Here is a 51,594-nt window from a genome sequence, read left to right on the forward strand (position 1 = left end):
AGCTTACCGGGATCGAGCGGGACATTATTGAGAAGCATATGTTTCCCTTGACGCCCAGACCGCCCCGTTACCGGGAATCCGTTCTGGTCTCTCTGGCGGATAAAGCCTGTTCCGTCTATGAATTTTTCTGCCGGAAGCACCCGTACCGCAGCCTGCGCCGGAATGTGCTTTCCGGGCTTTGAGAAACACTGTGAAGAGTCGGCTTGGCGGAGGAGCAGTTCCAATGTTGAGCCCACGCTCCGCTTTTGCGGGGCTTTTTTCTTTTTCTTGAATTTTTCTGTAGTTTGCGTTATACTAAGCAACGATATTGAAATTTTTGGAAAGGACGATCCTTGCAGTGAAAGCGTTGTTTGTCAAATATAAAGAGCTTATCCTGTATGTTTTTTTCGGCGGCTTGACCACTTTGGTGAACTGGGGCCTGTACACTCTGCTGGTAGACGTGCTGCACGTTTCTTACCTCTGGTCCACCGCCCTTGCCCAGATCGCGGCGATCCTGTTTGCCTATGTGACCAACCGTATCTGGGTGTTTGAAAGCAGGGTGCACGGCTTTCGGGGGATCGCCCTGGAAATGGCGAAGTTTTTCGGCTGCCGGGCGGCTTCCTTTGTACTGGATATCGGCTGTATGTATGTGGGGGTAGATCTGCTTCACATCAATGACAAATGGATGAAGCTGCTTTCAAACGTTATTATCATTATTGTAAATTATGTTCTCAGCAAACTTTTCATTTTCCGCAAAAGCGGGAAAGGATCGGAAAAGAATACTGCCGATTGACGAAAACCGCCGGATAGGGTATAATTATGTAAAGTCACGATGTCCCGCAAAAAGGAGATGGCGGCAGCTATGGCTCGGTCAAGAAGAAAGGGTCGCCAGGAGTTCGAGGACCTTTCCAGCTATTCCTCCGTCAGCGAGCGGCCGAAACAGAAAAAATCCCACGGAAAAATTTCCGCCGTCAAGGTGGCGGTCATCGTTGTGTGCGCCCTTTTGCTGCTCGTAGGCGGCATTCTTATTTATATCGCCACCGACCTGCTGGAGGGGCTGACCACTGCCACCATCACGAAAGACCCGGAAAAGCTGGGGATTTCTCCCACCGCCATTATGGACGACAGCGTGACCAATATCGCCCTGTTTGGGGTGGATTCCCGAAATAACGATTTTTCCGGGCAGTCCGATGTTATTATGATCCTGACGGTGGATAATAAGCACAGGAAGCTGAAAATGACCTCTATTCTCCGGGACACGAAGGTCCCCATTGAGGGCGAGACCCTCACCGGGGAGTACATGAACTGGGATACCAAGATAAACGCCGCCTATGCCTATGGCGGACCCGAGCTTGCCATTCGCACCCTGAATCAGAATTTTGGCTTGGGGATAGAAAACTATGTCACCATAAATTTTGCCAATATGGCGGCTATCGTAGACGCCTTCGGCGGCGTGGACGTGGAGCTTTCCGCCGAGGAAATGCGCGGAATCAACCGAAATCTCTGGTCTTTGTCCCAGGAGGTTTTGGATCAGATAGATGAGGATAAGGAAGAAGGCACTTACGAGGAAAAGGAATATCCCGTGATCCTTCGTGAGGATTATTTCCGCAATGCGGACGGTTCGCTGGATATCGAAGGCGGCGCGTATGCCGGCGGCACCTACCACTTAAATGGTGCGCGGGCTGTGGCGTATGGCAGGATCCGTGAGGTGGGGAACGATTACGCCCGTGTGGAGCGGCAGCAAACGATTTTCCGCCTTTTGCTCGACAGGCTCTTGAACATGGGCATTACCGATTATCCGGGGCTTATCAGGGAAATGATGCCCTATTGTGAAACGTCTCTTGGCTTGGAGGATATTGTAGGGCTGACCCCGATTCTCACCGGGGGCTTTTCCGTGGAATCCATCAGGGTGCCGGATATCGCCTATGAAACGGACCTGTTTGACGGTATGGCGGAGGATAATATCTACTACCTGATTTATGATGTCGCTCCGGCGGCGGAACGAATCAGCAGCTTTATTTTTGAAGAAAGCTCGCCCTATTGGGAAAAATTTGGAAATACTGCGGGTGACGCCGCAGGGGAATGACAGGCTGATGGGAGGTCTGAGATATGAGTAATCGAAACGGCAGGAACGGACCGGCGCATATGGCGTCCTCAAAAAAGAAAAGCTCCTCTGGAAGCGGCTCGGAACGCCGCCGCAGGGAGCCCTTGCAGGACAATTACTATTATGAGGAGCCCCGCGAACAGGATTTTGAAGAGTTTGAGGACGTGTCCAGCTATTCTTCTTCCCGGCGGAAAAAGGAAGATTTGAAAGAGCTGGAGCGCCAGAAAAACAAAAAGAAGGGTAGCACGGCGAAGAAAGTGATCCTCATCGTGGTCGCGATCCTCTTATTGGCTGTTGCCGGCATTTACTGCTATGTAAAGTTCTACCTGCTGGACGGTCTGACAGTGGAGACCATCACAAAAAATAAAGGCGAACTGGGCATTCAGTCCGAGGTGCAATTAGACGACAGCATCAAGAATATCGCCCTGTACGGCGTGGACGCAAGACCGAATGAAACGCAGGTCCGTTCCGACGCGATCATGATCGTCTCCGTGGACAACAAGCATGGAAAGATCAAAATGACGTCTATCCTGCGGGATTCCAATGTTTCCATGAAAATAGAGGACGACGGCGGTGGCTATTATTATACGGACGACAAGATCACCCACGCCTATTTTTACGGCGGTCCCAAGCTGGCGGTACAGACCCTGAACCGCAATTTCAGCCTGAATATCGAAGATTACGTTACGGTGGATTTCGCCCAGATGGCGAAGATCGTGGACGCGGTAGGCGGTGTGGATATCTATGTTTCCGGCGAGGAAGCCCTGGAAATCAACACCAACCTTTACACGCTCAGCCAGGAGGTCGCCAACGAAAAGGAAGGTGACGACGATTTTGACGAGGATAAATCTCCCAAGATCATTTATTCCGACTATCTTAAAAATATATATGACACCAGGGATTTTGCCTACGCCAGCGCCGATGAGTTTGAAAGCAAGGTCCGCCACTTAAACGGCAACCAGGCGGTGGCGTACGGGCGTATCCGTTATATCGGGAACGACGACGCGCGCAGCGTCCGGCAGCAGAATGTGCTGAAAGGGTTGATCGAAGCGGTGCGCGGCAAGAGCAAGCTGGAATACCCGGAAATGATCCGCAAGCTTATGCCCATGTGCACTACTTCTCTGGATTTCACCGATATCATGGGAATGCTGCCCATTCTGTTTACCGATTTCACCATGGAGAGCATTTCCGTACCCGGAGAGGAAGAAAACCCCAGCGGCGGCACGAATCCCAGAGGCGGCTGGGTGTACCAGTACGATCTGGAGGAGGCCGCCCGGCATATCCATCGCTTCATTTACGAGGACGGCGCTTCTACTTCCATGAATGCCATCGGGAAGGACGAGCATGTGCACGAGGTCAGCAACCTGCGATATCCTGAAAGCTCCGGCGGCGGGGATTCCGATTTGGACGGTCTGATCACCAGTATGCCCAGCGGCAGTGACGTCAGCAGCGAACCCAGCAGCGACGTGAGCAGTGAGCCCAGCAGCAGCGATGTCGGCAGCGAACCCAGCGGAGGCGACGTGAGCAGTGAGCCCAGCAGCAGCGAGATATGGGTCGATCCGCCAATAGAATCCGAGCCGGACAACGGCGGCGGAGAAGGCGGCGGAGAGGATACAGGCGGCTGGGAAGAAGGCAATGCCAACGGCAATGTAACTTTTGAAAAAAGGAGACAGAATCATGCGTGAACCGGTTTTGGTAATTTTGGCGGCGGGAATGGGCAGCCGCTACGGCGGATTAAAGCAGATCGACCCCATCGGTGCTTATGGAGAAAAGATCATTGATTACTCTCTGTATGACGCCAGGCAGGCAGGCTTCAAAAAGGCGCTGTTTGTCATTAAAGAGGAGTTGCTTTCCGCCTTTCAGGAGACGGTGTTCCCGAAGGTGGAGAAGTTTATCGAGGTCAGCTATGTATTTCAAAAGAAAGAGGACGTTCCCGCGGGCTTTTCGATCCCCGAGGGGCGGGAAAAGCCATGGGGTACGTCCCACGCTACCTTGACCGCTGCCCGTGCGCTGGGAGATTCTCCTTACGCGGTCATCAATTCCGATGATTTTTACGGCAGGGAAGCCTTCCAGAAAATTTATGATTTCCTGAAAAATTCCGGCGACGATACCAATTGCGCCATGGTGGGCTACTATTTGAAAAATACCGTCACAGAGCACGGCACTGTCTCCCGGGGTGTGTGCGAGGTGGAAGACGGCAAGCTTACCGGCATTGTGGAGCGGCTGAAGATCGCAAAGCGCCCGGAGGGGATCGCCTATACGGAAGATGGGGGCGAAACATGGGTGCCTCTGGCAGAGGACACCATCGTTTCCATGAACCTGTTCGGCTTCCCCGCAGGCTTTACCGCCGAGCTGGAGCGCGATTTCCTTCGCTTCTTCCGGGAGGACGTGGAGAAGAACCCGCTCAAATCGGAATTCCTGCTGCCCTTTACTGTGGGCAATATGCTGGCGGGGAACCGCGGTTCCGTGACCGTGCTGTCTTCCGGGGATAAATGGTACGGCGTGACCTACAAGGAGGACAAGGAACAGGTGATGGCAGGTATCCGGGGTCTGACGGAGCAGGGGGTGTACCCCTCGCCGCTGTGGGAATAAGTAAGTTTTGAAATTTGCGCAAAAAACTGGCCCTTTGGCTGAAGCTCGGAAAGCCGAACAGCGCCAAAGGGCGAGCAACCGGGGTCCGACCCGAAAGAAATATTGCACAGGGTCGTGGACCCCGGTCCTTTTGGACGATATTTCCGCTGGTTCAGACGTGCAAACGCAGCCGGTTGCTTACTGGTATTGTTGCCGTGATTTTGGGGCTTATGCGCGAAGAAAGAAAAAATTTAGAAAAGACACCTTTCTGCTCTTGCAAAAGCCGGAAGGGTATGGTATACTTAAAAGCACTGTTTTGAAGCTGATTTCAGGAGGAATATTAAATGAGCGCACTGGAAATTGTTTTTGGAATTGTTTTGCTGCTGTTCTCTTTGGCAATTATTATTATCGTTCTGCTGCAGGAAGGCAGCCAGAAGAATGTGGGTGTTGTTACCGGCGGCGCGGATACGTTCCTGTCCAAGAATAAGGCACGTTCTGTCGATGCTTTCCTGTCCCGTTGGACAAAGGTCATCGCGGTCGGTTTCTTTATCTTTGTGCTTGTAATCAACATTGTGATGTATTTCGTGAAATAAGCCTGCCGTGTGGCTTTCTTATCTATCGGCAGAAAGGGAGCATCGCACCCTTTCGCGTTTAGAAGAATACCTCGATTGAAAATGGGAACTGCCCCTCGACGGGGGCGGTTCTTTGTGTGAAAAGGAGATTTCATGCTGGCTTTGGTGGAACAGGAAAAGGAACCGCAGCGTTTGCTGCGCCTTTGCGAAAAGACCCCTTTCGGCTGCAAAATAGCCTCCGTTGCCGCGGCATACGGCTTTGATAAGGGCTTTGCCTGCTTTTGGCTGGATACCGAGTCGGAGACAGTGTTCTGTCAGACGGACGATGTCATGATAATTTCCGGCACGGTGCTGCACACGGAAGAAACAAAGGACTTCCTGCGCGCGGTGGGCTCCAAGGCGGTTTTCTGCGCTGTGCGCAACGCGGAGGCTCTTGCTTTACCTGTGACGGAGCATGGGGACGTGCTGAAAAAGCAGCTGCGCTCCGGCGAAGCCGTGAAGCCCGACCCCTATGGCGTTAATATCCGGGAAGTTTTTGAGCTGCTGGAGGAGACCGGCATGGTGGAAGAATTTGAGCCGTTTTACCTCGACCTGTCCCACAGGCTCCGCCATGACGCCTCTCTGGTGCTGACAGAGCATTCCGGCAGTGAATTGACGGGCTGCGCGGTGGTGTCTTCCATCAGCAGGGAAGCGGCAATTCTGTCCGCGCTGGCGGTGAGGGAAAAAAGCCGCCGCCAGGGCATCGGCACGCGGCTGGTGGGGCGCGTGGAAAATTGTTTCCCCGGCAAGACTCTGTATGTGTTCCGGGACAAAGAGAAAAATCGGGAATTTTATAAAGAATTGGGCTATGGAAAAACGGATACCTGGGTGTATTCGGAGCGCAGCTAAAGCAGAAAGGAAGAACGGACAGTGGTATATCCTTATTTTACGGTCAGCGAAACGCTGCAAAAGCTTTCCGCCGCCGCCGAAGCGCGCATCGCGCCCCGCCTGCGGGAGATCGAAGAAACACAGCGCTACAACCAGCAGAAAATGCTGGCAGCCTTTAACCGGGCGGGTGTCAGCGAAAGCCATTTTGCCGCCAGCACCGGCTATGGCTATGGGGACCGTGGACGAGACGTGCTGGACCAGGTGTACGCCTATGCCTTTGGCGCTGAGGACGCATTGGTGCGCTGGAATTTTGTCAGCGGCACCCATACCCTGACCGTGGCGCTGTTCGGCTTGCTCCGTCCCGGCGACAAAATGCTCTGCGTCACGGGAACGCCCTACGACACCATTCAGGGCGTGATCGGCATGGAGGGCAGAGAAGAACCCGGTTCTCTCAAAGAATTCGGCATTTCCTATGAACAGGTCGAGCTTCTGCCCGATGGTACCCCGGATTATGATGGCATGGAGCGGAAGATATCCCCGGACTATAAAATGGTCTATATCCAGCGCTCCCGGGGCTACAGTCTGCGCCCGTCCCTGACGGTGGCGGAGATTGAAAAAATCGCGCAGATTGCAAAGAAGAAAGCGCCGAACTGCATTGTGATGGTGGACAATTGCTACGGTGAGTTTATCGAGCGGGACGAGCCTGTTTCCCGCGGCGCGGACATCATGGCAGGGTCCCTCATCAAAAATCCCGGCGGCGGCGTTGCCCCCACCGGCGGTTATATCGCGGGCAGAAAAGATTTGGTAGAGCTTTGCGCCTACCGCCTGACCACCCCCGGCACCGGGCGGGAGATCGGCTGTACGCTGGGGCAGAACCGGGAGCTTTTCATGGGGGCGTTCCACGCGCCCCATGTTGCCGGGGAAGCCTTGAAGACCGCGGTTTACGCGGCGGCGCTTTTCTCCGTGCTTGGCTACGGCGTGACCCCCGCCCCGGAGGAAAAGCGGGGCGACATCATTCAGGTGATAGAACTGAAAACGCCGGAAGCGCTGATCGCGTTCTGCAAAGGCGTTCAAAAGGGCGCGCCGGTGGATTCCTTCGTCAGCCCCGAGCCCAGCCCCATGCCCGGCTACGACAGCGACGTCATCATGGCGGCAGGGGCTTTTACCCTTGGCTCATCTATCGAGCTTTCCGCCGACGCTCCTCTGCGGGAGCCTTACGCCGTCTGGATGCAGGGCGGCTTGAATTTCCACAGCGGTCAGCTGGGTATTTTGCTGGCGGCGCAGGAAATGCTGAACGAGGGCTTATTGAAGCTGTAAAAACGTTTGTTTTCCGAAGACCAGTCCGAGAGAGTTTTCTCCCGGACTGCTGTTGTTTTCAGAAAGAAAAAATTTTTTTCAAAACCCCTTGACTGCAACACGGTGTCGCACTTTATACTGAGGGCAGGAAAGAAGGAGGGCAATCTATGGACAAGCTGATGACCGTGACAGAGGTGTCGAGAGAATACGAGGTTTCTCCCAGAATGCTGCGGCACTATGAAACGCTGGGGCTGATCTCCAGCGCCAGACGGGAGGGGTACGCCTACCGTGTGTACAGCGAGCAGGACGTTACCCGTCTCCGGCAGATCCTGGTTCTCCGCAAGCTGCGGGTGCCGCTGAAGGATATCAGGCTGATCCTGGAAGACCCCGGCGCCGCCTCTGCCATTGCCGTTTTTGAGCACAACCTTGCCGAGCTGAATGAGGAAACGCGGGCGCTGTCTACCGTACGGGACATTTTGGCGCAGTTCCTTGCGCTTTTGAAGTCACGCGTTCAAATTCCGGCAGGGGAAACGCTTTTGAGCGACAAAAAGCTTCTCAGCCTGGCTAATTCCCTCGCTCCTTCCTCAACACAGCTTTCCAACGAAAGGAGAAACACCATGCAGGAAGATTTGAACAAAGCAGAGCAGATATCCCAGTCCATGTCGGACGTGCGCATCGTCCACCTGCCCGCCGCCACCGTGGCGGCAGCCCATTTTATTGGGGAGAACCCCGAGGACAGGGCAGGGAAGATGATCGCGGATTTTGTCCGGGAAAACCGGGTGTGGGAAAAGCTCCCCGGCTTGCGGCTGTACGGCTTTAACCACCCGAACCCCAAGGACGAGACAGGCGTTTACGGGTACGAATTCTGGGTGACGATCCCGGAGGATATGGAGGTGGCTCCGCCCCTTCAGAAAAAGGAGTTCCCCGGCGGCACCTACGCTGCGCACATGATCCAGATGGGAAATTTCCATGAATGGGCATGGCTTGACGAGTGGGTGCGAAAAAGCGGAGAGTATGATTACTGCGGGTGCGGGGACCCGGACGTCATGTTCGGTTCCCTGGAGGAGCACCTGAACTTTCACGACCATATCCAGCAGACCCCAGAGGGAGAGCCGGAAACCACCCAGCTTGACCTGCTGATCCCGGTTCGGAAACGGTAAGAGAGGAGACGGAACAATGCCGGACGGAATGAACGCGGAGGTAAGCCTGCGGCTTGCGGCATTCCCGCCGGAGCTGAGAAACCTGTATGACGAATTGAGAAGCTTGCTTCTGGAAAGCGCCGCTCAGGACGTGGAGGAGCGTCTCTGGGCAAAAATGCCCAGCTATTATGTGGGGGAACAGTATGTTCGGCTTGTTCCCTTTCCCGACCATATCAATGTGCAGGCGGACTCTATCCTGGAGCACAGGGAGGAGCTGCAGGGGTATCGGCTCACGCCGAAGGGCATGCTTCAGATTTATACATGGCAGCAGGTCCCCGCGGAAGTTCTGCGAAAGGTATTTTCAGAGGCATTGCTCTTACCATAGAAAAAAAGCAGGGATAACGCAAGGAGGGGACTATGAAACTGATCCCGGCAGAAGAGAAGCACCTTGAACTTTTGACAAAAATATCCAAGAATGCTTTTGACAGCGATATCGATGTGGGCGCAAAAGGACCGGGAGGACCTCCCGGTTATGATTCCTGCCATTGGCACAGAAGAATGATGGAAGAAGGACATTTGCTCACAGCTGTGGAAGAAGGGAAAATCATCGGCGGTGCGGTTATTTTCAGAAATCAAGACGATGAAACTGCCCTATACGTCGGAAGGATTTTTATTGACCCGGCTCTTTTTCGGAAGGGGTACGGCAAAAAAATGATGACCACACTGGAACAGGATAACCCTGATGTCATGACGTGGAATTTAGAAACGCCGGCATGGAATCGACGTACAAACGATTTTTATAAGAAAATAGGTTATGTGGAAATTTATAGAGATGATGGAGAGGTGCGCTATCAAAAAACGCGATGAGATGTCTTCTCTAGAAAAAGTAAGGAGGGATTTGACAGATGAACAGCTTTAGAGAGTGTTTTCCAAAAGACCGCAAGCCGGAAATCACGGATTTGGAAGCTTTCTGGAGCAGCAATGTCACGGTACTGTTCCGAGATTTTGCGGAGCACATTTTGAAAAATTATGATCTGAGATTCGGGATCCCCGTTTGGTCAGAAAGGAACGGCTGGACCTATCGCATAGGAAAATCCGGCGTGTATCTCATTACGGGGGTTTTGATTGAACAGGACTCGTTCCTTGTAGAACAGATTCGGGTAAAGGATAAAGCAAGCTATCTTACGCTGTTGGAGCATGTGCGCAAACTTTATCTGGAAAACAGGGAGAGCTTTGAAAAAAGGATTGCGGAAAAGAACATGCGGCAGGCGCAGAGAAACAAGAAACGGATCGAAAGGGAAAGCAGAGAGCGCTCAGAGCTGCAGGACAGGATCGTTCAGGGAAAATATAATGTTTTTCATTGGCCGGATAAGCTGAATATTGAGAAACTAAAACAGCTGTATTATCTGGATGCCAAAGGAATTCAGGATATTGATCTTGCTGATGAAATCGGTCTGACATTGTATCTTCGCTGCAAATACGGAAAAGAAGATATGGAGCGCATGGAGCGCTATGTGATCAGGTGCCATCACTGTCAGGCAGAGTTGGAGGGCGACGGAGACTTCAGGCAATGTCAATGCGGATATCAGTATTCGTATAGGGAGTACCGCAGAAGTTATCGCAGAAACAATATGCCCACCGGCGCAGCTGCCAAAGTGTTTGAAGCATTTCTCTCTGATTGGACTATGGCAAAAGGTTACTCGCAGAAAATAGTTTTGATTGATTCCCTGCTGCATGAATTTCACCTTTCCTTAATTTCCGGCGCAGTACACCGACCAGTTGCGATGAATTTTATCGACGGCACGGTGGAGAAGGTAACGAATATCATCAACTCTCTGGCAAGGGAATAAGGGCAGATCGGCGAAATTTTCTATTCCAGATCAGAGCAGAAACCTGAAAAACAGACTGAGAGAAAATCCTCTCAGTCTGTGCCACGTTCTATTTCTCCTGACCAGAGACAGCGCTTCAGGTCTACCCGGCCGTCCGGCAAAAAGGGGATATTTTCGTCTTCCAGCAGTCCTCGCTGGATTTCCTTTCCGCCGAAAGCCTGGTCGCAGCAGAGCCTTCCGTCGCTGTATAAGACCCGGTGGCAGGGCAGCCCAGCCGGGGCCCGGTACATGGCAGCCCCAACGATCCTTGCAGCCCGCGGGCTTCCTGCCATGGCGGCAAGCTGACCGTAGGTCGTCACCTTTCCCTCCGGGACCTGAGCGACAAGGTCATACACACGTTTTGGAAAGCTTTTCATGATCTCCCGCCTTTCTGTATGTCCAGTATACGTGATTTTTTGAAAGGAAGCAAGGAAAACAACAAAATCGCCAAACGAAAAGGAGAATGCAAATGGAGCTTATCATGCAGCCCACCTTTGAAACCTGCGGTCAGGCGTGTATCGCTATGATCTCGGGAAAAACGGTGGAGGAAGTTATTAAGGACATGAAAACCGATGGTCCCACCAGCATAGGGCAGCTGGTGAAGATATTGGACGAATATGGGATAAAGCACGCGGAAAAGAATGTGCGCATTTCCCAAAAGAACCCGGTGCCCTATGAGTTTTCCATTTTGACCGCTCACATGAAGGGCGGGTATAACCACTGGCTGCTGCTGTACGGCGGTCGCTATTACGACCCCGAGTTTGGTTTGATCGAGGGAGAATACCCCCACGGCAGGATCACTTCTTTTTTCGCCATCTATCCATAAGGTTTCCGGGCGGTCCTTTTTGAGGGACCGCCCGGGTTTTGCCTTTCCAGGGATTCAGCCGATATCCTTTCTGCCGTATTGCCAAAAGGCAAGGAAAACGCCGATAAGGGAAAAAGCTATGCCGGAAGCCAGATACCCGGCGTTGATAGCACCGTTCGTAACGATGTCCGCGCCCTCCGTATAGCCAAAGGGCGTAATATATTTCAGGAATTTTGTTTCCTCCAGCAGATTGGAAAGAAGATTGATGAAATAGAACAGCGCGGCAAGCCCTAGCCCCGCGCCGAGACCGCTTTGGCGCAGGAAAGCGGAGATACCGAAGGTGATGGCTGCCGTTTCCACCTGCATGAGAAAATAAGCGAGAAAGAGCAGCGCAGTGGTAGAGGCGGGCATAGCTTCGTGAATGACAGCTTCAGCCAGCAGGGTGAAAGCGGCGGAAACAGCGTTCAGCAGGACTAATTGGATCAGGATCGCGCAGAATTTCCCTCCCACCACGGCGGCACGGGAAATGGGGTGGGTCAGCAGGAAATCTGCCGTATGTTCTTTTTCTTCCTTTGCCAGTGCGGAGATTCCCAGCAGCGCGGCAAAAAAAGCGCCGCCCAGCCCCAGTATGTTCCCGCATTCCACGGCAAAGAAGCCGGAAAATTCGCCGTAATTTATTCTGTCTAAGCCGAACGCCTGAGAAAAGCTGCCCATATTGGCAAAGGCGGCGCTGATTTCCGTCATCTGCTTTTCCATTTCCGGGTAGATCAGCACACAGATCCCCAGCAGCAGAGAGATCGCAGCCGTCCAAACCACCAGAGAATTTCTGCCCAGCTTCAGTTCATGCTTCACGATAGTCATAGGGTTTCTCCTTTCGCATAGTAATGCAGGAAGATTTCTTCCAGATCAGGCTCGGCAATGGTCAGGTCGGCGGGGGAAAGGCGGGTCAGCTCCCGCAGGAGCAGATCGGTTTCTCCGCTGTAGAGAAAGCTGACGGAGCCATTTCCCGTTTGCACGTCCCGGATGCCCTGCAGGTTCGGCTCAGCCGTCACACCGTGCAGGGTGACCCGTTTCGCGCCGGTGTGCCCCAGCCGCTCCACACGGTCCGCTGCCAGCAGCTTTCCTTCCCGGATCACGGCGGCGTGCCGGCAGTACCGCTGCACCTCGGAAAGGATATGGGAGGAGAGGAAAACGGTAGCGCCCTCCCGGTTGCGTTCCTGCAAAAGCGCAAAAAATTCCCGCTGGATCAAAGGGTCCAGCCCGCTGGTGGGTTCGTCCAGAATGTACAGGCTGGGCTTGTGCTGCATGGCGCAGACGATCCCAACCTTCTTTCGGTTGCCGAGAGAAAGCTCAGCCACCCGGCGGGAGGTATCCAGCCCCAGCCGTTCACAGAGCATGGCGGCTTCCCGGGAACAATCCTTTTTTCGCAGCCCGGCGGAAAATTTCAATACTTCTTTGACCTGCATTCCACTGTAAAATGTAGTTTCCGAGGGAAGAAAGCCGATTTGTGAGAGCAGCTCCTTCCGATGGGTGCGGATATCGAGCCCCAACAGTTCCGCTGTGCCGCCGGTGGGGGAGATCAGCCCCAGCAGCGTGCGGATCGTGGTGCTTTTTCCCGCTCCGTTGGGACCGATAAAGCCGAAGAAATCCCCCTGCCCCACGGTCAAATTCATTTCGACAATGCCCCGGGATTTTCCATAATATTTTGTCAGGTTTTTCGTTTCAATGGCGTTCATTCGGAGTCTCCCTTCTCTTGTAGACAGATTTCCAGAAGCTCAGCAGTTTTTGAAAGTCCCGCTTCATCTGCGCCGTGTCCAGCCCGCCCCGCTGTAGCATTTCCCAGAGGTATCCCTCCGAAGCCCAGTACATTTCCCGGTACATCATCTGCAGGTCCAGCCCCGGCACAAAGTCTTCTGGCGGCAGGGCTGTCAGCGCGATAGCGGCTTTTTTGTCGAAATGCTTTCGGTAGCTGCGCTGGATTTCCCTGCTCAGCTCTTCGTCTTTTTCATAAAATGCTTTTACGGCAAACAGCGCTATGCAGGGATATTGCTCCATGATCTCAAATTTAGCGTCCATGCCCCGCTCCATCATTTCAAATAAGTCAGTAGACTCATAACAGCGATAGGCGGTAAGGGTGTTTACAGTAAGCTCGGCGGCCTGTTCCCAAAGAAACAGATAAAACTCCTTTTTGTTGCGGAAATAGTGGAACAGCAGGGATTTGCTGATCCCGGCGGCGCCCGCGACCTCGCTCATGGGGCTTTTCCGATAGCTGTTTTCCGAAAACACCTGAAACCCGGCGTTTAGGATCCTCTGCTGCTTTTCCTGCGGCAGCTGAAAAAATTTTGGATTCATAAGCCCTCCTTGTTGACCGCTGCGGTCCATACCGATATTGTAAATCCATTGACCGCTTTTGAGAAGACCCCCGCAAAAATAATTGCTTTTTCTAGGATCAAGCTGTATCATATTTCCATGGAACAGCAAAAAATGAAATGGAGAGAAAATGACAATGGTCTTTCAAATAATCGGCGTTGTGCTGTTGCTGGCGTTTTATACCTGCTATTTTGGGAAAATGCTGCGCCAGAAAAAGCGGGGCATTCAAACAGACCAGATGGGGAAAGGGAAGCGGGGCATGGTCAAGGGAATCGAGCTTTCCGTGAAATTCTGTACTTGTTTTGTGGTGTTTGCAGAAGTGCTGGCTCTTTTCCTGAATGTTTCCGGGCTCCCCACATGGTGCAGAGTGGCAGGCGTTCTTTTGGGTATAGCGGGAGTGGTGATTTTTATTCTATCCGTAGTGACTATGAAAGACAGCTGGCGCGCCGGGGTGCCGGAGGGGGAAAAGACAGAGCTTGTGACCGCCGGAATTTACAGCTGGAGCAGAAATCCCGCTTTTCTGGGGTTTGACCTGCTTTATCTCGGTCTGCTGCTCATGTTTTTTCACTGGGCGCTGTTCCTTGTCACCGTCCTTGCCGTGCTGATGCTGCACTTGCAGATCGTAAATGTAGAAGAAGATTTTCTGGCGCAGACCTTTGGCGGGGAATACGTCAATTACAGAAAAAAGGTGTGCCGGTATTTTGGCAGGAAAGGCTGAATCGAAGAACTAAAAGGGGCTTGCAGATCTTCTGCAAGCCCCTTTGCGTTTATGATTCTTTTTTCCTTGTCGGCTTGAAGAATTTCAGTCGCAGGGCGTTTGACACCACGCACACGCTGGAAAGGCTCATGGCGGCGGCGCCGAACATGGGGTTCAGCCGCAGCCCCAGCCAGACGAATACGCCGGCGGCCAGCGGAATGCCAATGGAATTGTAAAAGAACGCCCAGAACAGGTTTTCCTTGATGTTCCGCATGACGGCCCGGCTCAGCCGAACCGCCGTAACAGCGTCCAGCAGGTCGCTTTTTACCAGCACGATGTCGGCACTTTCAATGGCAATGTCCGAGCCTGCGCCAATGGCGATCCCCACATCGGCGCGGGTGAGGGCGGGTGCGTCGTTCACGCCGTCACCGATCATGGCGACCTTCTTTCCCGCGCTCTGGAATTCCGCGATTTTCCGTTCCTTGTCCTGGGGCAGCACTTCGGAAATGACCTGGGGAATGTTCAGCTTCCGGCGGATCGCTTCCGCCGTCCTGGCGTTGTCTCCGGTGAGCATCACCGTTTCTATGCCCAGCTCCCGGAAGGCTTCAATGGCTTCCGCGCTGGTGGGCTTTATCACATCGGCGGCGGCGAGAATACCCAGCACAGAGGTGCTGTCCGCAAAGAGCAAAGGCGTTTTGCCCTCGTCCGCCAGCTTTGCCGTCATGGCTTCCAGTTCCTTTTTCTGGGCATCTTTGAGAACGCCCAGCTCGTCCAGATAAGCGAGGTTCCCGGCATAGCAGCTTGCTCCGTCGATTCTTGCAGTCACGCCCCGCCCGAACGCCGCCTGGAAATCCGTGCCCGGCAGATAGGGAACGCCCTGCTCCTCCGCAAAGGCGACTACCGCCTCTGCCAGCGGGTGCTCGCTCTGCTTTTCCAGGCTGTACGCCACGGACAGCAGCCTTTCCCGGTCAGCGGAAAGGGGGAGGACGTCCGTGATTTTCGGCGCGCCCTGCGTGATGGTCCCCGTCTTGTCCAGCACCACGGTGTTTATGCTGTGAGCGGTCTCCAAAGCGTCGCCGGATTTTATCAGAATGCCGTTTTCAGCGCCCTTGCCCGTGCCGACCATAATGGCGACGGGCGTGGCAAGCCCCAGCGCGCAGGGGCAGGAGATCACCAGAACGGAAATGCCGATGGAAAGGGCGAATTCCGCCGTTGCGCCCAGAAGAAGCCATACGACGGCGGCGACAATGGCAATACAGATCACCGTGGGCACGAAGATCCCGGCGATCTTATCCGCCAGCTTGGCAATGGGCGCCTTGCTGGCGCTGGCTTCCTCCACCAGCCGGACGATCTGGGAAATGGTGGTATCCTCGCCGACCTTGGTGGCGCGGAAGCGGATATAGCCCGTCTTGTTCACCGTAGCGGAGATCACAGGGTCGTTTTCCCGCTTTTCCACAGGAATGCTTTCCCCGGTGATAGCGGACTCGTCAATGCTGGTGCTGCCTTCAAGGATCACGCCGTCCACGGGAATGGAAGCGCCGGGCTTTACCGCAATGCAGTCGCCCACTGCGATTTCCCCTACGGGCACCTCCACCTCCTGCCCGTCCCGCACCACGACCGCCGTTTTCGGGGCAAGCCCGATCAGCTTAGTAATGGCTTCGCTGGTGCGTCCTTTGGATTTGGTTTCCAGGTATTTGCCCAGGGTGATCAGCGTAAGGATCGTTCCGGCAGACTCAAAATACAGGTCCATGGAGTAGTGCTCCACCGTGGCAAGGTCGCCGTGCCCCAGCCCATAGCCAATGCGGTACAGCGCGAAGATTCCATACACGATGGCGGCGCTGGAGCCGATGGCGATCAGGCTGTCCATGTTTGGGTGCCCGCGGAACAGGGAAGAAAAACCGTTCCGATAATATTTCTGGTTGGCGAAAACGATGGGGAGCAGCAGGATAAGCTGGGTGAGCGCAAAGGTCACGGCGTTCTCCGTGCCGTGAAAATACCGGGTGATAAAGGCTGGCACAGGCAAGCCGAACCATTCCAGGAACATGTGGTGCATGGAAAGGTACATCAAAGGCACAAGGAAGCAAAGGGACACGAGGAACCTCCGCTTCATGTGCCGAAGCGCCTCCGCAGATTCCGATACAGGCGCTTCCTGAACATCTTTCGCGCGCTGCTCGCTTTTATCCGGGCTGGCGCCGTAGCCGCCTTTCTTTACCGCCCTGATAATATCCTTCTCCGAGACGCCGGTCTCGTCATATTCCACCTGCATGCTGTTCGTCAGCAGGTTCACGGAAACCGTTTGCACGCCTGGAAGCGCTGATACGCTTTTTTCCACATGGGCAGAGCACGCGGAGCAGCTCATGCCGGTGACGCAAAATTTTTCTTTTGTCATGGAACACCATGCCTTTCTTGGGCTTTACCGGGAAAACCCGGATCCTGGTTTTCAATATATCATTTTGGAAAGAGCTTGTCAATAAAAATATACTAAAACACTATACTTTCCGTTTTTCCACGGAAAACCAATGATAAAACAGGCGTGAAGGGAAGAAACGCACCCGTTTTATTATGTCCGGGACATAGCGGAATTTGTAAAGGTCTCTCTACACATTTTTCGCCCATAATTTTTGTGAAAATGCGGATTGCCTATTGAAAAATCGAAAGCCCTTTGCTATAATGATACTGATAGCGGAAAGCCAATATCTGGCAGACCGCAAATATTTTAGAGCTAAGCTCTAGGAGGAAATTTCAATATGAAAAAAGTTCTTTCACTGGTGCTGGCACTGGCGCTGCTCTGCGTCTGTTTTGCCGGCTGCGGAAATGACAACAGCAACAGCAGCGCGCCTGCTTCCAGCACTGCGCCTGCATCTTCTGCTGCTGGTTCTTCTGTCGCCGATACTTCTACCGGCGGCGAAGTCTACAAGATCGGCGTTCTCGCTCCCGCTGTGACCCATGGTTGGGTGGCAGGCGTTGCCTATTATGCAGAGCAGCGCTGCAAGGAGCTGTCCGATGCTGGGGAGATCGAGTACAAGCTGCTCACCAGCAACAATGCAGAGGAAATGACCAGCCAGATCGACGACCTGCGCACCTGGGGCGCTCAGGCAGTGGTCGCATTCCCCCAGTGGGAAGGCATGGAGTCCCCCATTCAGGCTCTGATCGACGATGGCATCTACGTAGTCAACTTCGATATTGAGATCAAGTGCAACGGTGTGTACCGCGTGTCCGGCGACAATGAGGACATGGGTCGCCAGAGCGCTCAGTACATCGTGGATAAGGTCGGCAATACGGGCAATGTCATCATGCTGAACGTTCCTTCCTCCGGCTCCGTTTCAGAGCTGCGCCAGAAGGGCTTCGAGGAGAAAATGGCTGAGATCGCCCCTGACATGAACGTGGAGACCTTTGCCACGCAGTTTACCCGTGAAGCCGGGCAGAAGGATTTTGCCGATATCCTTGCCACCCATGAGAAGATCGACGCGGTGTTCTCCATGGACGATGAGACCTCTATCGGCGTTCTGAATGCCATTCGGGAAGCAAACCGCACCGATATCAAGGTCATTACCGGCGGCGGCGGGTGCCAGGAATACTTTAAGATGATGAAGGATAACGCTGACATCAACATTCAGTCTGCCCTGTACAGTCCTGTCATGGTTATGGACGCTGTGGATAACGCTCTGTCTCTGCTGAAGGGCGAGAAGGTTGAGGAAGTGAAGATCATTCCCACTACCGTGGTAGATAAGGATAACTGCGACCAGTATCTGGACGAGAGCTCTCCCTACTAAGAAATATTTATTGAAAATCGGAAAGGCTATGGCGGAAGCGTCATAGCCTTTTTCCAAAGGGGAGGTTTATGGCATGACCCTTGAAATGCAAGGGATTTTCAAATCCTTCGGCGCAAACGATGTGCTGAAGAATATCAATTTTTCCATAGCGGGCGGGGAGATATCCGCCCTGCTGGGGGAGAACGGCGCGGGAAAGTCCACCCTGATGAACATTCTGGGCGGCGTGATCTCCGCCGATGCCGGCACACTTACCATGGACGGCAAGCCCCTGCATTTTCGGAACCCCACGGATTCCCTGAGCGCCGGGATCGCCTTTATCCATCAGGAATTGAACCTGGTCAACGACTTGGCGGTCTACGAGAACATGTTTATTGGCAGGGAGCTGAAAAAACGGTTTGGAATGCTGGACGCTGCCACGATGTGCGACAGGTGTACGGAGATTTTCCAGCGTATGGAGATCGACCTTGACCCCCGCACCATGGTGCGGGACCTGGACGCTTCCTACAAGCAGATCGTGGAGATCGCCCGGGCGCTCCTGATGGAGGCTTCCGTCATTATCATGGACGAACCCACCACTTCGTTGACCGAGCCGGAGATACAGAGGGTGTTTGAAATGATGCGCACCCTACAAAAGCAGGGGGTAGCCATCGTATTTATCTCCCATAAGCTTCGGGAGGTCATGGAGATCTGCACCAGATATACCGTCCTGCGGGACGGCTCGGTGGTCGCCAACGGTCTGGTATCGGAAACCAGCGTAGACGAGCTTGCCCGCCACATGGTAGGGCACGATGTCCGTACAGAATCCCTGCGGACGGAACGGGAGCTTGGGGAAGAGGTGCTCCGTGTCACCGGGCTTTCTCAGGAGGGAAGCTTTCAGGATATCAGCTTTTCTCTCCGCGCCGGGGAGATATTAGGCTTTACCGGGCTTTTGGGCGACGGCAGAAGCGAGCTGTTCCAGACCATTTTCGGCAGCGCCGGAAAATACGCCGGGGAAATTCAGGTCGCCGGCATGCCGGTCGCGATCCATTCCACGCGGAAGGCAATGTCCCTTGGGATCGGCTATGTGCCGCGCAACCGCAAGGAAAACGGCATCATTGCCGACATGAACATATTGGAGAACGGCTCCATCGTCACCTGGGGTCAGAATCGGAAAGGGTTCCTGCTGGACTGGAAAAAAATCAGCGAAGGATTTTCCGCCCGCGCGGAATCTCTCCGAATCAAAATGGAAGGGGAGAAGCACCCCATCGGCAGCCTGTCCGGCGGCAATCAGCAAAAGGTCGTGCTGGCAAAATGGCTGGGAGCGGAGCCGAAGATACTGATTTTTGACAACCCCACCCAGGGCGTGGACGTAGGCGCGAAAGAGGACATTTACGATGTGATCCTGAAGCTTGCCTCCCAGGGTGTGGCGATCGTGGTGCTTTCCAGCGAGGCGCAGGAGATCATTCGCCTGTGCGACCGTACACTGGTCCTGTATCACGGCAGGGTGCAGGGAGAGCTTCCCGCGGAGGAAATGACGGAGCAGGAGATCATGCGCCTGGCAACAGGCGGTGAAATGAAAGAAAGGGCGGTAGTGTAAGTGGAAAAGACAAAACGGGCAAAGCGGAATCCATTTTCCAGCTTTTTGCATCTCTGGCGGACAAACCCGCTGTTCAGTACAGGTATGGCGCTTCTGGTGATGGTGATTTTGCAGACGATCGCCATTTCCGTAAATTCCACCTTTTCTTCCCCCGGGGACTGGATCGCCAAATGGGTCTCCAACTGGCTGAATATCCTCAGGGGCAACGCCGGTATCGGCATTATTGCTTTGGGAATGGCATTTGTTATCATTTCCGGGGGGATCGACCTTTCAGTCGGCTCGCTTTACGTGGCTGCCGGCGCTTTTTGCCTGATGCTGCTGGACACAGGCTCGGTGGGTCTGTTTGGCAAGATCGGTCTGACCGGCGTTCCCGCTATTCTGCTGGCGGTGATCCTCACCGTGCTGTTTGCCACCCTGTTGGGTGAGTGCAACGGGCTTCTGGTATCCTACGGCAAGTTGCCGCCCTTTATCGCAACGCTGGGCGCCATGCAGATTTTCCGCAGCGTGACCCAGTATGCCATGAAGGGGCAGAATGTGTCCCTGCCCAGCGAATTTTTGCAGATTTCCCAGGTTTCCGTAGGCGGGCAACGGATCATGCCCATCCTGTACTGGGCGGTTGTTGTCGTTGTGATGTATGTGATTTCCAAGCATACGGCATTCGGCCGCCATGTGTTCGCGGTAGGCTCCAATGAGCGCACTACCAGCCTGTCCGGCGTCAACGTGAAAAGCGTCAAGCGCCGTGTATACGCCCTGATCGGTCTGCTGGTCGGTGTGGCTTCGGTGCTCCAGTTGTCCCGTATCGGTTCTCTGGACTACGCCAGCGGTGGCAGCGGTTATGAAATGGACGCCATCGCCGCCGTGGTGGTAGGCGGCACCAGTATGTCCGGCGGCAAAGGCTCTATCATTGGTACGGTGTTTGGCACGCTGATCGTAGCGGTGATGAATAACCTTCTGAACCTGATCGGGGTTGACCCATATCTCAGCTCCGCGTTCAAGGGCGCTATCATTATCGGCGCCGTGCTGCTTCAGAGGAAGGACCGTATCTGATTTTCTAAGAAACGGTGAATTGACGGTTGATTTTTCCGGCTTTTCCCATTATAATAAAAGAAGCGAACAATTCTATTTTCCGGGAGGCAAAGAAAATGCTGGTATCTGCAAAAGAAATGCTTACAAAGGCAAAGGCTGGCAAGTATGCTGTCGGTCAGTTCAACATCAATAACCTGGAATGGACAAAAGCCATTCTGCTGACTGCGCAGGAGAATAATTCCCCTGTGATCCTCGGTGTATCCGAGGGCGCCGGCAAGTACATGTGCGGCTATAAGACCGTTGCCGACATGGTAAAGGCAATGATCGAGACCCTGGATATCACGGTTCCCGTGGCGCTGCATCTGGATCATGGCAGCTATGAGGGCGCATTCCAGGCAATGGACGCAGGTTTCTCCTCCGTCATGTTTGACGGTTCTCATTACGGCATCGAGGAGAATATCGAAAAGACCAAGGAGGTCATTCGTGCTGCCGGCGAGCGCGGCATTTCCGTGGAGGCGGAGGTCGGTGCCATCGGCGGCGAGGAAGACGGTGTTGTCGGCGGCGGCGAGGTTGCCGATCCCGATGAATGCAAGAGCATTGCCGATTTGGGCGTTACCATGCTGGCTGCCGGTATTGGCAATATCCATGGCGTGTACCCTGAGAACTGGAAGGGTCTGAACTTCGACGTTCTGGCGCAGATCCAGGAAAAGACCGGCACAATGCCGCTGGTGCTCCATGGCGGCACAGGTATTCCCGAGGACATGGTGAAAAAGGCTATTTCCCTCGGCGTTTCCAAGGTCAACGTGAACACCGAGTGCCAGCTGTCCTTTGCAGCCGCGACCCGGAAATATATCGAAGAGGGCAAAGACAAGCAGGGCAAGGGCTTTGACCCCCGGAAGCTGCTGGCTCCCGGCTTTGAAGCCATCAAGGCAACTGTGAAAGAGAAGATGGAGCTGTTCGGTTCTGTCAACAAGGCGTAAGTTCCCTTTTTTAGTCAAAAATTTCCCTGAAAATGGAATGACGGTGCGTGTTTTCGTACCGTCATTCCCTATTTTTCCAACCTTTTCTTGTATTTTTTTGATAGATATGCTATAATGAACGAAATGTTAGATTCGGATTCCGAATCGGTTGGTTTGAGGAATCGTGGAGGACGCAAGATGGAAAGCAAATTGTGCATGAATTGCTTTGCAGGCTACCGTCCGGAGGAGGGCGAACATTGTCCCGTGTGCGGCTGGGACAATGGAAAAGCCCAGGTTCTGGGTGGGCTGCGGTATCATACGGTGCTTGCCTCTCGTTACAGTATCGGTCGCGTAAAGGCGATCAACGGCGAGGGCGTCACCTATGCTGCTCTGGACCTTACCACCAAGCGGGTGGTAGAAGTCCGGGAGTTTTTTCCTGCGTCTCTGGCGACCCGAAACCCCGACGATCAAAGCTTGGTCCCCAATCAGGGAAATGAAGTGGAGTTTGAACGCCATTTGCAGGAATTTGTCCAGCTTTCCAAGGGCGTCAGCCGCCTGCGGGAGCTTTCTGTCATGACCTCGGTGCAGGATATCTTTGAGGAAAACTATACGGCGTATGCTGTGTATGAGTATGTTCCGGCGCTTTCTTTACGGCGTTATGTGGAAAACGCCGGGGGAAAGCTTACATGGAATGAAACTAACAGAATGTTTATGCCGGTGCTGACGGCGCTGGGGCTCATGAACTCTTTGGGCATTTCCCATCTGGGGATTTCGCCCGACACCCTGCGGGTGACGAAAAACGGAATGCTGTTCATTACCGGGTTTGCGGTTTCTTCTCTCCGCCACGCGGGGGATACGCTGGAGGCGGAGCTGTTTCCCGGCTGCGCGGCAATTGAACAGTATAACGCAAAAGCGGTTTGCGGTGAGGCGAGCGATGTGTACGGCTTGGCGGCTTCCATGCTGTTCGCTTTGACAGGGCAGCTGCCCCAGGAAGCGCCAAAGCGATTGCAGGACCAGCGGCTCATGATCTCCAAGGACGTGCTGAAATCCCTGCCGCCCTTTGCGGTGACCGCTATTGCCAACGCCCTGCAGGTGAAGCCCAATGCCAGAACCGCCAGCTTTGAGCGGTTCAAAACAGAGCTCTCTGCCGCTCCCTCCATTGTCAACGAGGTTGACCAAACGGAAGCGATCCGCCGTCTTCCGCCCCTGGACGTGGACCTGCCCCAGAACAAGGGACTGCCCCCGGCGGTATGGCTGATCGGCTCCTGCGTCATCACTCTGATCGCCCTTATCATCGTAGCCTCCATGTGGCTGGGCGATGCGGGGGTGTCTATCGACGACATCCAGAAGGTCTTCGACAGCGGCAGCTCCGCCGAAGCGCTGGTGGTGCCCAACCTGGTGAACCAGAATTACGACGAATGGGCAAAAAAGGTAGGCAGCGGAAGCTATGACTTTAAGCTGAAGATTTCCGACCGTATTTTCAGCGACACCTTTGAAGAAGGGGATATTATCAGCCAGAGCCCCCTGCGCGGGGAGTCCATTGCCCACGGCGATACGGTTCTGGTAACTGTGAGCAAGGGGAGCGCCAAGCGTGTGCTGCCCTCTATCAAGGGCGTCAGCTTTGCCGAGCTGCAGGACCTGCTGACCAAAAACGGTTTTATCCCCGTGCAGGAGGAGGAAGCCAGCGAAGATGTTGATGCGGGCTATGTGATACGGTATCAGGATCACAACGAGGGGGATTCTCTGGACTACGGCACGACTGTTACCGTGGTCGTCAGCTCAGGCCCTGCGGGATAGTAAAACGAGGAGAGGGGAAAAGAGCCGCTATGCCGAATGTTTCAGAAAAGAAGAGGAAGCTGCTCTGCCTTCTCCAGGTACTCTGGGAAAATACAGACACGGAACACACCATGACGCTGCCTGAGCTGCTGCAGGAGCTGGAGAACCGCGGTGTTCCCGCGGAACGGAAAAGCCTTTATGACGACATTGAGACGCTCCGCAGTGTAGGCGTGGATATCAGGACCAGAAAGCAAAAAACCTATCAGTATTTCATAGAAAAACGGATATTTTCCATGCGTGAGCTGCGTCTTCTGGCAGAGGCGGCAGCGGCGTCATCGTTTATCCCGGCAGGGCAGGCGAACCTGCTGATTGGAAAACTGGGCGAGCTGTGCAGCACCTATCAGGCGGATGACCTGCGCCGGCGGGAATATCCTGCGCTGACCTCTCCGAAGCTGGAGGGGGCTGCCCTTTCCACGGCAGAGCTGCTGTACCGGGCAATTGCGGAAAATAGGAAGGTGAGCGTTCAGCTTGCCGAATGGCGGTTATCCCAGCAGGGGAAGCCGGAATGTGTTGTGAAAAAAGGGGAGAAGCCCCGCGTGTTCAATCCGTGGAAGCTTCTTCTGGAGCAAAATCATGGAGTTCTGCTGTGTTCCGATACCGAAACGGCAAAGCTGCAGACGCTGCCGCTGGAACGGCTGGCAGGGCTGGAGATACTTCCTGAAGCGCGTGACAGTTCGGACCTGCTTCCCGCGCCGGAAGGCAAAGGAGAGAAGCTGGTTTTGGAATTTCCGTCCGACAGGCTGGGCGTGGTGGCAGAACGCTTTGGCGCGGATTTCACGGCAGAACCTGCCGGAAAGAACCGTGTGAAAGCGTCCTTAAAAGCAATTCTTTCCCCGGATCTGTTCACCTGGCTCTTTTCTCAGGGACCCGATGTCCGCCTGATCGCGCCGAAAAAACTGGCGGAGCAGTTCCGCGAACGGGCAAAAGCCCTGGCAAAGCTCTATAAAGCTTGAACCCGGTTATCTGGAAACGCTTTCCCTGAGGGAAGGCGCTTCTTTTTTTGCAGGGCTTTCCGGCGTCACAGAGAATCTTTTGTCAGAGACCCGGCAGACAGCCCAGTACCCTGCGGCGAAAAAGACACCGCATACTGCTGTTTCTATCCCGAGCTGCACAAAGGGATTGGAAAGGCTCAGCCCGTGCAGCAGCCCGCTCCCCAGCCAGACAGAGCCGATGGCGCACAGCAGGGGCAGTATGATGTGCCACAGCAGGGAGAGACGCACGTTGGTCACTTTCAGGAGCCGATGGAGACTGAGGGCGGCGTTAAAGATCGTGCTGAAAAAAAGAATGCACACATAGCTTTCCATGCCGAAGAATCTCAGGAAGCACAGGATCAGCACCACCCGGATCAGGGAATCGGAAAAATTGTATTTCATGGAATTGAACTGCTCATCCATACCCTTCAAGAGACTGTCCACCACCACATCAAGATAAATGAGCGGCACAATGGGCGCCAGGACCCGCAGGTATTCCCCGGCAGCGGCGCTGCGATAAAACGCATTGCCCCAGCCGTCACCGAACGCGAGGAAAACGGCGGCAAAGAACATGCCGAATGCCAGCGCGGAGCGGATCGACTTCCCGGCAATGTACGCCACAGCTTTTCGGTGTCCCAGCTCCCGTTCTTTGGAAATTTTGGGGATCAGCAGGGAAGCAAAGGACGTGAGAAAGGAGGAGGGAAAATAGAGCATGGGCATTGCCATGCCCTGCAGCAGCCCGTATTGGGACAGGGAAGCCGAATAGCCCAGTCCAAATTTTCGCAGCTCTCTGGGGATCAACAGGTTTTCTCCCGTGTTCAGGAGACTTTTCGCGGCGGAGCTCAGCGTACAGGGCAGGGCAATGTGGGAAAGCCCGTGAAGCACGCCGCTGCTCTTTTTCCGCTCCTTTGGGGTGTTTTTCTTCAGGCTGTGCCGATAGGCGGACCAGCTTACGAGAAAGGACGCAGCTTCCCCCAGGGTGGAAGCCGCCATGGCAGCAAGGCAGGCGGATTCAATGCTTTTGGGCGCGTACTTCCAGAAGAAAAATACCGTGGCAAGAATGGTAAGGATTTGTTCCAGGGTATCCGACGCCGCAGTGGACAGCGATTCGTCCACCGCCAGAAAGTAGCCCTTCATGCAGGTGCAAAGGGACATAAACGGCAGACCAAAGCCCAGAATGCGCAGGCAGGGGGCTGCCTGACGGTTCCCGAGAAAGGTGACGGCGGCAAAGTCCGATAAGAAGAACAGGCAGAGGGAGATCGCGGTGCTGATGGACAGGCAGAACGCAAAGCACCGGGCAACGGTGGAGCGGACGACCTCCCGCCGGTTCCCGGCAATGGCGGCGGTCACCATGCGGGTCACTGCCAGGCTGATGCCGGAGGTGGAAAGGGTCACTGTCAGCATGAAGATGGAGAAAATGAGCTGATACAGCCCCATGCCCTCTGAGCCGATCTTTTGGGACAGATAGGAACGGTAGCCCATATTGGTAATGCGGAGAAACAGGGAAACTGCCGTTAGAATGGTCCCCTGCAAAAAGAATTTCTGTTTCGTCATGTCACCCATGTCCTTATCTGCTGAAATGCCTGACTTGAAAGCTTGCCGCAGGTGTGTTACAATCCATAGTATAAAACCTGTGAGAAAGAGAGAACACCTATGGACGAGAGCTGGACCGAAGTAAAAATAGAAGTCCCCGCAGACCGGGTAGATTTGGCGGGAGATATCGCAAACATGGTAGTGCCCTACGGTATTTATATTGAGGACTACTCCAATTTAGAAGCCGAGGCAATGGAGATCGCCCACATTGACCTGATAGACGAGGAGCTGCTGGCAAAGGACAGAAGCAAAGCCATTGTCCACGTGTATATCAGCCCGGAGGCAAACCCGGCGGAAGCAATTTCTTTCTTAGAGGAACGCTACCGGGCTGAGAAAATCCCCCATGAGATATCCTGCGCTTCCTGTGTAAAAGAGGACTGGATCAACAACTGGAAAAAGTATTTTAAGCCTATTCCTGTGGGAAAGAAGCTGCTGATCCGCCCTATCTGGGAGGAAAATTTTGACGCAGACGGGCGCATCGTGCTGGACCTGGAGCCCGGGCTCGCATTCGGCACCGGCACCCACGAGACCACGCGCCTGTGCCTGGAGCTTTTGGAGAAATATATCAGCCCCGGCTGCGAGTTCCTGGACATGGGCTGCGGCAGCGGCATTCTGTCCGTAGCCGCTCTGCTGCTGGGCGCAAAATCCGCCGTAGGTGTGGACATTGACCCCCTCGCCGTGAAAACCGCGGTGGAGAATGCGAAAAGCAATGGGGTAGAGGAACGCTTCACCGGGATCTGCGGCAATCTGGCGGACAAGGTGAGCGGCAAGTTCCAGGTGGTTGCCGCCAATATCGTGGCGGACATTGTGATCCTTCTCAGCAAGGACGCGCCCCGCTTTCTGGAAAAGGACAGCGTGTACATTGTCAGCGGTATTATCGACGCCCGGGAAGACGACGTGCTTTCGGCGCTTTCCGATACCTTTACTGTTCTGGAGCGCAGAGAGGAAAAGGGTTGGGTAGCAATGGCGCTGAAATTGAAAACTAAAAAGGTAAAGGAATGATATCAATGGAACAAATCGAAACGTCCCGGCTTCTGCTGCGCCCCTGGAGAATGGAGGACGCTGAGGAGATGTATGAATATGCGAAGGACCCTGATGTCGGTCCCAATGCCGGGTGGAAGCCCCATGAATCCATTCAGGAAAGCAGGGAAATTCTGGCGGCCTGGCTGGAAAGCGAAGAACAGATATTTGCCATCACCCTGAAAGAGACCGGCAAGATCATTGGCTCTCTGGGTATTGAGCGGGACGGTCTGCGTCAAGGTGTTCCGGGCGTGCGCAGCCTGGGCTATGTTCTGGGAAAAGCGTACTGGGGGCATGGATATATGACGGAAGCGGCTATTGCTGCCATCACCTATGCCTTTGAATCCCTGAAATTGGAGCTTCTTTCCGTGACACATTATCCTTTTAATGAGCGCTCAAAACGTGTCATCAAAAAATGCGGATTTCATTACGAAGGCACCCTGCGCAGGTCGACCAGGCTTTCCGATGGCAGGATTTTAGACCACTGCTGCTATTCCATGACAAGAGAAGAATATCTGGAGAAAAGAAAAAACTATGAATAACACGCCCTTGCTTTTTGCCATGACTGAATACGAAAGCGGCTGTGTGGAACGGGTGAACCACTTCCTAAAGGTTTACGCCTTTGCCAAAGCCATTGGGGAAGGAGAGGCGTTCCCTGCCAAAACGCAGGAAATTCTGGAGACCGCTGCCATCGTGCACGATATCGGCATCAAGCCCAGCCTGGAAAAATATGGCAGCGCCGCCGGAGAATATCAGGAGCTAGAAGGTCCTGCCGCAGCAAAGGAAATGCTGGACCGTCTGGAATATCCCGCTGACATGACGGACAGAGTATGTTACCTTGTAGGGCGCCATCACACCTATTCCTGCATAGCCGGTGACGACTATCAGGCGCTGGTGGAAGCGGATTTTCTGGTCAACATCTTTGAAGGGGACATGAAGCGCCCGGAGATCGAAGCCGTCCGAAAAAATATATTTGCAACCGAAACGGGGAAAAAGCTTTTAGATACCCTGTTCCTGAGATGAGGAAAATTATGGAAAAATTGACAGCGGAAACCTCCATGCTCATGAACGAACGGTTTGGCAAGGACAACGTGATCGCTCTGGCGACCGTTGATGAACAGAGCCCTGCCGTGCGGTATGTCAATGCGTTTTACCAGAATAGGGCATTTTATGTGATTACCTATGGGCTTTCCCATAAAATGCGCCAAATTGAAAAGAACCCCGCTGTTTCCATTGCGGGGGACTGGTTTACGGCAAAGGGAAAGGGGATCGACCTTGGCTGGTTCTGCGCGCCGGAAAACGGTGACCTCGCCAAAACCCTGCGCACTGCTTTTTCGGAATGGATCGACAATGGTCACAATGATTTCGACGATGAAAACACCCGGATTTTGAAGCTGGAATTGACCGAGGGCGTTCTGTTTTCCCACGGGATAAGGTATGATATCGACTTTACATCATAAAAAAGCTCCCTGCCAAGGCAAGCGCCAAAGGCAGGGAGCTTTTTGCTGCTGCTCTACTGGATTGTATCAAAGGTCACGGTTTCCTCGGTCAACAGTTCGCCGTTGTCGCAGTCAAAAATGCGGATTGCGGCAGGGAGGGACGTATCAAGGCATTCCAGACCGTATAACGTTGTCCAATAGCTGCAAAGCCCGTCGGCAGACCTTGCCGCGCCCTCTTCGCCTTCTTCCCGATAGAGACATTCCCGGTCAAAATTGCAGCGGAACGCCGATTCGGAGAAAATGACTTCACCTGCCTGTTCCACCTCGCATTTCAGCGTGCGCGCAGCTGTGTCCGTGGTGGCGATAGAAATTTTCATGCTGTCCTGAGAAAGATTCAAATACGTGATTTGATGGGCGCCGGAGAAGCTTTCCAGTTTCTCCCAGCCGCAGTACCAGCTGGGAACGTCATGATATTCCACCAAATCGTCCGCCGTCCCCACCGCGGCGGTGCGACCTTGCAGATCGACCAGGAAAACGGCAGGGTCAAAGACCTCAGCGCTTTTGTCGTAAGCGCCGACCACCAGCTTGCGCTCCTCATTTTCCCGCAGCCCGGCGGCAAAAAGAGTGCGGCGCTCAGTCATTCCGTCGGTTTCTGTACGCACCATATTGCTCAGGTAGCCTATGCGTCTGCCGTCCTCAAATTGGACAAAAACGGAGGGGGAGGTCCCTGCGGGATATGCCACTGTGATTTCCGTGCATACCGGAGAGGTAACGATGCTTTCCAGCTGAATTTCATCGGCTTCCGCTCCGGCGCAGTCTATCACTTTTTGCCTTGCCGTTTGCTTTTTTACATCAAAGGAAAGGGTGTAGTTTGACGTGTTGAGAAAAATATCCTCCTGCTGGGGAAAATCCGGCGTTCCTTTTTCCACCGTATAGCTGACGGGTCCTCTGACAATGGCAACGGAAAGCTGCTCCTCGTTCCTGAATTTTTCCGGCACGCGGAATGCCCGTTGGGCAATATAGCGCCCGGCGCCGCTTTTGCGCCAATGGGCGGTGGCGTCATATTCATGGAACAGCTCGAAGCCGTCCTCGCGGGTCTCGCCCTCGGAGGTAAACGCCAGCTGCGTTTCCCCATTGATAGTGACGCTTGCCGTGCTCTCGTAAAGGACCGGCTCGTCCGTTTCCGCTTCCATTTCAAAGCCTACAAACACGTAATTCCCGTCATAATAAGTGTCCTGCACGGAAGCGGTGAGCGGCTTTTCGTGATCCCCTGCCGGAAAAACAGTTATTGTAGAAGGGGAGAGCCCGGCATTTGAGCCGCTTTCAGATGGAGCGGCGTGTTCTTGCAGATAAGCCGCCATGTCCTTTTCATTTTGAGAAAGCCTGTTGCTTTCGCTGAACTGGCGGAAAATAGCGCCGATGATCGGCAGATTTTCCGCAAAGGCAGGGAAAGCGAAGCCCACGCCGAAGAAAAGCGCCAGCGCGGCACAGACGGCGGAGAGAGAAACCGCCCACGCCTTTTTTCCGCTTTGCACCGGCTGCCGTTCTTCCAGAAGCGCGTAGGTTTCCTGAAAACGGGTCTCCGCTTCTTGGGAAAGGGGGACGCGCGGCACAGCGTTTCTGATCTCTACGGGAATTTCAGCTCTGTTTTTCATAAAGATTCTCCTCCGTCAAAATTTTTTTGAAGCGGTTCCTGCTCCGGCTCAATCGGACCCGCACAGCTTCGTCTGAGATGGACAGAGCTTTCGCGATCTCCTTTGTGCGGAAGCCGTCGTAATAGAACAGGGAAAGAACCACCTGGTCCATTTGAGGAAGGCGTTCCAGAGCCTGTCCAACGTCCAGCCCTGTGTCCCAGTCGGTTTCCACACCCGGCTCAAAATCCGCTCCCGGCTCGGCAAAATGCTTGCGGAACCGCAGGCAGTCATAGCATTTGTTCAGTAAAATCCTGGTGAGCCAGGTTTTGAAGTATTGGGTGTGCTTCAGGGCGGGCAGCTCCTCCCAGCAGGAGAGAATGGCGTCCTGTACTGCGTCCAGCGCATCATCCTCATTGCGCAGCAGAAGCATTGCCGTGTTATAAAGCATTTCTTTGTGCTGCTCGATCAGAGCCGTAAAGGCGTCCCGGTCGCCGCGTTTTGCTTTTCCAATCAGGCTGGCTATGCAAATCACCTCCTCAGGCTGCTAGCCGTTAGTTGTGAGTTATTAGTCGTTAGAGGAAAGGTCAACTCCAAAAACTGATTTCCAACAGCTTACGACCATTAGACGGTAGAAGAACAGAAATGTTACACGAAAAAACCAGCTAAGGCGTACGACCTGTAGCTGGTTTCTCTTTGATTCACTTTAATAGCTTTTCCTGGAAAAGAAGAAAAACTCTGTGCCGCTCCGTGAAAGCGGGGATTTACAGATTTGCTTTGATCCAGGCGATGTCTTCCTTCAGGCAGGAAACACGATCCTTGCCGCCGTAATTTGCTTCACGCTCGACCACATAGATCACATTGTCGCGCTGTGCGTCGGCAGCCGCCTTGACAGCCTTCCAGTCCACAATGCCTGTGCCGGTGGGAACATTCAGCTTGTCGCGCTCCTCCATCATTTTCAGGAACTCAGGGGGGAAGATGGGCTTGCCGTTTTCGTCCAGTTCAAATTTGGGGTGCTCCTGTACCGCGTGGCGGGACTGGGGCTTGTCAGGTCCGATCACAGCGCCGTTCTCTTTAACATGGATCGCGGCGATGCGCCCGGCGTGCTTTTTGATGTACGCTACAGGATCGATCCCGGCAGCAGAAGCCCAGCCGCAGTCGATTTCAAAGGCTACGGTTTCGGGGTCGGTATTCTCTACCACCCAGTCGTACAGGTATTTGCCCTGATCCTCAGTGAATTCCTGGGTATGGTTGTGATAGCCGATAGTAATGCCGTAGGGCTTGGCAAATTTTCCAAGCTCATTCAAATCCTCGGCATATTCCTTGGCTTCCTCAGCGTTGCAGAAAGGAGAACCGGGGCACGCCACATAGTGGACGCCCAGCTTTGCCAGATAGGGGATATCCTCTTCCATAAGGTCCATTGCGACATGGGCGGAAACCGCCTTGATACCGGCTTCTTTCAGCGCTTTCTGAACGTCCTCAACGGGAAGCCCGGCGTACTCGCGGGCAAATTCCACGCCGGCGTAGCCCATCTCGCCGGTCACCTTGATTTTTTCCAGCGGGGAGTAGGGGGAATCCCAGCCGAAAGAATAGAGCTGCAAATTGATATTATTCATGGTATGTTCCTTCTTTCTTTTGTTATGGAATTTGTGCCTTTCCCGCCAGTCTCCCGACGACAAAGGCACAAAACTGTGTTACATGAAATTTACAACGGAGCAGGGATCAGTCGAAGATCGGCATACCCTCAGCGTCGAAGTAAACGGGCTTGTTGTGCTTGGAAGAATAGTAGATGGAATCCAGGATCTTGGTTACCACGAAAGCCTGATCGGCGGTGACAAAGAGGTCTTCCTTCTTGCCGCTCATCAAAGCCTTGACCCAGATCTCATGCTCCTTGGAAACGGGAGCGGGACCCTGGCTGAAGCCGGGAATGTAGCCTGCAACCTTGTCGCCGACCCAGGAAATGGTGGGATGTCCGGCAACAACGTGGTTCAGGCGGACACGGTCTTCCTTGGTATCCAGACCGCCCTTGGTGCCTGCCAGCATGGTGTAAGCCTCGCCGTTGGCGCCGGTCTCCTTTGCCATGTTGATAGCCCAGGAAGCGCGCAGGTTGATGACAGCGCCGTTCTTCATCTTGATGTGACCGACAGCGGAATCTTCCACGTCGTAGGTCTCGTTGTTCCAGGCGTCCTGCTTGCCCATCCAGTTGTACTGACCCTGATGGTCGGGATCGAGCAGACGACCCAGCTTCTCGAAAGAAGTACCTACCACGTACTCCACGTCGTAGTTGTTCATCAGGAACAGGGTGAAGTCCAGCGTATGGGTGCCAATGTCGATCAGCGGACCGCCGCCCTGCTTGGACTTATCGGTGAACACGCCCCAGGTGGGAACGCCGCGATAACGCAGGTAGGAAGCCTCAGCGTAATAGATATCGCCCAGCCAGCCATCATCGACGACCTTCTTCGCGACCTGATTGGCGGGGAAGTGGCGGTACTGATAGCCGATGGTCAGCATCTTGCCGGTGCGGTCGCGCGCTTCCAGCATTTTCTTGGCGTCGGCAGTGGTAGCGGCCATGGGCTTCTCGCACAGAACGTGCTTGCCGGCTTCCAGAGCAGCAATGGTGATCTCGCAGTGAGCGATGTTGGGGGTCAGAACGTGAACAGCGTCGATGGTGGGATCGGCAAGCAGCTCATGATAGTCGGTATAAACCTTTGCATCAGGAGTGCCGTATTCCTTTGCTGCCTTTTCTGCTCTCTCAGGGATCAGGTCGCAGAAAGCGCACAGGTCAACATGCTCGGTCTGCTGGGACATACCGGGGAAGTGCTTCTGGTTGGCGATACCGCCGCAACCGATAAAACCGATCTTTAACTTTGCCATTGGAAATCTCCTCCTATTTTTCTATGTACAGGCAATGTACATAAGATTTCCCCTACATTCTACTATAGATATTTGGAAAAGTAAAGGGGATTTTGTGAGAAATTCTAAAAATTTACAAAAATTTTTCTGAGAATCTGTGAGATTGTTCAGAGGGGCGAACAATAAGAAAAACGCCTGAAAAGCAGAAGGTTTTCCTGCGATCCAGACGTTTTGTGTGTCTTATCGGGGGCGGTCAGGCGTCCTTTTTCCAATGCTCCAATAAAGGAAGCTGCTGTGCAAAGTAAGCCCTTGCCTGTTCCGGGGGAAAGCTTTCATTGGACATGTGCTCCGTCAGGAAATCCAGCAGCTGATCCATGTTTTCATAGACAAAGCTTCCGTCCGTGTAGCACCACTTGCAGTATTTCTCGTTGAAGCTGCCGTCCGGCTCGCGGCTGATGGTCTCGTCCTCATTCAGCGGCATGCCGCAGCACTGGCAGATCAGTTTCCTGGGGCTGCCCAGCAGCGTGTTGATGGATACCTCAAAGGTGGTGGAAAGGCGCTTCAGCGTGTCGATATCAGGGGTGGTGTCACCGTTCTCCCACCGTGACACCGCCTGCCGGGTAACGGAAAATTTCTCCGCCATATCCTCCTGGGTCATGTTGTGCCGCAGCCGCAGATCTTTCAGAATTTCACTGGTTTTCATGATGTCGCGCTCCTTTGTGTTTGGTGTGTCACTATCGTAGCACGCGCAGGAGAACCTGTCACGCAACTGTGTGTTGCGGCGAAGAGAGGGAACCATCAGTATTGCCTTCCCCAATAGACCATATGCTTGGCGGGCTTGCCGCAGCAGGCGCAGACGTCGGAAATGTGCTCCTCCTCAAAGGGAATGCAGCGGGATTTCACGCCGCCCGTGTCTTCCTTGATTTTATCCTCACAAGCGGGGTCGCCGCACCACATGGCTTTGATGAAGCCCGGCTTATTTTTCGCAATATCGAGGAACTCCTCATAATTTGAGGCGGTAAAGGTTTTGGAGTGCAGATTTTCCAGAGCCTTCTGGTACATGCTGTCGTGGATTTTCTCCAGACAGCCGCCGACAAACGCTTTCAGGTCGGAGAGCTGCACAGGGCACTTTTCGCCGGTATCGCGCCGGACTGCCATGCACTGTCCCTGCTCAATGTCCTTCGGACCGATCTCGATGCGCAGGGGCACACCCTGCATTTCATACTGGGCAAATTTCCAGCCGGGGGAGTTATCGCTGTCGTCCAGCTTTACCCGGAAGCTTTCGGAAAGCTGCCGGTACAGCTCGTTTGCCTTGTCCAGTACGCCGGGCTTGTGCTGGGCGATGGGGACGATCACCACCTGAATGGGGGCGATCCTGGGCGGCAGCACCAGCCCGTTGTTGTCGCCGTGCACCATGATGACGGCGCCGATCAACCGGGTGCTCATGCCCCAGGAGGTCTGGAAGGGGGTGTGCAGCCCATTGTCCCGTCCTGTAAAGGAAATGTCGAACGCCTTGGCGAAGCTGTCGCCGAAATAGTGGGTGGTGCCGCCCTGCAGCGCCACGCCGTTATGCATCATGGGTTCCAGCGTATAGGTGGCTTCCGCTCCGGCGAATTTTTCCTTTTCCGTCTTTCTGCCCACCACAGGGGGGATCGCCAGCGTTTCCCGGTAGACGTCCTCGTAGACCCGCAGCATTTTCAGGGTAAATTCTTCCGCTTCCTCGGCGGTCTCGTGCATGGTGTGACCTTCCTGCCACAAAAACTCTGCGCCCCGCAGGAACGGGCGGGTGGTCTTTTCCCAGCGCATGACGGAGCACCACTGATTATACAGCTTGGGCAGGTCGCGGTAGGAGTGAATGATTTTCTGGTAATGCTCGCAGAAGAGCACCTCGCTGGTGGGGCGGACATAGAGCTTTTCAGACAGCTCCTCGCCGCCACCCTGGGTGACAACGGCGCATTCGGGGGCAAAGCCGTCGATATGGTCCTTTTCCTTTTGCAGCAGCCCTTCGGGAAGGAGCATGGGCATATATACGTTCTGAACGCCCAGCTTTTTGAAGCGCTCGTCCATATCCTTCTGGATATTTTCCCAGATGGCGTAGCCGTACGGCTCGTAGACGATGCAGCCCTTTACGCTGGAATAGTCCGCAAGCTCAGCCTTTCTCACGATATCGGTGTACCAGTGGGCGAAATCCTCGTCCATCGAGGTGATGTCCTCGACCTTTTTCTTTTCCTGTGCCATGAAAAACAGTTCCTTTCGGCAAAATTCTTGCATACTCCATCATTATATAGGCAGCGGGGGAGTTTTGCAAGAGAGAAGATGAAAAACACCCGGGAAAGCCCCGGGCGTTTGGAAACTTTTTTCTTTTTCCCCACAGATAGGCGCAAAAAAGCCCGGGCAGGGAAACCTGCCGCGGGCTGTGCTGAGAGCTTAGTTTTTGGAATGGCTTTCAATATACTCGACCAAAGCGCCTACAGTTTTGATGTTTTCCACTTCTTCGTCGGGGATTTCCACCTCGAATTCGTCCTCAATGGACATCAGCAGGTCTACCACGTCCAGTGAATCCGCACCGAGATCGTCCGCCAAGGTGGTTTCCGTAGTGATGGAATCTTCTTCCGTGTCAAACTGCTCGCTCAGAATTGCTTTGATTTTTTCCAGTACCATGTTACAGCCTCCTGAATTTCTCAAATATTAGAGTCTTGCGGCGTATCCGAGTACGCCTTGCCGGGTCGCAATAGACAAACCGGCGGAAATGTGATACAATCCCAGCAAAGAAAGTTTTGATTTTTGGGACGGTATCTGTTACCTACATTTTATTGACTACTTTTCCCTTTGTCAACTGGGAAATGTAAAAAAATTGGCAAACTCGAAAAAAGAGGTGCTTTTTTTATGAAAAAAACGCAAAAAGCCGCCGTGATCGGTCACCCTATCGGGCACACCATGTCGCCTTTTATCCAGAAACGTCTTTTTGAGCTTTCTTCGATCCCGATGGAGTACCAGGTGCTGGACGTGCCGGACTTAGCCGCGGCAATGGAAACGCTCCGGGGGCTTGACTGCTTCAACGTTACCATTCCCCATAAAACCAATATCATTCCCTTTCTGGACGGGCTGTGCGACCATGCGCGGCTCTGCGGTTCCGTCAATACCGTGACGGTGCGGGACGGCAGGCTCTACGGCAGCACCTCGGACGGACCTGGGGCAGCGGTGGCGCTTTCCGTTCATGGTCTGTCCATGAATGGAAAAATCCTCCTGCTGGGAAACGGGGGGGCTGCCAGGGCTATTGCCTTTATGGCTGCCCAGCACCCCGATTTCAACCTGACGCTCGTCCACCGGGACGGCTCCTATGAAAAGGCGATGGAGCTTGCCGGAGACCTTGCCGCTTTTGCGCGGGACCGCGGCGACAGGCACTTCCTTATCACCGTTCAGAGTTATGCGGAGCTGGAAGCGGAAGCCCGGGGCGGCTTGAAGCGGTATGACCTGCTCATCAACGCCACAAGCGTCGGCATGTACCCGAATATTGGAGTCAGCCCAGTCAGCGAAGCGGTCGTATCCCGCTGCGGAGCGGTTTTTGACGCGGTCTATAACCCGGAGAAAACGGAGCTGCTGCGTCTGGCGGAGAAAGCGGGCGTTAAAACCGTCGGCGGCATGGGTATGCTCGTCTGCCAGGCGGCATATTCCCACCACATCTGGTTCGGGACGGAATTTCGGAATGAAGATCTACTGCAGCTTATCAAAGACGCAAATGTAGAAATGAAACGGATTTTCGGAGAGGGTATCGCATGAGGGAAAACATTGTGCTGTGCGGCTTTATGGGCTGCGGCAAGACCACGGTGGGAAAGCGCGCCGCCAAGCTGATGAAGCGGAAATTCTGTGATTTGGACCATTATATAGAAGAAAAAGCCGGCATGACGGTCACGGAAATTTTTGCCCAGCAGGGGGAGGAGGGCTTTCGCCGGTTGGAAACGGAAGCAGTGCGGGAGGTCTCTAAAGAGGGGAACATGGTGGTCGCCTGCGGCGGGGGCACGGTGCTGCGCCCGGAAAATGTGGCCGCGTTCCATGAGAACGGGGCGCTGATCCTGCTGCTGGACGTGCCCCTGCCCGTCCTGCAGGAGCGGCTGAAAAACGATACCAGCCGACCGCTGCTGCAAAAGCCCAACCGCAATCAGGTGATAGCCGAGCTGTACCGTCGGCGCATTTCCCTGTACCGCAGGGCGGCGGACGTGACTGTCCGTGCCACGGCGCCGTTTTGGATCGTTGCCAAAAAAGTGGCTGCCGTTGGCGGCAGAATGCTGGAAGCTTCTGCAGAAAACAGAGAAAAATCTTGACAAATCCCGATTTGTAGTCTATGATTAAGAAAATTCCCGGCAAGGAGCATGTTCTCATGAACTCTCTGATGACAAAACGATTTAGCCGCTATTACCGCCCGCAGTTTACTGTTCGGGCTTTTTGTGCTGGGAAAAATGACGGCGGCTGTGTATCTTTGCGGATTCGGCGCTCCCTGTAGCGTGCCGAAAGCAGAATACAGGATACTTTAGCGGAGCCGCCCGATGGCTTCGCTGTTTTTATGTATGCTGAAAATAATGAATTAGGAAAGGAAAGAAAAACATGATTATCGTATTGAAACCCAATCAAAAGCAGGAGCTGGTAGATTCCTTCGTCAAAAAGCTCACCTCGGAATACGACGTGCAGGTGAACACCTGGGTGGGCACCCAAAGCACCGTGCTGGGTCTGATCGGCGACACCACCGTGATTGACAGCGAGTACATTCAGGCGCAGGATTTTGTAGAAAGCGTCAAGCGCGTGCAGGAGCCCTACAAAAAGGCGAACCGTAAATTCCACCCCGACGATACGGTCATCACCCTGCCGAACGGCTCGAAGATCGGCGGGGGCGGGCTGGCGCTGATCGCCGGACCCTGCTCGGTGGAAAGCGAAGCGCAGATATGCTCCGTGGCGGAAAGCGTAAAGGCTTCCGGCGCCACCTTCCTGCGAGGCGGAGCCTTCAAGCCCCGCACCTCGCCGTACTCTTTCCAGGGCATGAAGGACGAGGGTCTGAAGCTGCTGTCCGAAGCGAAGAAAAAGACCGGGCTGCCCATCGTGACAGAAATCATGAGCATTGACCACCTGCCCCTGTTCGACGATGTGGACGTCATTCAAGTGGGCGCCAGGAATATGCAGAATTTTGAGCTTTTGAAGCAGCTGGGTAAGCTGCATAAGCCCATTCTCCTGAAGCGCGGGCTTGCCAGCACCATTGAGGAACTGCTGATGAGCGCGGAATATATCATGGCGGAGGGCAACGAGCAGGTCATTCTCTGCGAGCGCGGGATCAGGACTTATGAAACCATCACCCGGAACACCCTGGATATTTCCGCGATCCCCGTGTTAAAGCGGCTGTCCCATTTGCCCGTTATCGTAGACCCCAGCCACGCTTCCGGCATCAACTGGCTCATTGAGCCTTTGGCGGTGGCGGCGGCGGCGATCGGAGCGGACGGCTTGATCATTGAGGTCCACAACGACCCCAGCCACGCCCTGTGCGACGGCGCCCAGTCCATTACGCCCGCCCAGTTTGACGCGCTGGCAAAGAAGGTCACCAAGGTTTCCGAAATGGTGCACGGGCTATGAGGAAAAAAATCGTTGTAGTAGGCCTGGGGTTGATCGGCGGCTCTATCGCAAAGGCGCTGAAGCTCAATACCGACCACATTGTGCTGGGCGTGGACACGCAGGAGGACACGCTGCTGGACGCCTGTTCCTGCGGCGCCATCGACGGGAAAACCAGCCCGGAGGACTTGCGCACCGCCGATGTGGTGTACCTCTGTATCTACCCCGAAAGCGCGCTGGAATTTGCGAAAGAGAACGGTCCCATGTTGAAAGAGGGCTGTATCCTCACCGACGCTTGCGGCATTAAGGGAGAGATATGCCAGGGCATGGAGCGGCTGCGCGGCACGGGCAAATACGTGTTTGTGGCAGGGCACCCCATGGCAGGGAAGGAGCTGAGCGGCTTTGCCGCCAGCGACGCCGGGATTTTCGCGGGAGCGTCTTATCTGATTGCCCCCTGCGGCGCGCCGGAATGGGCGGTGGACGAGGTCGCTTCTCTCGCAAAAAGCATGGGCTTTGGTCGTGTGGTGATGACCACCCCCGAGCAGCATGACCGGGAAATCGCCTTTACCTCTCAGCTGCCCCATGTGCTGGCGTGCTCTTATGTGATGAGCCCGCGCTGTAAAGAACATCAGGGCTTTTCCGCCGGCAGCTACCGGGACGTTTCCCGGGTCGCCAATATCAACGATGTGCTGTGGAGCCGCCTGTTCCTGGATAATCGGGAGGAACTGCTTTCCGAGCTGGACGAGCTTATCAAAAATCTTTCCTCTTTCCGCTGTGCCATTGACAGCGAAGATGAGGAGCGGTTGCGGCAGCTGCTCCGCCATGCGGCGGAAATCAAAAGGGAAGTGGGCTGAACCGCCCGGAAAGGAATCTTTATGGTATCGTATCAAGCGGGCTTTTCCGGCGGGCATATCACGCTGCCGCCCAGCAAGAGCGCAGCTCACAGGGCGCTGCTCTGCGCTGCCCTTTCCGGCGGGAATGTAACGGTGTCCCACATTGACAAGAGCAAGGATATGGAAGCTATGCTGAACGCTCTTCACGCGCTGGGCGTTCCCGCCGACTATGACGAAAATAAAAAATGCGTCGTTTTCAGCGGCAGCTTTCCCCAGCCGGGGCGCGGAGAAGAAATCAACTGCCTGGAATCCGGCAATACCCTGCGGTTTGTAACGCCTGTCGCGGCGGCTTTGGGTGGGGACTGGCTCTTTACGGGCAGCGGCAGGCTGCCCGAGCGCCCCATGTCCGTCTATCAGGAGCTTTTGCCCCGCCACGGCGTTTCCTATCAGCCGGAAAGCACGGAAGCAGGGAAAAACCTTCCTCTGCGCCTTTCGGGAAAGCTGCAGCCGGGCGTGTACGAAGTGCCGGGAAATATCAGTTCGCAGTTTATCACGGGCTTCTTATTTGCCCTGCCGCTGCTGCCTGGCGACAGCGAGATCGTGGTCACAACTCCGCTGGAATCTAAAGGATATATAGATTTGACCCTTTCCATCTTACAGGATTTTGGCATTGCCATCACTGAGACCGCTGCAGGGTGGATAATCCCCGGCAGTCAGACTTACACCGCCCATGATTACACGGTGGAGGGCGATTGGTCCCAGGCGGCGTTTTTTCTGTCCATGGCAGCGCTTTCGCCGGGCGGGGAAACGGTCTATCTGCACGGGCTGAACAGTGCTTCCGCCCAGGGCGACAAAGCCTGCGTGACCTGCTTTGAAAATTTTGGCCTGCACACCCACTGGGAAGCTGATGTGTTGGCTGCGTGGAACCCCAATGCCGGGAAAAAATTCGGCGGCTTGCACGGCACGGTGATTGACGCGTCTCAAATCAACGACCTCGTTCCCGCGCTGGCGGTCTGCGGCGCGCTATCCGAGGGCGAAACAAGGATCGTACATGCGGAGCGGCTGCGCTTCAAGGAAAGCGATCGTCTGGCGGCAATGGCAGAAGCCATCAACGCGCTGGGCGGCAACGCACGGGAGACCACTGACGGTCTTGTGATCCAGGGTGTGCCGGAGCTTCGGGGCGGCACAGCCGAGGGAAAGAACGACCACCGCGTGGTGATGGCGCTGGCAGCGGCGGCGCTGCGGTGCAGCGGAGAGCTTGCCGTGACCGATGAGCAGAGCATTCAAAAGACCTATCCAGGCTTTTTTGAAGATTTCAGGAAATTAGGAGGGATCGCCAATGTCGTCCATGTGGGGTGAAAGGCTTAAAATATCCATTTTTGGAGGAAGCCACACGGAAGCCATCGGTGTGACCCTGGACGGGCTCCCTGCCGGGGAGCAGATCGACTGGGAGGAAATCCTTGTCCAGATGGCGCGCCGTGCGCCGGGGCAGGACGCCACCGCCACCACCCGGAAGGAAGCGGATATGCCGAAGGTGCTGTGCGGGCTGCTGAACGGCGTTACCACAGGCGCTCCCTTGACTGCCATCATTGAAAATACGAATCAGCACTCCAAAGATTACGAAAGCCTCCGCGTGCTGCCCCGTCCCGGTCATGCGGATTACACCGCCTTTGTGCGGTACGGCAATCATCACGATGTCCGCGGGGGCGGGCATTTTTCCGGCAGATTAACAGCGCCCTTGGTTTTTGCCGGGGCGGTGGCAAGGCAGATACTTTCCCGCAGGGGGATCGTGGTAGGCTCTCACGTGGTGAGCGTGGGGCAGTCCCCAAAGGACGAGCTTTTCGATGGGGTAAATATTTCTCCGGTGTTACTTTCTCGCCTGAGCCGGGAATACTTTCCAGTAATAGCGGAACAGACAAAAACCGCCATGCGGCAGGAAATTGAAGCCGCCAGATCGGAAGCGGACAGCGTAGGCGGCATCGTGGAGTGCGCAGTGATTGGGCTGCCTGCCGGGGCAGGAAATCCCATGTTCGGCGGCGTGGAAAATCTGATTTCCTCCATTATGTTTGGGATCCCCGCCGTCAAGGGGGTCGAATTTGGCGCGGGCTTTGCAGCCGCGTATGCCTGCGGCAGTCAAAATAACGATTCCTTCTACTATGACGGAAAAGGCGCGGTGAAGACCCGCACCAATTCCGCAGGTGGAATTTTAGGAGGTATTACCAGCGGTATGCCAATTGTGTTCCGGGTGGCGCTGAAGCCCACGCCCTCCATCGGTCAGGAGCAGGACACTGTCAATTTGGAAACAAAGCAAAACGCCAAGCTGACCGTTTCGGGCAGACACGATCCCTGTATCGTGCCGAGAGCCGCCCCGGCAGTGGAAGCGGCGGCGTGTATCGCCTGTCTGGAGCTGCTGCTGGAAACAGGAATGTAAAAAAGATAACGATTCAGAAGCTGTAAACGAGTTTGCCGCAAGGAAAGGGAAGTGGTGAAAAATATGGAGCAAGCGGAATACGAACGGAAGCTTTCTGCTGTGCGGCAGGAAATCAACGAGATCGACAGCCAGTTACTGCCCCTGTTTTTGAAGCGCATGAAGTGCTCCGAACAGGTAGCGGCGCTCAAGCTGGAAGCCGGCGCGCCTGTGCTCAATGTCAAAAGGGAGCAGGAGATTCTGGACAAGGTTCGGCAGCAGGGCGGGGAGTACGGCTCGGAAGCGGCGATGCTGTACCATTCCATTTTGTCCGTCAGCCGGGCGAGACAGCATAAGCTGCTGTCCGGCGGGGAAGAGCTGCGCATTTTGGAGCAGACGGCAGTCCGCAGTATGCCGGAACGTCCCGAAAAAGTGCTGTGCCAAGGCGTGGAGGGAGCGTATTCCCATCAGGCGGCGCTTTCTATTTTCGGCGAAGCGCCCATCGCTTTTACTCCCACCTGGAAGCAGGTCTTTGAAGAGGTGAAATCCGGCAAGGCACAATTTGGCGTGCTGCCGGTGGAGAATTCCGCTGCCGGGTCCGTGACCGGGGTGTACGATTTGATTTTGAAATACCGCTTCTTCATCGTTGGCGCGGCAGCCGTCAGGGTAAAGCACTGCCTTGCCGCAGCCAATGCCGAAGTTCCCGTTAAAACAGTGATTTCCCACCCGCAGGCGCTTTCCCAGTGTGCGGAGTATATTGAAGAGCACGGCTTGCAGACCATGGAATTTTCCAACACAGCGGCTGCCGCCAAATATGTGGCGGAGGAACAGCCTGCCGGCGTTGCGGCACTTTGCTCCAAAGAAGCCGCGCTGCAATATGGGCTCTGCGTTCTGGAAGAAAACGTGCAGGACGAAAAAGACAATACCACCCGGTTTGTGGTGATTTCCAGAGAGCCTATTTTCCCGGAAGAAGCCAATAAGATAAGCCTTTGCTTCTCGCTGCCCCACAAAGCCGGCGCCCTGCACACGGTGCTGGCACGGTTCGCCATGTGCGGGCTGAATATGACAAAAATAGAATCCCGCCCCATTCCCGGCAAAGCGTTTGAATATGATTTTTATTTGGACTTCACCGGGAATATCCACGAGGAGGGGGCGCTTGATCTGCTGTGTTCCCTGCACGATGAACTGCCCCGCTTCTCTTTCCTGGGCAACTACAGCGAAAACGGAGGCGTCACTGCATGAGCATTCAGATGGTTCCTGTCAAAACGGAAGAGCAGATCGCCGACCTCTGCCGGATCGCAGAGCGCGTCTGGCATTTGACCTATGATCCTCTTGTCCCGGAGGGGCAGGTGGAATATATGCTGGACAAATTCCAGTCTCCCCATGCGGTAAAATCCCAAATGGCGGCCCAGAATTACCGTTACTACATGATGGTGATTGACGGGCAAAACGCGGGCTTTGTGGGATTTTCTCCCCGGTACGAGGGGAGAGAGGAAATGTTCCTCAGCAAGGTGTACCTGCTGCCGGAGTTCCGGGGGCGTGGCGCCGTGAAGGAAGCCTTTGCCCTGGTGGAAACGGAAACCAAAAAGGAAGGGCTTTCCAGGATCCGTTTGACGGTAAACAAGGGGAACGGCCATGCCGTGGCGGTATACGGGCATTACGGTTTTCATACGGTGGAAAAGGTGGAAACCGATATCGGCAGCGGCTACATCATGGACGATTTTATCATGGTCAAGGAGTTGTGAATTTTTCAGGCGCAGAGATTTTCTGCGCTTGCTTTTTTAGGAGGAATTGTGATGGGTGATTTTTTCAAAAAGCTGCGCTTCGGCTTTGAGCTTCACGGACTGTGCCTGTTCCTGCTCATCATGCTGCCGAATCTGATCTGGTTTGCCGTCCCGGCGCCAAAGGACGTTTTGCGGGCAGGTTCCGCTGTGCCCGGCTGGGACATGGCGGGGTCTGTTTTTCAGGTGCTGCTTTTTACATTTCTGTGCCTGCTGCAAAATCAAAGTGCCGGAAAGCTGAAAGAACGAAAAAGGTCGCTGTTCGGTTCGACCATCTGCTGCCTGTGCTACTATTTTTTGTGGGCGCTGTACTATCTGGGAATTGTTTCTCCCGCCGTGCTGCTGGGGCTGTGTCTTGCGCCCTGCGGCGCGTTCCTGTTTTTTGCATGGAACAGAAAAAACGGACCCGCCTTTTTCGCGGCGGCGCTTTTCACCCTCTGTCATTTTGTTACTACTCTCTGCAATTTTATTTTGTGAGGGAAGAAGCATTTTACCTTAAATTTATTGACTTTTTCTGGAAACATAGTAAAATATAACTAAATATATTATCCGATTGGAGTGTGCACTGCATGGACATCAAAAAACTTGTTTCCGAAATGACTCTGGAAGAAAAGGCTTCGTTTTGCTCCGGCTCTGACTTTTGGCATACCCGTGGTCTGGAGCGGCTGGGCATTCCCGCCGTTATGGTGACGGACGGTCCCTGCGGGCTGAGAAAGCAGGCGGGGGAGACGGATCATCTGGGGCTGAACGCCAGCGTCAAAGCAATCAGCTATCCTACCGGCTCCTGTATCGCGTCTTCTTTTGACAGGGCTTTGATTCGGGAATCCGGCGAATATCTGGGAGAGGAATGCCAGGCGGAGGACGTGGCGGTCCTGTTGGGACCCGCTGTGAACATCAAGCGCTCCCCGCTGTGCGGGCGTAACTTTGAATATTTCTCAGAAGACCCTTACGTGGCGGGGGAAATGGCGTCTGCGTATATCGACGGCGTACAGAGCAAGAACGTCGGCACCAGCATTAAGCATTTTGCCGCAAACTCTCAGGAGCACCGCCGCCTGACCAGCGACAGCGTGGTGGACGAGCGGACGCTGCGGGAGCTCTATTTCCCGGCGTTTGAAAAAGCCTGTAAGAAGTCCCAGCCATGGACCTTTATGTGCTCCTACAATAAAGTGAACGGCACCTATGCTTCCGAGAACCATCGCCTGCTCACGGAGCTTCTCCGGGACGAGTGGGGCTTTGAGGGCGCCGTTGTGAGCGACTGGGGCGCTGTCAACGAACGCCCTGACGGCGTGGCAGCAGGCTTAGATTTGGAAATGCCCGGTCCCGGCACCTTTAACACCCGGAAGATCATCGACGCTGTGAAAAACGGCACGCTGGACGAAAAAGATGTGGATACTGCCGTGGAGCGTGTGCTGAAGTTCGTTTACAACTATTTGGAGCACAGGGACCCCAACGCGAAGTTCCATTATGAGCGGGACCATGAGAAAGCCCGCCAGATGGCTGCTGAATCCATGGTCCTGCTGAAAAACGAGGGGGATATCCTGCCCCTGCCCAAGGAAAAGAAGGTTGCGTTTATCGGCAAGTTCGCGGAAAAGCCCCGTTTCCAGGGCGGCGGCAGCTCTCATGTGAATTGCTATAAGATCGTGGGCGCTGTAGAGGCGGCTCAGGGTTTGAACGTGACGTATGCCGAGGGCTATCCCACCGATACCCAAGCCCCCAACGACGATATGATCGCCGAAGCGGTGGAAACTGCTAAAGCGGCGGACTGCGCCGTGCTGTTCGTGGGCATTACCGACGCCATGGAATCCGAGGGCTTTGACCGCAGGGATATGAAAATGCCCGCCTGTCAGGAAAAGCTGGTGGAGGAAGTGGTCAAGGTACAGAAGAACACCGTCGTGGTGGTCCATTGCGGCGCTCCCATTGAAATGCCGTGGATCGACGACGTGAAAGCCGTGCTGTATGCCTATTTGGGCGGCGAAGCCGTGGGCAGTGCCACCGTGGATATCCTCTTTGGCGATGTGAACCCCAGCGGCAAGTTGGCAGAGACCTTCCCGATCCGCTTGGAAGACAATCCTTCCTACCTCTACTATTTCGGCGAGGGCGACCGCACCGAGTACCGGGAAGGCGTGTTTGTGGGCTATCGCTACTATGACAAAAAGAACCTGCCTGTTCTGTTCCCCTTTGGGCACGGGCTCAGCTATACGAAATTTGCCTACAGCGATCTGACCTTGGACAAAACCTCCATGAAGGACACCGACACTTTGCAGGTTTCCGTCAAGGTCAAAAATGTGGGCAGCCGAGCGGGCAAGGAGATCGTACAGCTTTATGTGCAGGACAACGAAAGCAGCGTGATCCGCCCTGTCAGGGAGCTGAAGGGCTTTGAGAAGGTAGAGCTTGCTCCCGGCGAGGAAAAGACCGTCAGTTTTACGCTGGGCAAGCGTGATTTTGCCTTCTATGATACCGAGCTTGCCGATTGGCGGGTAGAAACCGGGGAATTTACCATCTCTGTCGGGAAATCCAGCCGTGACCTGCAGCTTTCCGCCACCGTTCAGGTGGAATCCACCACCGTGCTGAAAAAGGTGTTTACTTTGAACAGCACCATCGGCGATATCATGGCGGACCCCAAGGGCGCCCAGATTTTGGGTCAGGTCATGCAGTCCATGATGCCTGCCGCTCCCGAGGGAGAAAGCGCTGCCGGAGATATGTTTGACGACGAGGGCATGAAAGCGATGATGAATTCCATGCCGATCCGCGGCGCCGTGATGATGGCTGGCGACAGTGTGACGCCTGAAATGCTCCAGCACCTGTTAGACGCTTTGAATGCGTAATTGCCGAAAATTTTCTTCATAATTCCTTTCTAAAAGCCCCGTTGCTTCTCAAAAAAGAGGCAATGGGGCTTTCTTTGCGAAAAAACGACAGACTTACTGTGACAAACTTCCGAAGCAGGGTGACATAAAATAGAGCTGTTTCAGAAAGGAGAAGTGAGAAACGGCTTTGCGGCAGGGCAGAAAATTTTATGGAATGAAAAATTTGCCCCAGGAATTGGAATATTTTCCAAAATTCTGCCAAGGCTAAAAGCGAAGCCAAATTTTTACAAAGGAGAGAGCACATGAAGAAACGAATTTTTTCGCTGCTGCTGGCAGCAGCCATCGTGATAACCGCTTTTCTGGCAGGGGGTCTCCCGGTGTCCGCGGCAGGGCTGGGCGACCATATCACCGTGACGGGCTTTGACCCGGATACGGACTATATGCTGGCAATGCAGCGGGCGCTGAACGATGGAAGCACCTACGCGCTGCAGATCGGCGCGATCTATGAACAGCAGCGGAACCTGAAAATCGATTCCCTGAAGATGCCGCAGAAAAAGACGTACTATTTCAGCAACTATACCACGGCGGAACAGATCAAGTCTGCCATGCAGGCAGATAAAAAGCCCAAGTATACCCAGGAAGACCTTGACCTGCTTGCCCGGGTCATCTACGCCGAGGTGGGCTGCACCTGGATTCCCGATTGGGTGCAGCGAATGACAGGCAGCGTGGTGCTGAACCGGGTGGAAAGTGCGTACTACCCCAATACCATTCGGGACGTCATTTACCAGCCGGGGCAGTATTCTCCCACCTGGGACGGCTCCATCAATAAGAAGCCGGACGCGCGGACCATCGCAAATGCCAAATACCTGCTGGAAAACGGCAGCATCTGCCCTAAAAACGTCATCGGGCAAAACTCCATCATAACCGGCAGCGGCGTGTACAAAAGCTACCACGATTCCGTGCTGGGCACTACCGTGTACTTCTGTTATATGTAATATAAGATGTTCCTCCCAAATAGCAGAATCTCCGCTGAGAAGCAACAGCTTCCAAGCGGAGATTTTGTCTTATTCCTTATTCCCAATCGCAGCTGGAAACGATAAGCCCGGCAAGCTGTTCCAGCACCTCTGCGTCTTCCGCTGCAAAGCGGGCAGGGCAGGGGCTGTCGATATCCAGAACGCCCAGTACATTGTTATCGCCGCTTAGCAGGGGAACAACGATTTCCGAACGGCTGGCGCCGTCGCAGGCAATGTGCCCGGGAAATTCATGAACGTTCGGCACCACCAGGGTTTCTTTCCTTTCCGCCGCTGTACCGCAGACCCCCTTGCCCAGCGGAATATGGATACAGGCGGGTTTTCCCTGAAAGGGACCCAGCAGCAGTTCCCCGCGCTTCATCAAATAGAACCCTGCCCAGTTTAGCCTGTCCATGCTGCTCCAGAGCAGGGCAGAGAGGTTCGCGAGATTCGGGATCAGCTCCCGCTCTCCTTCCAACAAAGCCTCTGCCTGCCGAAGTAATAGATCGCCCTCCATGAAAAACCTCCTTTTCAGGCACACGTTGCGTTTTTATCTTTGTTGTGGTTTGTTGTGAAAATCAGGTCAACAGCTGCACAAAAACAAAATCGGTCACGGGTTTCCCAATTGCTTCAGCCGCCGCAGGGTTTCCGCAACAGGAAGCCCCACGATATTGGAATAGTCGCCGCAGATGGACTGCACCAGCGTAACGCCTTTCCCTTCAATGCCGTAAGAGCCTGCCCGCCCGCGGGATTCTCCCATGGCGACATACTCCGCGATCTCTTCCTCGGTCAGGGGATAAAAGGTGACCTGCGTAACGCTGTGGAACACCTCCTGCTTTGTGCCGCTGAGCAGGCAGACCCCGGTGAAAATTTCATGCGTTCTGCCGGAAAGACGGCGCAGGGTGACTTTCGCGTCCTCATCGTCCGTGGGTTTTCCCAGGATCATGCCGTCAATGCTGACGACTGAATCTGCGGAGATCACGGTGCAGTCCGGGCAGAGCTGGAATACCGCCCTGCCCTTGCGCTCCGCCAGGCATTCCACCGTCTGGGCGGGGGTGTACCCGGCAGGGACATTCTCGTCTACGCCGGATACGCGCACGGTAAATTCCACCCCGGCGCGTTCCAGCAACATTTTCCGGCTGGGAGAAGCCGACGCCAGAACCAGTTTCTTATTCATCGCCAAAGCCATCGGGGTTCATCCTCTGCCAGCGCCAGGAATCGGCGCACATATCGTCCAGCGTTTTTTCAGCCTTCCAGCCCAGCTCCTCATATGCCTTGGTGCAGTCCGCGTAGCAGGCGGGAATATCTCCGGGGCGCCTGCCGTCAATCACATAGGGGATATCTCTGCCCACAGCTTTGGAAAAGGCGTGGATCATTTCCAGCACGGAATACCCGGCGCCCGTGCCGAGATTGTAGACTTTCAAGCCGCAGTTTCCCTGCTCAAAGAGCTTCAGCGCCGCCGCGTGCCCCTTTGCCAGGTCCACCACATGGATATAATCTCTTACCCCCGTGCCGTCAGGCGTGGGATAATCGTTGCCGAACACATGGACCTTTTCCCGTTTTCCTACAGCGGTCTGGGTGATGTAGGGGACAAGGTTGTTGGGAATGCCGTTGGGGTCTTCGCCGATCTTCCCGCTTTCGTGAGCGCCTACCGGGTTAAAATACCGCAGCAGGATCGGGTTGAATTCCGGGTCCGCGTGGGCGCAGTCGGTCAGAATGCGTTCGATCATGACCTTTGTGGTGCCGTAAGGGTTGGTGGTGGAACCCGTGGGGAAATCCTCCCGAATGGGCACGGAAGCCGGGTCGCCGTATACAGTGGCGGAGGAGCTGAACACAAAATTGTGTACCTTGTGCTCTTTCATTACCTGTAACAGCGTCAGGGTAGATTCCAGATTGTTCTGGTAGTACCGCAAGGGAATGGAGACGGATTCTCCCACTGCTTTCAGCCCGGCAAAATGGATCACCGCGTCAATATGCTCCTTGGAAAAAATCTCCTCCATCTTTTCCATGTCGCACACATCGCATTCATAGAAGGTAACTTTTTTCCCGCTGAGCTCTTCGATACGGTCAACAGCTACCCGCTTGCTGTTGCACAGATTGTCCACGATCACCACATCGTAGCCCTGTTCCAGCAGGACGATACTGGTATGGCTGCCGATGTACCCCGCGCCGCCGGTCACTAAAATTTTCATATGGACCTTCCTTCCTCTCAAATGAATCATGTTTTGGGCGATTGCCCGTGTTACACCCCCATTATAGGAAATCCCTCAGGAAAATACAAGAGAATCCATAAAATAAGGCAAAATACTGCTAAAGAAGCGCAAGATAAGAAAAGTTTTGCCAGTTCTATGGCTTGCATTCCTACTCTTATCTATAGTAAAATAAGCGCCTACGGCGCATCTTTTATTGAAAGGGCGTGATCCAATGGAACAGCGGCTAAAAGAAAAAATTGAGTGCATGGCGAAGGAAATTTCCACCGCCCTGTGTTCTCCTGCAACTTTTTACCTGTATGGGTCGCTGATTTTGAACGATTTTCAGCCCGGCTGGAGCGATATTGATTTTCTGTGCCTGACAGAAGCTCCTCTTTCACAGGCGGAAGCGGAAAAGCTTTGCGATTTTCGCCAGCAAATGCGGGAAAAATATCACGATCCCGACTATCGGCTGTTTGAGGGCGCGATTTTGTGGAACGACGCTTTCTGGAAAGGGGAACCCACCACGGCTGTGTATTGGGGCACCAGCGGGCAGCGTATCCGCTCCGAATATTCTCTGGACTGCTTTTCGCTGTATGAGCTATTGACCTCCGGCGTCGTGGTGCTTGGAGAGGATAAGCGCGGGGAAGGAGAGCTTCCCGGTTTTGAAGCGCTTCGCGCGGGCGTGGCAGCTCACTATGAAAGCATTCGGCAGCACGGCGCGGAAACGGGGGAGAGCCTGTACTCCTGCGGCTGGCTTTTGGATATTGCCCGGTGCCTGTACACGTTGGATACCGGGAAAGTGATCTCGAAAACGGAGGCAGGCATCTGGGCGAGGGAAAAGAAGCTCTGCCCGAATCTGGAAACGCTGGACCGTGCGCTGATTTTGCGGAAAAATCCCGCGTTGTTTCAGGAAAATGAGGACTGGCGGCACTGGTGCGGCGCCATTCAGGAGGATATTGAGCGCTTTGCCGACGTTCTGGAACGGAAGCTACAACTCACGGAATGAGGGAAGCATAAAATTGGAGTTTTTCGGTAATTTCCCGTCAGCGGGTTAAACGGCAGCCTTTTCGTACATACTACTTTCACCATTTTGGCGGAGGTACCGTATGAGTAAAGAAGGCTTGATTTTTTTGACAGGGAGCTGTGCATATCCCACTTTGGAAATGATCTGGCGGGGCAGGACCCACTATTCCATGGCGCTTGCCGGGGGTGTGTGTCTCTATCTCATCAATAAGGTGTGCTGTGAAAAAATGCAGGGAAAGCATATCTCGTCCCGCTGTGTGGCAGGTTCGGCGATCATCACGGGGGTAGAGCTTGCCACCGGGCTGGTGTTTAACGATTTAATGGGCTGCAACGTGTGGGATTATTCCAATATGCCCATGAATATCATGGGGCAGGTCTGCCTGCCATATTCACTGCTGTGGTGCGGGCTTTCCCTGCCTGCCATGGCGCTGTGCGAGATATGCAAAAAAACGCAGTTCTGAAATAAAATTTGTGTTCATGTCAAAAAAAGGATTGACATTTATAGGGGCAGTGTGCTAACATAATATGCGCACTGGGATACGGAGAGGTGTCCGAGTGGTTTAAGGAGCTAGTCTTGAAAACTAGTGATCCCGCAAGGGACCAAGAGTTCGAATCTCTTCCTCTCCGCCAATTGTTTATTAAGCTACATATGAAGCGATAGATTTTCACCATGGAGAAGTACCCAAGTGGTGAAGGGGCTCCCCTGCTAAGGGAGTAGGTCGGGAAACTGGCGCGAGGGTTCAAATCCCTCCTTCTCCGCCAAAGAGCACAGGGACAGCCAAAAGGCTGTCCCTGTGCTCTTTCGATGTATAGAGGGATTTGAACCCGAGAGGGGTGAGCGCGTCCCGGTGGGACGCTGGTGCGAACTGACCGAGCCGACAGGCGAGAAGAGCGCGTCCCGGTGGGACGCTGGTGCGAACTGACCGAGCCGACAGGCGAGAAGAGCGCGTCCCGGTGGGACGCTGGTGCGAACTGACCGAGCCGACAGGCGAGAAGAGCGCGTCCCG

General features: G+C 54.4%; 53 protein-coding genes and 2 tRNA genes (1 of these 55 only partly in view). 39 read left to right on the top strand and 16 right to left on the bottom strand.

Annotated features, from left to right (window positions below):
* From AB8996_RS06565 to AB8996_RS06620, 12 genes are all read left to right on the top strand, one after another.
* On the top strand, window positions 1-182 hold the final stretch of the coding sequence (locus AB8996_RS06565; RefSeq protein WP_369298174.1) for a phosphohydrolase. Its footprint begins 328 nt before the window's first position; 182 of the gene's 510 nt are visible here — the last part of the coding sequence; the start codon falls outside the window, past its left edge; the stop codon is at window positions 180-182.
* Window positions 183-337: 155 nt separating this feature from the next.
* Window positions 338-772, top strand: coding sequence for a GtrA family protein (locus AB8996_RS06570; protein ID WP_369298175.1), 435 nt, complete (start codon window positions 338-340; stop codon window positions 770-772).
* 69 nt (window positions 773-841) lie between these two features.
* Complete coding sequence (locus AB8996_RS06575) at window positions 842-2,065, top strand: LCP family protein (RefSeq protein ID WP_369298176.1); 1,224 nt, start codon at window positions 842-844, stop codon at window positions 2,063-2,065.
* Between the two features lie 23 nt (window positions 2,066-2,088).
* Window positions 2,089-3,768, top strand: a complete 1,680-nt coding sequence (locus AB8996_RS06580) for an LCP family protein (RefSeq protein ID WP_369298177.1) — start codon at window positions 2,089-2,091, stop codon at window positions 3,766-3,768.
* Window positions 3,761-4,675: an NDP-sugar synthase gene (locus AB8996_RS06585; protein ID WP_369298178.1), complete on the top strand. Its 915-nt coding sequence runs from the start codon at window positions 3,761-3,763 to the stop codon at window positions 4,673-4,675. The genes AB8996_RS06580 and AB8996_RS06585 overlap by 8 nt, the downstream gene beginning before the upstream one ends.
* A gap of 323 nt (window positions 4,676-4,998) precedes the next feature.
* A complete protein-coding gene (secG, locus tag AB8996_RS06590) occupies window positions 4,999-5,247 on the top strand; it encodes a preprotein translocase subunit SecG (RefSeq protein WP_369298179.1) in 249 nt (82 codons plus the stop codon).
* 132 nt (window positions 5,248-5,379) lie between these two features.
* A complete protein-coding gene (locus AB8996_RS06595; protein ID WP_369298180.1) occupies window positions 5,380-6,114 on the top strand; it encodes a GNAT family N-acetyltransferase in 735 nt (244 codons plus the stop codon).
* A 54-nt stretch (window positions 6,115-6,168) separates the two neighbouring features.
* On the top strand, window positions 6,169-7,410 hold the full coding sequence (locus AB8996_RS06600) for an aminotransferase class I/II-fold pyridoxal phosphate-dependent enzyme (protein WP_369298229.1): 1,242 nt from the start codon (window positions 6,169-6,171) through the stop codon (window positions 7,408-7,410).
* A 146-nt stretch (window positions 7,411-7,556) separates the two neighbouring features.
* Window positions 7,557-8,549 (top strand): effector binding domain-containing protein, encoded by a 993-nt coding sequence (locus AB8996_RS06605; RefSeq protein ID WP_369298181.1) that lies wholly within the window; start codon window positions 7,557-7,559, stop codon window positions 8,547-8,549.
* A 16-nt stretch (window positions 8,550-8,565) separates the two neighbouring features.
* On the top strand, window positions 8,566-8,913 hold the full coding sequence (locus tag AB8996_RS06610) for a DUF1801 domain-containing protein (RefSeq protein ID WP_369298182.1): 348 nt from the start codon (window positions 8,566-8,568) through the stop codon (window positions 8,911-8,913).
* Window positions 8,914-8,945: 32 nt separating this feature from the next.
* Window positions 8,946-9,395, top strand: coding sequence for a GNAT family N-acetyltransferase (locus AB8996_RS06615; RefSeq protein WP_369298183.1), 450 nt, complete (start codon window positions 8,946-8,948; stop codon window positions 9,393-9,395).
* A gap of 254 nt (window positions 9,396-9,649) precedes the next feature.
* Entirely contained in the window at window positions 9,650-10,378 is a 729-nt protein-coding gene (locus AB8996_RS06620; RefSeq protein WP_369298184.1) for a hypothetical protein, read from the top strand.
* 71 nt (window positions 10,379-10,449) lie between these two features.
* Here the strand turns inward: AB8996_RS06620 and AB8996_RS06625 are convergent, their stop codons facing one another.
* Complete coding sequence (locus AB8996_RS06625; protein WP_369298185.1) at window positions 10,450-10,773, bottom strand: MGMT family protein; 324 nt, start codon at window positions 10,771-10,773, stop codon at window positions 10,450-10,452.
* Window positions 10,774-10,865: 92 nt separating this feature from the next.
* Between AB8996_RS06625 and AB8996_RS06630 the strand changes: the two genes are divergently transcribed.
* Window positions 10,866-11,222 carry a hypothetical protein gene (locus AB8996_RS06630; RefSeq protein ID WP_369298186.1) on the top strand — a complete coding sequence of 119 codons (357 nt, stop codon included), beginning with the start codon at window positions 10,866-10,868 and terminating at the stop codon, window positions 11,220-11,222.
* Between the two features lie 54 nt (window positions 11,223-11,276).
* Here AB8996_RS06630 and AB8996_RS06635 read toward each other — a convergent pair whose 3' ends face one another.
* Genes AB8996_RS06635 through AB8996_RS06645 form a run of 3 tightly spaced genes read right to left on the bottom strand, consistent with a single transcriptional unit; the run spans window position 11,277 to window position 13,553 of the window.
* Entirely contained in the window at window positions 11,277-12,062 is a 786-nt protein-coding gene (locus tag AB8996_RS06635) for an ABC transporter permease subunit (protein WP_369298187.1), read from the bottom strand.
* Window positions 12,059-12,937 (bottom strand): ABC transporter ATP-binding protein, encoded by an 879-nt coding sequence (locus AB8996_RS06640; protein WP_369298188.1) that lies wholly within the window; start codon window positions 12,935-12,937, stop codon window positions 12,059-12,061. Before AB8996_RS06640 ends, AB8996_RS06635 begins: the two co-directional genes overlap by 4 nt.
* Complete coding sequence (locus tag AB8996_RS06645) at window positions 12,924-13,553, bottom strand: TetR/AcrR family transcriptional regulator (protein ID WP_369298189.1); 630 nt, start codon at window positions 13,551-13,553, stop codon at window positions 12,924-12,926. Before AB8996_RS06645 ends, AB8996_RS06640 begins: the two co-directional genes overlap by 14 nt.
* 154 nt (window positions 13,554-13,707) lie before the next feature.
* On the opposite strand from AB8996_RS06645, the gene AB8996_RS06650 reads away from it, so the two are divergent.
* The gene (locus tag AB8996_RS06650) at window positions 13,708-14,289 is read left to right on the top strand and encodes an isoprenylcysteine carboxylmethyltransferase family protein (RefSeq protein WP_369298190.1); all 582 of its coding nucleotides are present in this window, start codon (window positions 13,708-13,710) and stop codon (window positions 14,287-14,289) included.
* A 49-nt stretch (window positions 14,290-14,338) separates the two neighbouring features.
* Here the strand turns inward: AB8996_RS06650 and AB8996_RS06655 are convergent, their stop codons facing one another.
* Window positions 14,339-16,657: a heavy metal translocating P-type ATPase gene (locus tag AB8996_RS06655; RefSeq protein ID WP_369298191.1), complete on the bottom strand. Its 2,319-nt coding sequence runs from the start codon at window positions 16,655-16,657 to the stop codon at window positions 14,339-14,341.
* A 358-nt stretch (window positions 16,658-17,015) separates the two neighbouring features.
* Here AB8996_RS06655 and AB8996_RS06660 point away from each other — a divergent pair, with 358 nt between their 5' ends.
* From AB8996_RS06660 to AB8996_RS06685, 6 genes are all read left to right on the top strand, one after another.
* Complete coding sequence (locus AB8996_RS06660) at window positions 17,016-18,041, top strand: ABC transporter substrate-binding protein (RefSeq protein WP_369298192.1); 1,026 nt, start codon at window positions 17,016-17,018, stop codon at window positions 18,039-18,041.
* Between the two features lie 73 nt (window positions 18,042-18,114).
* Window positions 18,115-19,617, top strand: coding sequence for a sugar ABC transporter ATP-binding protein (locus AB8996_RS06665; protein ID WP_369298193.1), 1,503 nt, complete (start codon window positions 18,115-18,117; stop codon window positions 19,615-19,617).
* Entirely contained in the window at window positions 19,618-20,664 is a 1,047-nt protein-coding gene (locus AB8996_RS06670) for an ABC transporter permease (RefSeq protein WP_369298194.1), read from the top strand. It begins immediately after the preceding gene.
* A gap of 95 nt (window positions 20,665-20,759) precedes the next feature.
* Entirely contained in the window at window positions 20,760-21,623 is an 864-nt protein-coding gene (gene fba, locus AB8996_RS06675; RefSeq protein WP_369298195.1) for a class II fructose-1,6-bisphosphate aldolase, read from the top strand.
* A gap of 177 nt (window positions 21,624-21,800) precedes the next feature.
* Entirely contained in the window at window positions 21,801-23,399 is a 1,599-nt protein-coding gene (locus AB8996_RS06680; protein WP_369298196.1) for a PASTA domain-containing protein, read from the top strand.
* A gap of 110 nt (window positions 23,400-23,509) precedes the next feature.
* Window positions 23,510-24,391 carry a helix-turn-helix transcriptional regulator gene (locus tag AB8996_RS06685; RefSeq protein WP_369298197.1) on the top strand — a complete coding sequence of 294 codons (882 nt, stop codon included), beginning with the start codon at window positions 23,510-23,512 and terminating at the stop codon, window positions 24,389-24,391.
* 6 nt (window positions 24,392-24,397) lie between these two features.
* Here AB8996_RS06685 and AB8996_RS06690 read toward each other — a convergent pair whose 3' ends face one another.
* On the bottom strand, window positions 24,398-25,963 hold the full coding sequence (locus AB8996_RS06690) for an oligosaccharide flippase family protein (RefSeq protein WP_369298198.1): 1,566 nt from the start codon (window positions 25,961-25,963) through the stop codon (window positions 24,398-24,400).
* Between the two features lie 99 nt (window positions 25,964-26,062).
* Between AB8996_RS06690 and prmA the strand changes: the two genes are divergently transcribed.
* The 4 genes from prmA to AB8996_RS06710 are packed head-to-tail and all read left to right on the top strand — an operon-like array spanning window position 26,063 to window position 28,482.
* A complete protein-coding gene (gene prmA / locus AB8996_RS06695; RefSeq protein ID WP_369298199.1) occupies window positions 26,063-27,004 on the top strand; it encodes a 50S ribosomal protein L11 methyltransferase in 942 nt (313 codons plus the stop codon).
* Window positions 27,005-27,009: 5 nt separating this feature from the next.
* Window positions 27,010-27,564 (top strand): GNAT family N-acetyltransferase, encoded by a 555-nt coding sequence (locus AB8996_RS06700; RefSeq protein ID WP_369298200.1) that lies wholly within the window; start codon window positions 27,010-27,012, stop codon window positions 27,562-27,564.
* The gene (locus AB8996_RS06705; RefSeq protein WP_369298201.1) at window positions 27,557-28,045 is read left to right on the top strand and encodes an HD domain-containing protein; all 489 of its coding nucleotides are present in this window, start codon (window positions 27,557-27,559) and stop codon (window positions 28,043-28,045) included. The genes AB8996_RS06700 and AB8996_RS06705 overlap by 8 nt, the downstream gene beginning before the upstream one ends.
* Window positions 28,046-28,053: 8 nt before the next feature.
* Entirely contained in the window at window positions 28,054-28,482 is a 429-nt protein-coding gene (locus tag AB8996_RS06710) for a pyridoxamine 5'-phosphate oxidase family protein (RefSeq protein WP_369298202.1), read from the top strand.
* 53 nt (window positions 28,483-28,535) lie between these two features.
* On the opposite strand, the gene AB8996_RS06715 is transcribed toward AB8996_RS06710, so the two are convergent.
* The 7 genes from AB8996_RS06715 to acpP all read right to left on the bottom strand — a co-directional run bounded on the left by AB8996_RS06715 (window position 28,536) and on the right by acpP (window position 35,606).
* Entirely contained in the window at window positions 28,536-30,116 is a 1,581-nt protein-coding gene (locus tag AB8996_RS06715) for a DUF4179 domain-containing protein (protein ID WP_369298203.1), read from the bottom strand.
* Complete coding sequence (locus AB8996_RS06720; RefSeq protein WP_369298204.1) at window positions 30,100-30,627, bottom strand: sigma-70 family RNA polymerase sigma factor; 528 nt, start codon at window positions 30,625-30,627, stop codon at window positions 30,100-30,102. The genes AB8996_RS06715 and AB8996_RS06720 overlap by 17 nt, the downstream gene beginning before the upstream one ends.
* Window positions 30,628-30,856: 229 nt before the next feature.
* Window positions 30,857-31,708 (bottom strand): sugar phosphate isomerase/epimerase family protein, encoded by an 852-nt coding sequence (locus AB8996_RS06725; RefSeq protein WP_369298205.1) that lies wholly within the window; start codon window positions 31,706-31,708, stop codon window positions 30,857-30,859.
* 106 nt (window positions 31,709-31,814) lie between these two features.
* Window positions 31,815-32,966 carry a Gfo/Idh/MocA family protein gene (locus tag AB8996_RS06730; RefSeq protein WP_369298206.1) on the bottom strand — a complete coding sequence of 384 codons (1,152 nt, stop codon included), beginning with the start codon at window positions 32,964-32,966 and terminating at the stop codon, window positions 31,815-31,817.
* Window positions 32,967-33,198: 232 nt separating this feature from the next.
* Entirely contained in the window at window positions 33,199-33,648 is a 450-nt protein-coding gene (locus AB8996_RS06735; RefSeq protein WP_369298207.1) for a zinc ribbon domain-containing protein, read from the bottom strand.
* A 95-nt stretch (window positions 33,649-33,743) separates the two neighbouring features.
* The gene (gene proS, locus AB8996_RS06740; protein WP_369298208.1) at window positions 33,744-35,183 is read right to left on the bottom strand and encodes a proline--tRNA ligase; all 1,440 of its coding nucleotides are present in this window, start codon (window positions 35,181-35,183) and stop codon (window positions 33,744-33,746) included.
* Between the two features lie 189 nt (window positions 35,184-35,372).
* Entirely contained in the window at window positions 35,373-35,606 is a 234-nt protein-coding gene (acpP, locus tag AB8996_RS06745) for an acyl carrier protein (protein WP_369298209.1), read from the bottom strand.
* A 225-nt stretch (window positions 35,607-35,831) separates the two neighbouring features.
* Here acpP and AB8996_RS06750 point away from each other — a divergent pair, with 225 nt between their 5' ends.
* From AB8996_RS06750 to AB8996_RS06800, 11 genes are all read left to right on the top strand, one after another.
* Entirely contained in the window at window positions 35,832-36,725 is an 894-nt protein-coding gene (locus AB8996_RS06750) for a shikimate dehydrogenase (RefSeq protein ID WP_369298210.1), read from the top strand.
* Complete coding sequence (locus tag AB8996_RS06755; protein ID WP_369298211.1) at window positions 36,722-37,267, top strand: shikimate kinase; 546 nt, start codon at window positions 36,722-36,724, stop codon at window positions 37,265-37,267. Before AB8996_RS06750 ends, AB8996_RS06755 begins: the two co-directional genes overlap by 4 nt.
* Window positions 37,268-37,547: 280 nt before the next feature.
* A complete protein-coding gene (gene aroF / locus AB8996_RS06760) occupies window positions 37,548-38,561 on the top strand; it encodes a 3-deoxy-7-phosphoheptulonate synthase (RefSeq protein WP_369298212.1) in 1,014 nt (337 codons plus the stop codon).
* A complete protein-coding gene (locus AB8996_RS06765; protein WP_369298213.1) occupies window positions 38,558-39,391 on the top strand; it encodes a prephenate dehydrogenase in 834 nt (277 codons plus the stop codon). Before aroF ends, AB8996_RS06765 begins: the two co-directional genes overlap by 4 nt.
* A gap of 21 nt (window positions 39,392-39,412) precedes the next feature.
* The gene (aroA, locus tag AB8996_RS06770) at window positions 39,413-40,729 is read left to right on the top strand and encodes a 3-phosphoshikimate 1-carboxyvinyltransferase (protein WP_369298214.1); all 1,317 of its coding nucleotides are present in this window, start codon (window positions 39,413-39,415) and stop codon (window positions 40,727-40,729) included.
* On the top strand, window positions 40,710-41,801 hold the full coding sequence (gene aroC / locus AB8996_RS06775) for a chorismate synthase (RefSeq protein WP_369298215.1): 1,092 nt from the start codon (window positions 40,710-40,712) through the stop codon (window positions 41,799-41,801). The genes aroA and aroC overlap by 20 nt, the downstream gene beginning before the upstream one ends.
* A gap of 63 nt (window positions 41,802-41,864) precedes the next feature.
* Window positions 41,865-43,019 carry a bifunctional chorismate mutase/prephenate dehydratase gene (locus tag AB8996_RS06780; protein ID WP_369298216.1) on the top strand — a complete coding sequence of 385 codons (1,155 nt, stop codon included), beginning with the start codon at window positions 41,865-41,867 and terminating at the stop codon, window positions 43,017-43,019.
* Complete coding sequence (locus AB8996_RS06785; RefSeq protein ID WP_369298217.1) at window positions 43,016-43,522, top strand: GNAT family N-acetyltransferase; 507 nt, start codon at window positions 43,016-43,018, stop codon at window positions 43,520-43,522. The genes AB8996_RS06780 and AB8996_RS06785 overlap by 4 nt, the downstream gene beginning before the upstream one ends.
* A gap of 51 nt (window positions 43,523-43,573) precedes the next feature.
* A complete protein-coding gene (locus AB8996_RS06790; protein WP_369298218.1) occupies window positions 43,574-44,035 on the top strand; it encodes a hypothetical protein in 462 nt (153 codons plus the stop codon).
* 92 nt (window positions 44,036-44,127) lie between these two features.
* Window positions 44,128-46,383 carry a glycoside hydrolase family 3 C-terminal domain-containing protein gene (locus AB8996_RS06795; RefSeq protein WP_369298219.1) on the top strand — a complete coding sequence of 752 codons (2,256 nt, stop codon included), beginning with the start codon at window positions 44,128-44,130 and terminating at the stop codon, window positions 46,381-46,383.
* Between the two features lie 281 nt (window positions 46,384-46,664).
* Window positions 46,665-47,357, top strand: coding sequence for a cell wall hydrolase (locus tag AB8996_RS06800; protein WP_369298220.1), 693 nt, complete (start codon window positions 46,665-46,667; stop codon window positions 47,355-47,357).
* A gap of 76 nt (window positions 47,358-47,433) precedes the next feature.
* On the opposite strand, the gene AB8996_RS06805 is transcribed toward AB8996_RS06800, so the two are convergent.
* The 3 genes from AB8996_RS06805 to galE all read right to left on the bottom strand — a co-directional run bounded on the left by AB8996_RS06805 (window position 47,434) and on the right by galE (window position 49,564).
* Window positions 47,434-47,889, bottom strand: coding sequence for a GAF domain-containing protein (locus AB8996_RS06805; protein ID WP_369298221.1), 456 nt, complete (start codon window positions 47,887-47,889; stop codon window positions 47,434-47,436).
* A 93-nt stretch (window positions 47,890-47,982) separates the two neighbouring features.
* The gene (locus tag AB8996_RS06810; RefSeq protein WP_369298222.1) at window positions 47,983-48,549 is read right to left on the bottom strand and encodes a nucleoside triphosphate pyrophosphatase; all 567 of its coding nucleotides are present in this window, start codon (window positions 48,547-48,549) and stop codon (window positions 47,983-47,985) included.
* Window positions 48,542-49,564 carry a UDP-glucose 4-epimerase GalE gene (gene galE, locus AB8996_RS06815; RefSeq protein WP_369298223.1) on the bottom strand — a complete coding sequence of 341 codons (1,023 nt, stop codon included), beginning with the start codon at window positions 49,562-49,564 and terminating at the stop codon, window positions 48,542-48,544. The genes AB8996_RS06810 and galE overlap by 8 nt, the downstream gene beginning before the upstream one ends.
* 265 nt (window positions 49,565-49,829) lie before the next feature.
* Here galE and AB8996_RS06820 point away from each other — a divergent pair, with 265 nt between their 5' ends.
* The 4 genes from AB8996_RS06820 to AB8996_RS06835 all read left to right on the top strand — a co-directional run bounded on the left by AB8996_RS06820 (window position 49,830) and on the right by AB8996_RS06835 (window position 51,349).
* Entirely contained in the window at window positions 49,830-50,570 is a 741-nt protein-coding gene (locus AB8996_RS06820) for an aminoglycoside adenylyltransferase domain-containing protein (RefSeq protein WP_369298224.1), read from the top strand.
* 100 nt (window positions 50,571-50,670) lie between these two features.
* A complete protein-coding gene (locus AB8996_RS06825; protein ID WP_369298225.1) occupies window positions 50,671-51,048 on the top strand; it encodes a hypothetical protein in 378 nt (125 codons plus the stop codon).
* An 80-nt stretch (window positions 51,049-51,128) separates the two neighbouring features.
* Window positions 51,129-51,217: transfer RNA gene (locus AB8996_RS06830), tRNA-Ser, on the top strand.
* Between the two features lie 42 nt (window positions 51,218-51,259).
* A tRNA-Ser gene (locus tag AB8996_RS06835) sits at window positions 51,260-51,349 on the top strand.
* Window positions 51,350-51,594 lie beyond the last annotated feature (245 nt).

Source organism: uncultured Neglectibacter sp. (assembly GCA_937958185.1).
In the GTDB taxonomy this organism is placed as follows: domain Bacteria; phylum Bacillota; class Clostridia; order Oscillospirales; family Acutalibacteraceae; genus Acutalibacter.

Bases quoted from the DNA above. Each gene is read 5' to 3' on its own strand.
- AB8996_RS06755 (WP_369298211.1), top strand. From the start codon at position 36,722: ATGAGGGAAAACATTGTGCTGTGCGGCTTTATGGGCTGCGGCAAGACC.
- AB8996_RS06765 (WP_369298213.1), top strand. From the start codon at position 38,558: ATGAGGAAAAAAATCGTTGTAGTAGGCCTGGGGTTGATCGGCGGCTCT.
- AB8996_RS06655 (WP_369298191.1), bottom strand. From the start codon at position 16,657: ATGACAAAAGAAAAATTTTGCGTCACCGGCATGAGCTGCTCCGCGTGC.
- AB8996_RS06780 (WP_369298216.1), top strand. From the start codon at position 41,865: ATGGAGCAAGCGGAATACGAACGGAAGCTTTCTGCTGTGCGGCAGGAA.
- AB8996_RS06665 (WP_369298193.1), top strand. From the start codon at position 18,115: ATGACCCTTGAAATGCAAGGGATTTTCAAATCCTTCGGCGCAAACGAT.
- AB8996_RS06615 (WP_369298183.1), top strand. From the start codon at position 8,946: ATGAAACTGATCCCGGCAGAAGAGAAGCACCTTGAACTTTTGACAAAA.
- AB8996_RS06785 (WP_369298217.1), top strand. From the start codon at position 43,016: ATGAGCATTCAGATGGTTCCTGTCAAAACGGAAGAGCAGATCGCCGAC.
- fba (WP_369298195.1), top strand. From the start codon at position 20,760: ATGCTGGTATCTGCAAAAGAAATGCTTACAAAGGCAAAGGCTGGCAAG.
- aroC (WP_369298215.1), top strand. From the start codon at position 40,710: ATGTCGTCCATGTGGGGTGAAAGGCTTAAAATATCCATTTTTGGAGGA.
- prmA (WP_369298199.1), top strand. From the start codon at position 26,063: ATGGACGAGAGCTGGACCGAAGTAAAAATAGAAGTCCCCGCAGACCGG.
- AB8996_RS06595 (WP_369298180.1), top strand. From the start codon at position 5,380: ATGCTGGCTTTGGTGGAACAGGAAAAGGAACCGCAGCGTTTGCTGCGC.
- AB8996_RS06820 (WP_369298224.1), top strand. From the start codon at position 49,830: ATGGCGAAGGAAATTTCCACCGCCCTGTGTTCTCCTGCAACTTTTTAC.
- AB8996_RS06725 (WP_369298205.1), bottom strand. From the start codon at position 31,708: ATGAATAATATCAATTTGCAGCTCTATTCTTTCGGCTGGGATTCCCCC.
- AB8996_RS06710 (WP_369298202.1), top strand. From the start codon at position 28,054: ATGGAAAAATTGACAGCGGAAACCTCCATGCTCATGAACGAACGGTTT.
- AB8996_RS06790 (WP_369298218.1), top strand. From the start codon at position 43,574: ATGGGTGATTTTTTCAAAAAGCTGCGCTTCGGCTTTGAGCTTCACGGA.
- AB8996_RS06805 (WP_369298221.1), bottom strand. From the start codon at position 47,889: ATGGAGGGCGATCTATTACTTCGGCAGGCAGAGGCTTTGTTGGAAGGA.
- aroF (WP_369298212.1), top strand. From the start codon at position 37,548: ATGATTATCGTATTGAAACCCAATCAAAAGCAGGAGCTGGTAGATTCC.
- proS (WP_369298208.1), bottom strand. From the start codon at position 35,183: ATGGCACAGGAAAAGAAAAAGGTCGAGGACATCACCTCGATGGACGAG.
- AB8996_RS06730 (WP_369298206.1), bottom strand. From the start codon at position 32,966: ATGGCAAAGTTAAAGATCGGTTTTATCGGTTGCGGCGGTATCGCCAAC.
- AB8996_RS06715 (WP_369298203.1), bottom strand. From the start codon at position 30,116: ATGAAAAACAGAGCTGAAATTCCCGTAGAGATCAGAAACGCTGTGCCG.
- AB8996_RS06705 (WP_369298201.1), top strand. From the start codon at position 27,557: ATGAATAACACGCCCTTGCTTTTTGCCATGACTGAATACGAAAGCGGC.
- AB8996_RS06800 (WP_369298220.1), top strand. From the start codon at position 46,665: ATGAAGAAACGAATTTTTTCGCTGCTGCTGGCAGCAGCCATCGTGATA.
- AB8996_RS06580 (WP_369298177.1), top strand. From the start codon at position 2,089: ATGAGTAATCGAAACGGCAGGAACGGACCGGCGCATATGGCGTCCTCA.
- AB8996_RS06680 (WP_369298196.1), top strand. From the start codon at position 21,801: ATGGAAAGCAAATTGTGCATGAATTGCTTTGCAGGCTACCGTCCGGAG.
- AB8996_RS06605 (WP_369298181.1), top strand. From the start codon at position 7,557: ATGGACAAGCTGATGACCGTGACAGAGGTGTCGAGAGAATACGAGGTT.
- AB8996_RS06810 (WP_369298222.1), bottom strand. From the start codon at position 48,549: ATGAATAAGAAACTGGTTCTGGCGTCGGCTTCTCCCAGCCGGAAAATG.
- AB8996_RS06585 (WP_369298178.1), top strand. From the start codon at position 3,761: ATGCGTGAACCGGTTTTGGTAATTTTGGCGGCGGGAATGGGCAGCCGC.
- AB8996_RS06685 (WP_369298197.1), top strand. From the start codon at position 23,510: ATGACGCTGCCTGAGCTGCTGCAGGAGCTGGAGAACCGCGGTGTTCCC.
- acpP (WP_369298209.1), bottom strand. From the start codon at position 35,606: ATGGTACTGGAAAAAATCAAAGCAATTCTGAGCGAGCAGTTTGACACG.
- galE (WP_369298223.1), bottom strand. From the start codon at position 49,564: ATGAAAATTTTAGTGACCGGCGGCGCGGGGTACATCGGCAGCCATACC.
- secG (WP_369298179.1), top strand. From the start codon at position 4,999: ATGAGCGCACTGGAAATTGTTTTTGGAATTGTTTTGCTGCTGTTCTCT.
- AB8996_RS06650 (WP_369298190.1), top strand. From the start codon at position 13,708: ATGGTCTTTCAAATAATCGGCGTTGTGCTGTTGCTGGCGTTTTATACC.
- AB8996_RS06690 (WP_369298198.1), bottom strand. From the start codon at position 25,963: ATGACGAAACAGAAATTCTTTTTGCAGGGGACCATTCTAACGGCAGTT.
- AB8996_RS06625 (WP_369298185.1), bottom strand. From the start codon at position 10,773: ATGAAAAGCTTTCCAAAACGTGTGTATGACCTTGTCGCTCAGGTCCCG.
- AB8996_RS06575 (WP_369298176.1), top strand. From the start codon at position 842: ATGGCTCGGTCAAGAAGAAAGGGTCGCCAGGAGTTCGAGGACCTTTCC.
- AB8996_RS06645 (WP_369298189.1), bottom strand. From the start codon at position 13,553: ATGAATCCAAAATTTTTTCAGCTGCCGCAGGAAAAGCAGCAGAGGATC.
- AB8996_RS06630 (WP_369298186.1), top strand. From the start codon at position 10,866: ATGGAGCTTATCATGCAGCCCACCTTTGAAACCTGCGGTCAGGCGTGT.
- AB8996_RS06750 (WP_369298210.1), top strand. From the start codon at position 35,832: ATGAAAAAAACGCAAAAAGCCGCCGTGATCGGTCACCCTATCGGGCAC.
- AB8996_RS06825 (WP_369298225.1), top strand. From the start codon at position 50,671: ATGAGTAAAGAAGGCTTGATTTTTTTGACAGGGAGCTGTGCATATCCC.
- AB8996_RS06795 (WP_369298219.1), top strand. From the start codon at position 44,128: ATGGACATCAAAAAACTTGTTTCCGAAATGACTCTGGAAGAAAAGGCT.
- AB8996_RS06610 (WP_369298182.1), top strand. From the start codon at position 8,566: ATGCCGGACGGAATGAACGCGGAGGTAAGCCTGCGGCTTGCGGCATTC.
- AB8996_RS06735 (WP_369298207.1), bottom strand. From the start codon at position 33,648: ATGAAAACCAGTGAAATTCTGAAAGATCTGCGGCTGCGGCACAACATG.
- AB8996_RS06660 (WP_369298192.1), top strand. From the start codon at position 17,016: ATGAAAAAAGTTCTTTCACTGGTGCTGGCACTGGCGCTGCTCTGCGTC.
- AB8996_RS06640 (WP_369298188.1), bottom strand. From the start codon at position 12,937: ATGAACGCCATTGAAACGAAAAACCTGACAAAATATTATGGAAAATCC.
- AB8996_RS06700 (WP_369298200.1), top strand. From the start codon at position 27,010: ATGGAACAAATCGAAACGTCCCGGCTTCTGCTGCGCCCCTGGAGAATG.
- aroA (WP_369298214.1), top strand. From the start codon at position 39,413: ATGGTATCGTATCAAGCGGGCTTTTCCGGCGGGCATATCACGCTGCCG.
- AB8996_RS06635 (WP_369298187.1), bottom strand. From the start codon at position 12,062: ATGACTATCGTGAAGCATGAACTGAAGCTGGGCAGAAATTCTCTGGTG.